The 50,085-nt window shown below is 71.8% G+C and carries 42 protein-coding genes; 24 read left to right on the forward strand and 18 right to left on the reverse strand.

Annotated elements, in window-relative coordinates; all coding sequences use genetic code 11:
- Nucleotides 1-73: 73 nt before the first annotated feature.
- Genes HCJ92_RS03250 through HCJ92_RS03260 form a run of 3 tightly spaced genes read right to left on the reverse strand, consistent with a single transcriptional unit; the run spans nt 74 to nt 2,744 of the window.
- Nucleotides 74-1,012: an ABC transporter permease gene (locus HCJ92_RS03250; protein WP_167931852.1), complete on the reverse strand. Its 939-nt coding sequence runs from the start codon at nt 1,010-1,012 to the stop codon at nt 74-76.
- Nucleotides 1,009-2,109, reverse strand: a complete 1,101-nt coding sequence (locus HCJ92_RS03255) for an ATP-binding cassette domain-containing protein (RefSeq protein ID WP_167931853.1) — start codon at nt 2,107-2,109, stop codon at nt 1,009-1,011. Before HCJ92_RS03255 ends, HCJ92_RS03250 begins: the two co-directional genes overlap by 4 nt.
- A 50-nt stretch (nt 2,110-2,159) precedes the next feature.
- Nucleotides 2,160-2,744 (reverse strand): NADPH-dependent FMN reductase, encoded by a 585-nt coding sequence (locus HCJ92_RS03260; RefSeq protein WP_167931854.1) that lies wholly within the window; start codon nt 2,742-2,744, stop codon nt 2,160-2,162.
- Nucleotides 2,745-3,301: 557 nt separating this feature from the next.
- On the opposite strand from HCJ92_RS03260, the gene erm reads away from it, so the two are divergent.
- Nucleotides 3,302-4,216 (forward strand): 23S ribosomal RNA methyltransferase Erm, encoded by a 915-nt coding sequence (gene erm / locus HCJ92_RS03265; RefSeq protein ID WP_420824666.1) that lies wholly within the window; start codon nt 3,302-3,304, stop codon nt 4,214-4,216.
- Nucleotides 4,217-4,306: 90 nt separating this feature from the next.
- Here the strand turns inward: erm and HCJ92_RS03270 are convergent, their stop codons facing one another.
- Both HCJ92_RS03270 and HCJ92_RS03275 read right to left on the reverse strand, forming a co-directional pair.
- On the reverse strand, nt 4,307-5,167 hold the full coding sequence (locus HCJ92_RS03270; protein WP_167931856.1) for a class I SAM-dependent methyltransferase: 861 nt from the start codon (nt 5,165-5,167) through the stop codon (nt 4,307-4,309).
- A gap of 123 nt (nt 5,168-5,290) precedes the next feature.
- The gene (locus tag HCJ92_RS03275; RefSeq protein ID WP_167931857.1) at nt 5,291-5,539 is read right to left on the reverse strand and encodes a hypothetical protein; all 249 of its coding nucleotides are present in this window, start codon (nt 5,537-5,539) and stop codon (nt 5,291-5,293) included.
- Nucleotides 5,540-5,775: 236 nt separating this feature from the next.
- Between HCJ92_RS03275 and HCJ92_RS03280 the strand changes: the two genes are divergently transcribed.
- Complete coding sequence (locus tag HCJ92_RS03280) at nt 5,776-8,211, forward strand: heavy metal translocating P-type ATPase (RefSeq protein ID WP_167931858.1); 2,436 nt, start codon at nt 5,776-5,778, stop codon at nt 8,209-8,211.
- A gap of 165 nt (nt 8,212-8,376) precedes the next feature.
- On the opposite strand, the gene HCJ92_RS03285 is transcribed toward HCJ92_RS03280, so the two are convergent.
- Nucleotides 8,377-10,083, reverse strand: a complete 1,707-nt coding sequence (locus HCJ92_RS03285; RefSeq protein ID WP_167931859.1) for an ABC-F family ATP-binding cassette domain-containing protein — start codon at nt 10,081-10,083, stop codon at nt 8,377-8,379.
- 671 nt (nt 10,084-10,754) lie between these two features.
- Nucleotides 10,755-12,563, reverse strand: coding sequence for an aspartate--tRNA ligase (gene aspS, locus HCJ92_RS03290; RefSeq protein WP_167931860.1), 1,809 nt, complete (start codon nt 12,561-12,563; stop codon nt 10,755-10,757).
- A 174-nt stretch (nt 12,564-12,737) separates the two neighbouring features.
- Here aspS and HCJ92_RS03295 point away from each other — a divergent pair, with 174 nt between their 5' ends.
- Both HCJ92_RS03295 and HCJ92_RS03300 read left to right on the forward strand, forming a co-directional pair.
- On the forward strand, nt 12,738-14,801 hold the full coding sequence (locus tag HCJ92_RS03295) for a SpoIIE family protein phosphatase (RefSeq protein WP_167931861.1): 2,064 nt from the start codon (nt 12,738-12,740) through the stop codon (nt 14,799-14,801).
- Nucleotides 14,802-14,980: 179 nt separating this feature from the next.
- On the forward strand, nt 14,981-15,478 hold the full coding sequence (locus tag HCJ92_RS03300) for a DUF6194 family protein (protein ID WP_167931862.1): 498 nt from the start codon (nt 14,981-14,983) through the stop codon (nt 15,476-15,478).
- A 529-nt stretch (nt 15,479-16,007) separates the two neighbouring features.
- On the opposite strand, the gene HCJ92_RS03305 is transcribed toward HCJ92_RS03300, so the two are convergent.
- The gene (locus HCJ92_RS03305) at nt 16,008-16,625 is read right to left on the reverse strand and encodes a DUF433 domain-containing protein (protein ID WP_167931863.1); all 618 of its coding nucleotides are present in this window, start codon (nt 16,623-16,625) and stop codon (nt 16,008-16,010) included.
- 288 nt (nt 16,626-16,913) lie between these two features.
- Between HCJ92_RS03305 and HCJ92_RS03310 the strand changes: the two genes are divergently transcribed.
- Nucleotides 16,914-17,780 carry a GNAT family N-acetyltransferase gene (locus HCJ92_RS03310; protein ID WP_167931864.1) on the forward strand — a complete coding sequence of 289 codons (867 nt, stop codon included), beginning with the start codon at nt 16,914-16,916 and terminating at the stop codon, nt 17,778-17,780.
- Nucleotides 17,781-18,326: 546 nt separating this feature from the next.
- A complete protein-coding gene (locus HCJ92_RS03315; protein ID WP_245240542.1) occupies nt 18,327-19,511 on the forward strand; it encodes a PARP domain-containing protein in 1,185 nt (394 codons plus the stop codon).
- Here the strand turns inward: HCJ92_RS03315 and HCJ92_RS03320 are convergent.
- Genes HCJ92_RS03320 through HCJ92_RS03330 form a run of 3 tightly spaced genes read right to left on the reverse strand, consistent with a single transcriptional unit; the run spans nt 19,508 to nt 22,543 of the window.
- Nucleotides 19,508-20,596, reverse strand: a complete 1,089-nt coding sequence (locus HCJ92_RS03320) for an IS630 family transposase (protein ID WP_167931865.1) — start codon at nt 20,594-20,596, stop codon at nt 19,508-19,510. The two genes, HCJ92_RS03315 and HCJ92_RS03320, sit on opposite strands and share 4 nt — an antisense overlap.
- A gap of 42 nt (nt 20,597-20,638) precedes the next feature.
- A complete protein-coding gene (locus tag HCJ92_RS03325; protein WP_167931866.1) occupies nt 20,639-21,199 on the reverse strand; it encodes a GNAT family N-acetyltransferase in 561 nt (186 codons plus the stop codon).
- A 9-nt stretch (nt 21,200-21,208) separates the two neighbouring features.
- Nucleotides 21,209-22,543, reverse strand: a complete 1,335-nt coding sequence (locus HCJ92_RS03330; protein WP_167931867.1) for a hypothetical protein — start codon at nt 22,541-22,543, stop codon at nt 21,209-21,211.
- A 411-nt stretch (nt 22,544-22,954) separates the two neighbouring features.
- Here HCJ92_RS03330 and HCJ92_RS03335 point away from each other — a divergent pair, with 411 nt between their 5' ends.
- The 9 genes from HCJ92_RS03335 to HCJ92_RS03375 all read left to right on the forward strand — a co-directional run bounded on the left by HCJ92_RS03335 (nt 22,955) and on the right by HCJ92_RS03375 (nt 32,445).
- On the forward strand, nt 22,955-23,344 hold the full coding sequence (locus tag HCJ92_RS03335) for an ATP-binding protein (RefSeq protein WP_167931868.1): 390 nt from the start codon (nt 22,955-22,957) through the stop codon (nt 23,342-23,344).
- A 231-nt stretch (nt 23,345-23,575) separates the two neighbouring features.
- Nucleotides 23,576-23,980 carry a hypothetical protein gene (locus HCJ92_RS03340; RefSeq protein ID WP_167931869.1) on the forward strand — a complete coding sequence of 135 codons (405 nt, stop codon included), beginning with the start codon at nt 23,576-23,578 and terminating at the stop codon, nt 23,978-23,980.
- Between the two features lie 164 nt (nt 23,981-24,144).
- On the forward strand, nt 24,145-25,392 hold the full coding sequence (gene fxlM / locus HCJ92_RS03345; RefSeq protein ID WP_338053993.1) for a methyltransferase, FxLD system: 1,248 nt from the start codon (nt 24,145-24,147) through the stop codon (nt 25,390-25,392).
- A 64-nt stretch (nt 25,393-25,456) separates the two neighbouring features.
- Nucleotides 25,457-25,657: an FxLD family lanthipeptide gene (locus HCJ92_RS03350; RefSeq protein WP_167931870.1), complete on the forward strand. Its 201-nt coding sequence runs from the start codon at nt 25,457-25,459 to the stop codon at nt 25,655-25,657.
- Between the two features lie 100 nt (nt 25,658-25,757).
- Nucleotides 25,758-28,760, forward strand: a complete 3,003-nt coding sequence (locus tag HCJ92_RS03355) for a lantibiotic dehydratase (protein ID WP_167931871.1) — start codon at nt 25,758-25,760, stop codon at nt 28,758-28,760.
- Nucleotides 28,757-29,908 carry a lanthionine synthetase C family protein gene (locus HCJ92_RS03360; RefSeq protein ID WP_338053994.1) on the forward strand — a complete coding sequence of 384 codons (1,152 nt, stop codon included), beginning with the start codon at nt 28,757-28,759 and terminating at the stop codon, nt 29,906-29,908. Before HCJ92_RS03355 ends, HCJ92_RS03360 begins: the two co-directional genes overlap by 4 nt.
- Nucleotides 29,905-30,870 (forward strand): thiopeptide-type bacteriocin biosynthesis protein, encoded by a 966-nt coding sequence (locus HCJ92_RS03365; protein ID WP_338053995.1) that lies wholly within the window; start codon nt 29,905-29,907, stop codon nt 30,868-30,870. Before HCJ92_RS03360 ends, HCJ92_RS03365 begins: the two co-directional genes overlap by 4 nt.
- 541 nt (nt 30,871-31,411) lie before the next feature.
- Nucleotides 31,412-31,633, forward strand: a complete 222-nt coding sequence (locus HCJ92_RS03370) for a hypothetical protein (RefSeq protein WP_167931872.1) — start codon at nt 31,412-31,414, stop codon at nt 31,631-31,633.
- Nucleotides 31,634-31,761: 128 nt separating this feature from the next.
- On the forward strand, nt 31,762-32,445 hold the full coding sequence (locus HCJ92_RS03375) for a hypothetical protein (protein ID WP_167931873.1): 684 nt from the start codon (nt 31,762-31,764) through the stop codon (nt 32,443-32,445).
- A gap of 134 nt (nt 32,446-32,579) precedes the next feature.
- Here the strand turns inward: HCJ92_RS03375 and HCJ92_RS03380 are convergent, their stop codons facing one another.
- Entirely contained in the window at nt 32,580-33,317 is a 738-nt protein-coding gene (locus HCJ92_RS03380) for an SDR family oxidoreductase (protein WP_209310677.1), read from the reverse strand.
- A 107-nt stretch (nt 33,318-33,424) separates the two neighbouring features.
- On the opposite strand from HCJ92_RS03380, the gene HCJ92_RS03385 reads away from it, so the two are divergent.
- Complete coding sequence (locus HCJ92_RS03385) at nt 33,425-34,282, forward strand: LysR family transcriptional regulator (protein WP_167931874.1); 858 nt, start codon at nt 33,425-33,427, stop codon at nt 34,280-34,282.
- 105 nt (nt 34,283-34,387) lie between these two features.
- Here HCJ92_RS03385 and HCJ92_RS03390 read toward each other — a convergent pair whose 3' ends face one another.
- Together HCJ92_RS03390 and HCJ92_RS03395 are read right to left on the reverse strand one after the other, a co-directional pair.
- Nucleotides 34,388-35,434, reverse strand: a complete 1,047-nt coding sequence (locus HCJ92_RS03390; RefSeq protein ID WP_338053996.1) for a Clp protease N-terminal domain-containing protein — start codon at nt 35,432-35,434, stop codon at nt 34,388-34,390.
- A 143-nt stretch (nt 35,435-35,577) separates the two neighbouring features.
- On the reverse strand, nt 35,578-36,210 hold the full coding sequence (locus tag HCJ92_RS03395) for a TetR/AcrR family transcriptional regulator (protein ID WP_167931876.1): 633 nt from the start codon (nt 36,208-36,210) through the stop codon (nt 35,578-35,580).
- Between the two features lie 266 nt (nt 36,211-36,476).
- On the opposite strand from HCJ92_RS03395, the gene HCJ92_RS03400 reads away from it, so the two are divergent.
- From HCJ92_RS03400 to HCJ92_RS03415, 4 genes are all read left to right on the forward strand, one after another.
- Nucleotides 36,477-36,911 (forward strand): Ohr family peroxiredoxin, encoded by a 435-nt coding sequence (locus tag HCJ92_RS03400; protein ID WP_167931877.1) that lies wholly within the window; start codon nt 36,477-36,479, stop codon nt 36,909-36,911.
- Between the two features lie 323 nt (nt 36,912-37,234).
- A complete protein-coding gene (locus HCJ92_RS03405; protein ID WP_167931878.1) occupies nt 37,235-37,459 on the forward strand; it encodes a hypothetical protein in 225 nt (74 codons plus the stop codon).
- Between the two features lie 451 nt (nt 37,460-37,910).
- The gene (locus HCJ92_RS03410; protein WP_167931879.1) at nt 37,911-38,399 is read left to right on the forward strand and encodes a DUF5707 domain-containing protein; all 489 of its coding nucleotides are present in this window, start codon (nt 37,911-37,913) and stop codon (nt 38,397-38,399) included.
- A 512-nt stretch (nt 38,400-38,911) separates the two neighbouring features.
- Nucleotides 38,912-39,637: a glycoside hydrolase family 11 protein gene (locus HCJ92_RS03415; protein WP_167931880.1), complete on the forward strand. Its 726-nt coding sequence runs from the start codon at nt 38,912-38,914 to the stop codon at nt 39,635-39,637.
- A 193-nt stretch (nt 39,638-39,830) separates the two neighbouring features.
- Here the strand turns inward: HCJ92_RS03415 and HCJ92_RS03420 are convergent, their stop codons facing one another.
- Nucleotides 39,831-40,592 (reverse strand): helix-turn-helix domain-containing protein, encoded by a 762-nt coding sequence (locus HCJ92_RS03420; protein WP_167931881.1) that lies wholly within the window; start codon nt 40,590-40,592, stop codon nt 39,831-39,833.
- Nucleotides 40,593-41,212: 620 nt separating this feature from the next.
- On the opposite strand from HCJ92_RS03420, the gene HCJ92_RS03425 reads away from it, so the two are divergent.
- Nucleotides 41,213-41,842 (forward strand): hypothetical protein, encoded by a 630-nt coding sequence (locus HCJ92_RS03425; protein ID WP_167931882.1) that lies wholly within the window; start codon nt 41,213-41,215, stop codon nt 41,840-41,842.
- Between the two features lie 792 nt (nt 41,843-42,634).
- Here the strand turns inward: HCJ92_RS03425 and HCJ92_RS03430 are convergent.
- Nucleotides 42,635-43,630 carry a pirin family protein gene (locus HCJ92_RS03430; protein ID WP_167931883.1) on the reverse strand — a complete coding sequence of 332 codons (996 nt, stop codon included), beginning with the start codon at nt 43,628-43,630 and terminating at the stop codon, nt 42,635-42,637.
- 261 nt (nt 43,631-43,891) lie between these two features.
- Here HCJ92_RS03430 and HCJ92_RS03435 point away from each other — a divergent pair, with 261 nt between their 5' ends.
- Nucleotides 43,892-44,629 carry a DUF4232 domain-containing protein gene (locus tag HCJ92_RS03435; protein WP_167931884.1) on the forward strand — a complete coding sequence of 246 codons (738 nt, stop codon included), beginning with the start codon at nt 43,892-43,894 and terminating at the stop codon, nt 44,627-44,629.
- Between the two features lie 168 nt (nt 44,630-44,797).
- Here the strand turns inward: HCJ92_RS03435 and HCJ92_RS03440 are convergent, their stop codons facing one another.
- Both HCJ92_RS03440 and HCJ92_RS03445 read right to left on the reverse strand, forming a co-directional pair.
- The gene (locus HCJ92_RS03440; RefSeq protein WP_167931885.1) at nt 44,798-45,499 is read right to left on the reverse strand and encodes a hypothetical protein; all 702 of its coding nucleotides are present in this window, start codon (nt 45,497-45,499) and stop codon (nt 44,798-44,800) included.
- A gap of 456 nt (nt 45,500-45,955) precedes the next feature.
- Entirely contained in the window at nt 45,956-46,576 is a 621-nt protein-coding gene (locus HCJ92_RS03445; protein ID WP_167931886.1) for an SseB family protein, read from the reverse strand.
- Nucleotides 46,577-46,711: 135 nt separating this feature from the next.
- Between HCJ92_RS03445 and HCJ92_RS03450 the strand changes: the two genes are divergently transcribed.
- Both HCJ92_RS03450 and HCJ92_RS03455 read left to right on the forward strand, forming a co-directional pair.
- Nucleotides 46,712-48,538 (forward strand): acyl-CoA dehydrogenase, encoded by a 1,827-nt coding sequence (locus HCJ92_RS03450; RefSeq protein WP_167931887.1) that lies wholly within the window; start codon nt 46,712-46,714, stop codon nt 48,536-48,538.
- Between the two features lie 195 nt (nt 48,539-48,733).
- On the forward strand, nt 48,734-50,038 hold the full coding sequence (locus HCJ92_RS03455; RefSeq protein WP_167931888.1) for a M18 family aminopeptidase: 1,305 nt from the start codon (nt 48,734-48,736) through the stop codon (nt 50,036-50,038).
- The last annotated feature ends 47 nt before the right edge of the window (nt 50,039-50,085 follow it).

A 50,085-nucleotide genomic window follows, 5' to 3' on the forward strand; every position in this document is an offset into this window, starting at 1 on the left:
GCCCCGCCCACCGGCCGAACGGCGGTGGGCGGGGCGACGGTCGGGTGACCGGCGGGGTGACCGGCGGCCCCCGTCACTTGCGGTTGTACAGCCGCATCGTCAGCGTGCCGAAGACGGCCATGATCAGCCCGCCCGCGACGAGCGTCCAGGTGATCTCACCGGTGTTGACGTGGCCGGCCATCAGGTCGCGGACAGCCGCCACCAGATGCGCGATGGGGTTGACCTCGACGAACCCCTGGAGCCAGCCGGGCATCGTCTCCGGCTCGACCAGGATGTTGCTGAGGAAGGTCATCGGGAAGAGCACCATCATGGAGACGCCCATGACGGACTTCTCCGAGCGCAGCAGCAGCCCGAACATGGTCCAGATCCACGAGAACGCGAAGCAGAAGACGACCAGCAGGCCGACTCCCGCCAGGACGCCCACGACTCCGCCGTCGGGCCGGAACCCGAGGATGAGACCGACCGTGAGGATCACCGCGGAAGCGACGGTGTAGCGGAAGGCGTCCCCGAGCAGGTAGCCCACCATCGGTGACGGCCGCCAGACCGCCAGCGTGCGGAAGCGGTCGAAGACGCCCTTCTCGATGTCGTTGTTGACCGAGACACCGGTGTACATCGTCGTCATGACGACGCTCATGACCATGATCCCCGGCAGCAGGTACTGCAGGTACTCGGTGGTCGAGCCCGCCAGCGCACCTCCGAAGAGGAAGGTGAACATCAGGGTCATGATGATCGGGAAGACCGTGACGTCGGCGAGCTGCTCCGGCACGTGCTTGATCTTCAGCATGGCGCGCCAACCGAAGGTGGCGGAGGCGGAGACCGGCCCGGGACGCGGTGGCCGCTCCCGGTTGACGAGCAGTTCCGTCAGCGTGTCGGCGACGGGGCGGTCCGCGACCCCCGTGCCCGCCGAGCCCGTGCCCGCCGGGCCCGCGCCACCGGCCGGGTCGGTGCCACCGGCCGATGCCGCCCCGCCGCCCCCGGTCTCGTTGCTGACGCCGGTGCTGGTGCTGGTCATGCCGAGGTCCTTTCGGTGGTGCGGTCGCCGTGGGCGGTCCCGCCGTCGGTCGTGGAGGCGGCCCCCGGGCCGGCGGCAGCGGTCCCGTCCTGGGCCGGTGCCGCGTCCGCCGCGGCGCGGTCGCGGGGCTCCGCCGGGTGTCCGGTGATGGCCAGGAAGACCTCGTCGAGGCTGGGGCGGCCCAGCGAGAAGTCGTCCACGACGATTCCGGCCCGCGCCAGCTCGCCGAGCGCCGAGGCGGCCCGTTCCGCGGCGACCCGGTCGTCGCCGGTGGTGGAGAGCCGCGCCGTCAGTGCCACGGGGTCCGCTTCGAGCTGGACCTCGGTGGCGAGCGCGGTCGCCAGGACCTGCCGTGCCGCCTCCCGGCGGCCGGGGTCGCGCAGCCGCACGTGGACGGCGCCGGCGCCGACGGACGACTTCAGCTCGCCGGGCGTGCCCTCCGCGATGACCCGGCCCTGGTCGATGACGGCGATCCGGCCCGCGAGCTGGTCCGCCTCCTCCAGGTACTGGGTGGTGAGCAGCACGGTGGTCCCCGTGGCGACGATCGTCCGGATGATCTCCCACACCTGGCTGCGGCTGCGCGGGTCGAGCCCCGTGGTGGGTTCGTCGAGGAAGAGCAGGTCGGGGATGTTCAGCAGGCTGGCGGCGATGTCCACGCGGCGTCGCATGCCACCCGAGTACTTCTTGACCTGGCGGCCGGCCGCGGCCTCCAGACCGAACGCGGCCAGCAACTCGTCGCCGCGTTCCCGGGCGGCCCGCCTGTCGTAGCCGAGCAGCCGGCCGAGGAGCGTCAGGTTCTCGCTGCCCGTGAGGTCCTCGTCGAGGGAGGCGTACTGCCCCGTCATGCTGACCCGGCGGCGGACCTTCTCCGGCTCGCGCCGCACGTCGTGGCCGAAGACGCGGGCGGTGCCGCCGTCCGGTCGCAACAGCGTCGCGAGCATCTTCACCGTGGTGGTCTTGCCGGCACCGTTCGGGCCGAGCACACCGTAGACGGCCCCGGCCGGCACCGACAGGTCGACGCCGTCCACGGCGCGGTTGTCGCCGAAGGTCTTCACCAGCCCGCTGGTCTCGATCACTGGTGAGTGGTGGTCGGTCATCTCTTTCCTTCGTCCGTGGTGGTTGGGGTGGGTCGCCGGGGACGTGCGGGTCAGCCGGGATACGGGCGCGCCGCTCGGCCCTCGCGGAGGGTGAGCCCCCACCAGCCGAGGTGGTCCAGTACCTGGTGGGCGACGCATCGCCGCTCCTCGGCGCCGGTCGCGCCACCGAGGTCGTCGGGGGTCCCGTCGAGGAGGTCGAGGTGGAGGCCGTCGCGCAGGGTGACGGCGCGAAGCTCGGTGAAGACCGAGCGCAGCTGTTCGACCGCGTAGCGGCCGGCCCATCGGTAGCCGTAGGAGACGAAGGCGACGGGCTTCGCCTGCCACTCGTCGAAACCGTAGTCGATGGCCTGCTTCAGCGGCGCCGGGAAGCTGCGGTTGTACTCGGGCGTGACGACGACGAAGCTCTCGGCCCTTCGCAGCCGTCGGGCGAACTCGGTGACCGTGGCGTCCGGAGTGTCGGCCCGGCGTCTTGGGAACTCCCACTCGGCCAGATCGAGAAGATCGATCTCGTGGTCGTCGCGGTCCGTGGCGAGCGCGGTGAACCAGCTCCCGATCGCCTCACCGGCGCGGGTCTCGCGGGTACTGCCGACGATGACGGCGGTACGCAGCGGTGCCGCGGTGGGGTCCTCGCTCATCCCTGGTGCCTCCTCGGTCTCACCTGTGGGGCGCGAGATCGCTCCTCGCTGTCGCGAGATCGTTTCTGGCGGACCGCGTCCGACGGGCTCGCGAGACCCGCCGGACGCGGTCCGACACCGGTCGGCCGCCGCGCGGAAAAGGTGTTGCCCGCTCCGGGCGGCGTCCGTAGGGTCCGGGCCATGTGCTGCACCATGGCCGCCGTGACGCGCCCCCGCCGCTCCTAGCGGCGGGCCCTCACCTCCCGAGCCGCGCCCCCGCCCCCGTCGGCCGCACTCCGCTGCCGCCACCGGGGTTCCGGGCGCCGTCCTCGCACCCGTGACGAACGCACCGCCGCTCCCCGCGCGACCAGCGCCGGGCGGCCGTTCGTGCTGCCCGGCTTCCCACTGCCCCGGAGTCCGGCACCGTGCCCTTCCAGCATTCCCACAGCGACCCCCGAGACCACAGCGATCCCCGAGACCACAGCGATCCCCGAGACCACAGCGATCCCCGCGACCCCCGCGACGGCCGTCGAGCCCGCACCGACGGACCCGACCGCACCGACGGACCCGAGCGCGCCGTGCCCCGCGAGCGCCGGGGCGGTCGGCATGCCCTCGCCGACGGGCGCCACGAGTTCGGCCAGAACTTCCTGGTCGACCGCGGCGTGGTGGAGAAGGTCGTGCGACTCGTCGCAGCCACCTCCGGCCCCGTCGTGGAGATCGGTCCGGGCGACGGCGCGTTGACGCTGCCGATGCGGCGGCTGGGCCGCTCCCTCACCGCCGTGGAGCTGGACGGGGTGCGGGCGCGGGAGCTCCGCCGCCGGGCCGGTCCGGGCGTGACAGTGGTGGAGGGGGACTTCCTTCGCCACCGACTGCCGTCCTCCCCCTTCGTCCTGGTCGGCAACGTGCCGTTCGACCGGACGACCGCGCTGCTGCGGCGGGTGCTGCACGCGGACCACTGGACAGACGCGGTACTGCTCGTGCAGTGGGAGGTGGCTCGGCGGCGCGCCGGGGTCGGCGGGGCCACCATGATGACAGCGCAGTGGTGGCCCTGGTACGACTTCGCGCTGGTGGCGCGGGTCCCGGCGGGGGCTTTCCACCCTCGGCCGGGTGTCGACGGCGGCCTCCTGCTGGTGGAGCGGCGGCGGGAGCCGCTGGTGCCGGCGTCGGAGCGCGTCCGCTACCAGGGGCTGGTGCACGCCGTGTTCACCGGGCGCGGGAGGGGGGTGCGACAGATCGTGCGTGGTGCGTGCCCGTCGCTGTCTTCCGCCGGTGCGGCGGCCTGGGCGCGGCGGCACCGGCTCGGCGACCGCGACCTGCCCCGGACGCTTTCCGCCCCGGCCTGGGCCGACCTGCACCGGATCACCTCGCCCGGTTCGGGAGCCGCGCCGCCCCGCGCGGTCGGCGGGCGGGCGGCGGGTACCTCCGCGCAGGTCCGGCGTGCGGCACGCGGTGGCGGCGCTCGTGGTGGTGACCGAGGGGACCGGCGGCGCTGACGGCACGGCCCGCAGCGCTGCCGCCCGAGCGGGCGACGGGGCAGCCTCCGTCGCCATGCCGCGACCTGCGGAGGCCGCTCCCCGCGCCGGTCAGCCGTCCGTGTGTCCCGCGTCGGGGCCGTCGGCGGGCGCCGGGCCGACGTCCTCGCGGCGCGCCCGGGACCCGCGGGCGGTGGCAGGCCGGAGCACGCGGATCTTCGACTGCCCGTGGGGGAGCTCCTCCCAGTCGGACATGAAGGCGGCCTCCAGCCCGTGGGAGGCCGCGAGCGCCGTGAGGGTCTCGGTGCGGTAGTAGAAGTCCTCCCGCAGCACCTGGTGCTCGCGGCCCTCGGTCCGGTCGAAGGTGAAGTCGAACCAGCCGCCGGGGCGCAGCACGCGACCGACGTGCGCGAGGCATTCGTCGATCACCTCGGGCGGCGAGTGCGAGAAGACGCTGTGGGCGTGCACGACGTGGAAGTGCTCGTCGGGGAGGAAGTCGAGGGTGAGGTCGTCGGTCATGGTGAGGTGGGGCAGTTTCGACTGGAGGCCGCGCTCGACCAGCGTCCGCTTGGCGTGGACCAGGATGTCGGGGGAGATGTCGATGCCGTAGTAGTGCCCGCTGTCGAGGTGGTCGATGAAACGCCACCCGGCGCGGAGGTTGCCGCAGCCGATCTCCAGCATGTGGTGGTCCGGCCGCAGGCCGTGGCGCAGCAGGTAGTCGAACTGCATTGCGCCCAGCGCCAGCCAGCGTTCGTTGTTCCTGCTGCCGACGGCCGCGCGGGGGTCGCGCGCGGCGTCGGAGGCCATGACGGCGCGGTAGTAGGCGACGTGGTCGCGGTGGCGCGCGCGGAGCCAGAGGTCACGTGCGGTGCGGCGGACGTGCGGCGCGATGCGCCCGGGGTGGCGCGCCGCGTAGCGCAGCCGGTGCCCGAGCTCGGCGCGGTTGCGCGTGCGGTCGGCGTGAGGCGACATCGGCGTCTCCCTCCGGGATAGGCCGAAAGTACCGCCGCGGGCACCCCTCCTCAACCGGTGTGTGCCGTTCGGGGCTGCCGCCCGGTGGCCCTTGCCCGTCGCACGGTGGCCGCCGGCCGGTGGTCAGCCGTGGCCGTGGCCGGGGGTGTCGCGGTCCTCGTCCCGGTCGGTGTCGCCGCTCCCGCCGCCGCCCGGGGTCGTCTCGTTCACGGGAGGCGGTGCCGCGGGTTCGGTGAGCGTGCCGACGGTGAAGGCGGTGCCGAAGACGAGTGCCAGCGCGGCGGCGAAGGCGCCCATCCGCAGCGCGGCGCTGTCGCCGCCGTCGCCGGAGAACCTCTCGCGGAGTCCTCGCTGGGTTCGGCCGGTCGTCACAGGGACCTCCTCGGTCGTGCGGTCGGTGGCGGGTCGTCGCCCGGCGCCTCCCGGTCGGCCGGTCGGCCGGTTCCTGATCGCCGAGCCACCGTCGCCGCCGAGCATACCCCCGTAGGGTATCTGTTGAACCCGTGCGACGGAAGCCGCGCCGCTTGCGTCACGTACCCAGTGGGGGTATACCGGGAGAGAGATACCCCCGCCGGGTATCGCGGAGTCGCGCAGGAGGAGACGGGACCATGACGACGGGCACCGGGACGGCCACCGAGGTGGAGCTGTCCATCGGCGGTATGACGTGCGCCGCCTGCGCCGTCCGTATCGAGAAGAAGCTCAATCGGATGGACGGGGTGACCGCGACCGTCAACTACGCCACCGAGAAGGCCCGTGCGACCGTCGCCGACGGCACCGCCGTCGAGGAGCTCGTCGCCACGGTCGAGGGGGCCGGTTACACCGCTGTCCCGCCCCCGCCGCCCCGCGCGGCGGCGGGGGACGACGCGGCGGAGCACGGCGCCTACGGGGGGCACAGCGCCGAGCCCCCCGGCCGCGACTCGCTCGCGCTGCTCCGCCATCGGATGCTCGTCACGTGGGCGCTGGCGCTTCCCGTGATCGTCCTGGCCATGGTGCCCGCCTGGCAGTTCGAGTACTGGCAGTGGCTGTCGCTGACCCTCGCCGCACCGGCGGTGGTGTGGGGCGGCTGGCAGTTCCACCGGGCCGCGTGGACCAACGCCCGGCACGGTGCCGCCACGATGGACACCCTGATCTCCGTAGGCACCACCGCCGCGACCCTGTGGTCGGTCTGGGCGCTGTTCCTGGGGACCGCGGGTCGACCGGGGATGACCCACGGCTTCGAGCTCACCATCGCGCGAACGGACGCCGGCGGCAACATCTACCTGGAGGTCGCCGCCGGTGTCATCGCGTTCATCCTGACCGGCCGGTACGTGGAGGCCCGTACCAAGCGAAAGGCGGGTGCGGCACTGCGCGCGCTGCTGGAACTCGGCGCGCGTGACGCGGTGGTGCTGCGCGACGGTCGCGAGGTGCGGGTGCCGGTCGAACAGCTGAAGGTCGGCGACCACTTCGTCGTCCGCCCGGGCGAGACCGTCGCCACCGACGGACGGGTGCTGCGCGGGGAGTCCGCGGTCGACGCCTCGATGCTGACGGGGGAGTCCGTCCCCGTCGAGGTCGCGCCCGACGACAGCGTCACCGGCGCCACCGTCAACACCTCCGGACGGCTGGTGGTCGAGGCCACCCGCGTCGGCTCCGACACCCAACTGGCGCGCATGGCGAAGCTGGTGGAGGACGCGCAGTCGGGCAAGGCCGCCGTGCAGCGGCTCGCGGACCGGGTCTCGGCCGTGTTCGTGCCGTCCGTGATCGGCGTCGCCGTCGCGGCCTTCGGTTTCTGGCTGGGCAACGGGTCGGGCCTCGGGGCCGCGTTCACCGCGGCCGTCGCCGTACTGATCATCGCCTGCCCCTGCGCCCTCGGGCTCGCCACGCCGACCGCGCTGATGGTCGGCACCGGCCGCGGCGCCCAACTGGGCATCCTGATCAAGGGTCCGGAGGTCCTGGAGAACACCCGGCGGGTCGACACCGTCGTGCTGGACAAGACCGGCACCGTCACCACCGGCCGCATGACGCTGGTCGCCGTCCGCACCGCCGCCGGTGGCGAGGACGAGGAACGGGAAGCACTGCGGCTGGCCGGTGCGCTGGAGCACGCCTCGGAGCATCCGATCGCCCGCGCCGTCGCCGCCGGTGCCGAGGAACGCGTGGGGCCGTTGCCCGAGGTGGCGTCGTTCACCAACCTCGCCGGCCTCGGCGTGCGGGGCGTGGTCGAGGGCCGCACCGTGTCGGTGGGCCGGGCGCGGCTCTTCGCCGAGTCCGGTATCGATGTGCCCGCCGAACTGGCGGAGTTGGTGGAGGGCGCCCAGCGTCGGGGCGCGACGGCGGTGCTGGTCGGCTGGGAGGGCCGGGCGCGCGCCGTGCTGGAGATCGCGGACGCGGTCAAGGAGACGAGCGCGGAGGCGATCCGGCGGCTGCGTGCCCTCGGGCTGACACCGGTGCTGCTGACGGGCGACAACTGGGCCGTCGCCGAGGCGGTCGCCGCGGAGGTCGGCATCGACGAGGTCGTCGCGGAGGTCATGCCGGAGGACAAGGTCGCGGTGATCCGGGAGCTCCAGGCGGAGGGACGGACCGTCGCCATGGTCGGTGACGGCGTCAACGACGCGGCGGCGCTCGCCACGGCGGACCTGGGCCTGGCGATGGGCACGGGCACGGACGCCGCCATGGAGGCGGGCGACCTCACGCTGGTGCGGGGCGACCTGCGGGCGGCGGCCGACGCCATCCGCCTGTCGCGGCGGACCCTCTTCACCATCAAGACCAACCTGGTCTGGGCGTTCGGCTACAACACCGCGGCGATCCCGGTGGCGGCAGCCGGTCTCCTGAACCCCATGCTGGCGGGCGCGGCCATGGCGTTCTCCTCGGTGTCGGTCGTGCTCAACAGCCTCCGACTGCGGACGTTCCGCGCGGCGGGGGAGGGGACCACCCAGGACCGGCGAGCCGCCGGGCCCTCCCCGACGACTCGACCCGCCGATCCGGGAGGCTCGGTCACCGGCCCCGACTCCGCCACCGACGACGAGGCGTGGGACCTCACCCGCGAGGACAGCGGCACGCCCCGACGCTGAGACCGCACCCTCCGAGCCGCCCCCCGAGCCGCCCCCCTCCGAGCCGACGTACCGCCGCCGCTGCCGCGGAGGACGCACGGCGACGCCCGAGGTCGGACCGGGAGGGGTCGCCGCGCCGGGGCCTCACCCGCGCGGGGGTCACCCGCGCCGGGGCGGCGGCTCGGCTCAGCGCTCGCCGTCCCCGCCCGCGGGGGCGGCGCCGTCCGTCCGCCCGCCGTCGGCGAGCAGCGCGCGGATCTCGTCGGGACCGCTCTCCACCAGCGTCTCGTCGAGCAGCACCCAGCGGGTCACCCCCACCGACTCCAGGAACGCCAGGTCGTGGCCGGCGATCAGCAGCGCGCCCCGGTAGGAGGCGAGGGCTTCGGTCAGCCGCCGGACGCTCGCCAGGTCGAGGTTGTTGGTCGGCTCGTCCAGCATCAGCAGCTGCGGCGCGGGGGAGGCCAGCAGCATGGCGGCGAGCGCCGCGCGGAATCGCTCCCCGCCGGAGAGGGTCCCGGCGGGCTGTTCCGCGCGGGCCCCGCGGAACAGGAACCGGGCGAGTTGCCGCCGGATCTCGTTGTCCGGCACGCCCGGAGCGACGTTCGCGACGTTGGCCGCGATGCTCAGCCCGTCGTCCAGGACGTCGAGCCGCTGCGGCAGGAAACGCAGCGGGACGTGCGCACGGGCCTGTCCCGCTTCCGGGGCGAGGGTCCCGGCGACGGCCCGGAGCAGCGACGTCTTGCCGGCGCCGTTCCGTCCGACCAGCGCGACCCGTTCGGGGCCGTGCACGGCCAGGTCGCCGTGGCGCAGCCGGCCGTGGGGCAGCCGCAGCCCCTCGACGGTCAGCACGGTCCGGCCGGCGGGGACCTCGGTCGCCGGGAGGTCGACCCGGATCGCGGCGTCGGCGCGTACCGCGTCGGCGGCCTCGTCCCGGCGCTCGCGCGCCTCGTCGAGTCGGTCCTCGTGGAGCCCGCGCAGCTTGCCCGCCGACTCCTGCGCGGCGCGCTTGCGGTTGCCCGCCACGATGCGCGGCGCCCGGCGCTCCGCCTGCATGCGGCGGCTGTGCCGTTCCCGGCGGGCGATCTTGATACGGGACTCCTCCAACTCCTTCTTCTGCCGCCGCACGTCGGCGTCGGCCACCCGCAGCAGTCGCTCCGCGGTCTCCTGCTGGGCGGCGACGGCCTCCTGGTACGCGGACCAGCCGCCGCCGTACCAGGCGACCTCGCCCGACCGCAGCTCCGCGATGCGGTCCACGCGTTCCAGGAGCTCCCGGTCGTGGCTCACGACGACGAGGATGCCGCTGCGCCAGGTGTCGACGGCGTCGTGGAGCCGGCGTCGGGCGAACAGGTCGAGGTTGTTGGTCGGTTCGTCGAGCAGCAGCACGTCCGGCCTGCCCAGCAGCAGTGCGGCGAGACGCAGCAGCACGGTCTCGCCGCCCGACATCTCCCCGACCATCCGGTCGAGCCCGAGATGGTCCAGGCCGAGCGAGCCGAGCGTCGCCAGGGCGCGCTCCTCGACGTCCCAGTCCTCGCCGACCGTCTCGAAGTGCGCGGGGTCCACGTCCCCGGACTCGATGGCGCGGACGGCCGCGCGCTGCTCGGCGATACCGAGCGCCTGCTCGACGCGGAGCCCGGTGTCGAGGGTGATGTTCTGCGGCAGCAACGCCAGGCTGCCGGTCACGCCGACCGATCCGCTCTCGGGCCGCAGCTGCCCGGCGAGCAGCTTCAGCAGGGTCGACTTGCCGCTGCCGTTGGCGCCGACGAGGCCGGTGCGCCCGCGCGGCACCGTCATCGACAGGTCGTCCAGGACGGGAGTGCCGTCGGCGAACCGGAAGGTCAGGGCGGAGCAGGTCAGGGCGGAGCCCGCGGGGGTGGTGCGGGGTGTGTGGGTCATGGGTCACTCGCAGTCGTGAGCGCTGGTCGGGGGGCTCGTCTGCGAGCACCGTGCGGTGACGACCGGGCCGACTCGGGGGCGAGCGGCTGATCAGGTGCGGGGGAGTCGTCCTGTCTCGCGGGCGGCCCTGGGGCTGCCGGGAGCGGGGCGCCGGGGGCTGCCGGGACGTCTCGGCCGGGTACCGGCGAGAGTCCGTCGGAGGCCTGTCGGCGGAAGGGACGGCGGATGCACCGAGGTCGCGTCCACGCGGGACGTCACGGGCGGGCGGCCACCGGGGAAGGGGCCTGCGAGCGCGTGACGCCGTACGGCCGTGCCGTACCGCGCGATGTTCGCGTACCTCAGATGCGCAACGTCCACCTCTATCGGAGACAACAGGACGTTTTCGACTGTACCGCGCCCCGCCGGGCCTGCCCACCGGTTTCCGACGCGTCGCACGCGCGGGCACGATGCGTTGTCCCCAGGCTGTGGACAACGTTGCGACTCACCGGACCGCCCGAGGAGTCGGCAGCGCGAGTGCCGGGAGCCGCCGCCTGCCGGGCGCGCGACGGGAACCTGCCGGCACCGCGTCAGCCGTTCGCACAACGGGAGCGGCGGCGGAAGGACACGGAGAAGACCCCGGCCGCCACCCCGGTGCGGGGTGGCGGCCGGGGCCGTCGTCTCGGGTGACGCGCCTACTGCGCGGCGTCGCCGTCCTTGGCCTCGGCAGCCGCCTTCAGCGCCTGCTGGGCGGAGGGCCGCAGCGACAGGTGCAGCTCCTTGAGCCGCGACTCGTCGACCGTGGACGGCGCGCCCATCAGCAGGTCCTGCGCGTTGCCGTTGAGCGGGAAGGCGATGGTCTCGCGGATGTTGGGCTCGTCCGCCAGCAGCATCACGATGCGGTCCACACCGGGAGCGATGCCGCCGTGCGGCGGCGCGCCGAAGGTGAAGGCCCGCAGCATGCCGCCGAACTCACGCTCGACGTCCTCGTTGGAGTAGCCCGCGATCTCGAACGCGCGGTACATGATCTCGGGCTCGTGGTTCCGGATCGCGCCGGAGGACAGCTCGGTGCCGTTGCAGACGATGTCGTACTGCCACGCCAGGATGTCCAGCGGGTCCTTGCTGTTGAGGGCCTCCAGCCCGCCCTGCGGCATGGAGAACGGGTTGTGCGAGAACTCGATCTGCCCGGTGTCCTCGTTCTTCTCGAACATCGGGAAGTCCACGATCCAGCAGAACCGGTAGACGTTCTCCTCGAAGTGACCCGTCCGGCGCGCGGCCTCGACGCGGACCGCGCCCATGATCTTGGAGACCTCGTCGTACTCGCCGGCGCCGAAGAAGATCGCCGTGCCGGCCTTGGCGCCGAGGCGCTCCACGAGCGCGGTGGTGTTCTCCTCGGTGAGGAACTTGGCGATGGGGCCGGTCAGGGCGTTGCCCTCGCCGACGCGGACCCAGGCCAGGCCCTTCGCGCCCTGCTCGACGGCGAACTCGCCCATCTGGTCGAAGAACTTGCGCGGCTGGTCGCCGGTGTCCGGCACCGCGAGGGCGCGGACGTGCTTGCCGGCGAACGCCTTGAACTCCGAGCCGGCGAACACGTCGGTGACGTCGACGAGTTCGAGCTGGGCGCGCAGGTCCGGCTTGTCCGAGCCGTACTTCTCCATGGCCTCCCGGAACGGGATGCGCGGGAACGGCGAGGTGACGTGCTTGCCGTTGCCGAACTCCTCGAACAGCTCCGTCATCACCTTCTCGATGACGACGAAGACGTCCTCCTGCTCGACGAAGCTCATCTCGACGTCGAGCTGGTAGAACTCGCCGGGGGAGCGGTCGGCGCGGGCGTCCTCGTCGCGGAAGCACGGCGCGATCTGGAAGTAGCGGTCGAAGCCCGCGATCATCAGCAGCTGCTTGAACTGCTGCGGCGCCTGCGGCAGTGCGTAGAACTTGCCGGCGTGCAGCCGCGAGGGCACCAGGAAGTCGCGGGCGCCCTCGGGGGAGGTCGCCGACAGGATCGGCGTCGCCATCTCGTTGAAGCCCTGCGCGGTCATCTTCTGCCGGATCGCGGAGATCACGGCCGAGCGCAGCAGGATGTTGCGGTGCATCCGCTCACGGCGCAGGTCGAGGAAGCGGTACTCCAGGCGCCGCTCCTCGTTGACGCCGTCCTCGGCGTTGATGGTGAACGGGATCTGCTCGGCGCCGCCGAGGACCTCCAGGCCCGAGACCTCCACCTCGACCTCGCCGGTCGGCAGCTCCGGGTTGACGTTGTCGGCGCCGCGGGCCACGACCGAGCCGTCGACGCGGATCACCGTCTCCTTCGACAGGGACGACAGCCGCTCGTTCGCGTCGGTACCGGGGCGGACCACCAGCTGCGTGATGCCGTAGTGGTCCCGGACATCGATGAAGAGGATGCCGCCCAGGTTCCGGCGATTGTGCAGCCAGCCCGACAGCCGGACATCACTGCCGATGTCCGCGGAGCGCAGTTCGCCGCAGGTGTGGGACCGGTACCGGTGCATCGCTCAATCCAAGTCGTCCGAGAGCCAGGGTCAACGGTTCACCGCCGGCATGCCGACGGGCCGCCGACGGCGGAGCGACAGCGGCCACGACAGCGACAGCCGGGGGCACCTCAGACTACCGCCCCGGCCTAGCCCTCTCGCCGTTCGGGCGTACTTACGCATAAAGTGAGACAAATGCGCACCGAGGATGTGCTGGCCGCGGCAGGGACCGGACTCTGGCGCTGGGACCACGCGACTGGTCTGGTCACGCTCGACGCCACCGCCGCCGGACTCTTCGGCCTGCCCGAGCGGTACACCACCATCGGCGAGGCCACCGTCCGCGCCCGGGTCCATGTCGAGGACTACATCGAGCTGTACCGCGTGGCCACCCTCAGCGCCGCCGAGGAACGCATCGGCGAGAGCCGGCTCCGCGTCATCGCGCCCGACGGGACGGATGCGTGCACTCTCCGCGCGCGGGTCCGCGCCCACGGCGACGGCGACGACTTCGCGATGAGCGGCACCCTGATGGAGGTGCCGCCCAGCACCGCCGTCGCCGCCCCCCTCGGCCGGGACTGGCGGCTCTCCCGGGAGGCGTTCCTCCTGGACGCGGGCCGTGCCCTCGCCGAGGCCCGCACCACCGGCGAGGTGCTGCGCGTCGCCGCGGGACTGGCCCTTCCCGGCTTCTCACCCGACGGACTGATCGTCTTCGGCGTCGAGGCGGGGGAGCTCACCGTCGTCGGCCACCACGGCTACTCGATCTCCGCCACCCCGCAGCGCCGCCAGGCGGCCCGCGGCTTCGCCCCCACCCTGGACTCGCCGTACCCCGCCGCGGAGGCCATCCGCACCGGCCGCGCCGTGTACGTCCCGGGCCCGGCCGAGTACCAGCGCCGGTTCCCCGAGGCGTGGCCCTACGTGAAGGAGTTCGGCCGCTGCGCCTGGGCCTACCTGCCGCTGATCGTCGGCGGCCGGACGATCGGCGCCTGGATGGCGTCCTTCCCCGAGCCGGTCTCCTTCAGCCCCGACGAGCGGTCCGTGCTCACCACCGTCGCCCGCATGCTGGCGCAGGCGCTCGCCCGGACCCACGTCTTCGAGACCGAGCGCGAACTCTCCGCCGACCTGCAGCACACGATGGCGCCTGCCGCCAACCCCGACATCCCCGGCGCGCAGCTCATCGCCCGCTACGTCCCCACCGGCGGCGGCCTCCAGATCGGCGGCGACTGGTACGACGTGATCCCGCTGCCCTCCGACCGGGTCGCCCTGGTCATCGGCGATGTCCAGGGACACGACGTCCGCGCCGCCGCGATCATGGCGCAGCTCCGCATCGCGCTCCGCGCCTACGCAGCCGAGGGCCACCGCCCCGACACCGTCCTCTCCCGCGCCTCACGGTTCCTCTCCGGAATGCCGCTCTCCGGCGACGCCCGGTTCGCCACCTGCCTCTACCTGGAGGCCGACCCCCGCACCGGCACCCTGGACGTCGCCCGCGCCGGCCACCCCGACCCCGCGGTACGGCTCGGCGACGGCACCCCCGTGCAGCGACCGACGGTCGGTGGGCCGCCGCTGGGCATCGTCCCCGACTGGTCCTACCCGACCACCCGCATCACCCTCCAGCGCGACGAGACGCTGCTGATGTTCACCGACGGACTCCTGGAGACCGGCGGCCACACCCTGGACACCGGCTGGGCGCGCCTTGCCGGCATCCTGCGGGGCGAGCCCGCCGACGACCTGGAGAAGTTGGCCGACCGTCTCATCGAGGGTGTGCACGGGCCGCCCAGCCACAGCCACACCGGCCCCCTCACCGACCGGCGCGAGGACGACATCGCGCTCCTGCTGTTCAGCCTCCAGCGCCCCGAGGCCCCGGAACGGCGGCTGGTCGTCACCGTCGACCAGGCCGCACCCGGCAGCATCGCCGAGGCTCGCCACCAGTTCGCCGAACTGCTCCACGACTGGGCGGACGCGGACCAGACCGACGGCGCCGTGCTGATGCTCTCCGAGATGCTCACCAACGTGCTGGTGCACACCGACACCGACGCCCGGCTCACCGTCGAGATCACCGGTCCGAGCGGCGGGCGGCGGCTCCGCGTCGAGGTCGCCGACGGCAGCGACGACCTGCCGCGCCGCCGCGAACCCGGCGAGATGGCCTCCTCCGGCCGCGGGCTGCTGCTGATGGAGAACCTCGCCGACGCCTGGGGCGTCGACCCGCGCGGCGACGGCAAGGCGACCTGGTTCGAACTCCAGGAGCGGCTCTCGCAGCCCGGCTGAGCCACCCGGGACCGCGCGGGGGCGAGCCGACCGACGGACGCCCGGCGTGCGGGGTGCGGGGTGCGCGCGCCGGTCGCGGGCTTCGGGCGCAGGTCCTGATCGCGGGCCGGGCCGCTCCAGCGGTAGGGCGCACCGCGTCCGGCGCCCGGTTGTCCGAGGCGTCTCGTAGGTTCCGCGACATGGCACGTTTCGAGGAGATCAGCGCGACGTTCTGGGACGCGCCCGACACCTGCGTCGATCCCGATGCGGATGCCCTGCCGGAGGCGGACGCCGGAGACGACGCTCACCACCCGCCGCTGACGGACGACGCCGTCGCCGAGGCGGAACACACCCTCGGCGTGGCACTGCCCCCGGAACTGCTCACCCTGCTCCGGCTGCGCAACGGCGGCACGGTCCCCACGCGCCGGGACGCCTTCCCGACCGACGTGCCCAACGCCTGGGCCGACCACGTGCCGTTCGACGAACTCCTCGGCATCGGCAACTCGGAGGACGGCCCCGCCGCTGACCGCGACCACGCCGCCACCGACGTCCTCCAGCCGCACCCGGTGTACCGGTCCCACGGGTGGGTGGCGATCGTCAATCCCACCGAACGGAGCCTCCCGGAGCTGCTGCGCCTGCTGCGCTCGGCCCACGAGGACGCCCGCCGCCGCGCGGAACGCCGCGACACCACCGGCTGACCCTCCGCCGGCCGCCCGTCAGCCTGACGTCCGGCGAGGCGAGCAATGCGACCCCATGGAAGGCCGTACGCCGGGGGAACTCGCGTGCCGTCAGCGAGGCCAGTAGGCCGGTGCGGTGGCGGGGTCGACCTGCTCGAACCGGTGCTTGGCCGCTGGGTCGAGCCCCCCTTGATGTGGAACAGCCGCTGCCCTGGTGCGAGATGTAGCTCCTCGACGATCAGGGGCATTGCCGCCACCACCGCGCCCATGGAAAGGCCGAGGTCGGCCCGGCTGCGCTGCGTCTGACTGAACCTGACGTGGTGCATGCCGGACTTCTTGATGGCGTCGGTCTCATCCGGATCGTCGAGCTGGCGGGAGTCCTTGGTGAGGAACACCGGGTAGACCCGGTGAGCCGCGTCGGGCAGCAGCGACAAGTCCTTCTTCCCCGCTCACCGGATCTGCCCCACGTGGTCGACCTGGTGGTCCGGGAGGAGGCGCCGCAGCATCTCCACCAACTGCACCGGCACGTTCTCGTCGATCAGAATCCGCATCAGGCAGAACGCGCACCGCTGGTACAGCTGTCCACGGACAGCGCGAAGGAGGCCGCCTCGCGCGCGGCATCGGCCGACACCCCCGGGTAGTACGCCGCGATGTCCTCCGGTCGCACGCCGTCCTCGACCAGCTCCGCGACGACGTCGAACGGCACCCGGGTACCGGTGATGACGGGCGCTCCGCCCTGGGTTCGGGGATCGACGGAGACGTGCGGTTTCGGCTGCAGCAGGTGAGGGACCACGACGCCGGGGCGGGGGGCGAACTCCAGCAGGATGTCGGCCAGGGTCGCGATCACACGCTGGCCCGGCCGGGCGACCAGGTCTGTCCCGTGGTCGTCGTCCCCGACGAGCACGATCGAACCGTGATCGGCGACGAGCGAGTAGCCGGAGAGGTGCTCCACCTCGCCGATCTTCTTCAGGTTGGCCAGCGCTTTGCGGATCTTCTGCAGCGATACGTCCTGCCGCAGGTGCGCGAACGTGCGGAGGGCCAGCACGTCGCGAAAGGAGTAGAGGGCAGGGCGGGAGGACAGCTCGGGGCGCAGAACGGGGCCCTGGCCGCGGTCCTGCCGCCAGGTCCGCAGCTGACCCGTGGTGGCTCCGGACAGGGCAGCAGCCATACGTGTCGGGTAGGCCATGAGTCTCACCCCCGGGACGGATCGCAGTTCGTACCGGCACCATGGCAGCTCGCCGCGGGCACAGCCACACCCCGTCAACAGTGGTCGGTCGCACGTTGGCGCTCTTGACCCGAAGAGGTGACACCGGATGACGGGCGACGGTGACCCCGGTCCAAGAGGCCGTCGAGTTTCGGCCCTGGTCTCACCCCCGGGACGGGCGGGGGCCGCCGCGCACGTCGCGCGGTGAAAACCGGGTGCGTACATCGGCCGGATCGGTGTCTCATCGGGCCCATGACGATCGAGCTCCGAACCCCGGGCCCCGACATGATGGACGCCGTGCTGGACGCGCTCCGGGTGTGGCAGGGCGACGGCGCGGCCGTCCAACTCCACCCCGGGGACGTCGGCTGGTTCCACCGGTTCGGCCCGGCGGCCACGACGGCGGCGCTCCGCGTCTGGACCAGGCACGGGGAACCGGTCGCGGTCGGCCTGCTCGACGGCCCCGGGCTGCTGCGGCTGAACGTCGCACCGGAGGCGTACGGGGACGGCGAGTTGGCCGATCGGCTCGTCAGAGATCTGGCCGATCCCGCGCACGGCATCCTCGGCGCGGGTCGGGCGTTCGTCGAGGCGCCCATGGCGACCTCCGTGCACCGGCTGCTCGCCGAGCGCGGCTGGGCGGCCGACGAGCGCTGGACCCCGCTGCGCCGCGACCTCACCGACCCCGTCCCCGACCCCGGCCTGCGCGTCGAGGTGGCCGGCCCCGACCGGGTCGCGGACCGAGTGGCCGTGCAGCGCGCGGCGTTCACCGGCTCCACGTTCACGCGGGAGCGCTGGGACTGCATGGCTGCGGGAGCGCCCTACGCCGACGCGCGGTGCCTGGTGGCGTACGACGACCGGGGGTCGCCCGTCGCGACCGCGACGGTGTGGTCCGCCGGGCCGGGCCGTCCCGGCCTGCTCGAACCGCTGGGCGTCCACGCGGAGCACCGCGGACGCGGCCACGGCCGGGTGATGGCCGTCGCCGCCGCGTCGGCCCTCCGAGGGCTGGGGGCGTCGTGCGCGCTGGTCACCACCCCGAGCGCCAACGGTCCCGCCGTCGCGACCTACCGCGCTGCGGGCTTCCGCGCGCTCCCCGAAACTCACGACAGCCGCCGCCCGTCCTGACCCGGCCTGTCCGGGCTGGGTCAGGACCGGCGGCCCCGCCCACGGGGCCCGGCGCCCCGGCTCCGGACGCCGCCGCCCGGAACGGCGAGGCGGACCGGCGCGACGCACGCCGCCCCGGTCGGCCTCGCCGGCGGACGAGGATGCTCGATGCGCCAACCGGCGTGAGAAAACGGCCGATGGCGGGCGATCCCGCCGGAGACGGGAGCGAACCGCCCGCGTCCGGCTGAGGACCGGCAGGCGGTTGCAGCACCGACTGCGGGAGGTGCCGTAGCGACGTCGTCGGTGCCCCGGGCGGTGTGCGGTGGACGGTGGGGTTCTCGGACGCGCACAGGCGCGGGACTCGGCCCAGAACCGCGTGCCCGTGTGGAGCAGGTCTGTGACGCCGCCTGCTCGGGGGAGCCCGGACCCTGCACCGTGGAGTCGTCCATCCTGCCCCTCCGTCTGCCCTGGATGTCCTGTCGTGTGACAGTCATATGGATGGAGGCTGTGCGGGAAGACTGACCCCGGGGTGAGGAGCGGTCCGTGCGGGCACGGAGTCGTGCAGGCGTGCAGAGCACCGGCGCGCGAGCTGCGGTCACGCGCCCCGCTCCAGCGGGGGCCACCCGGCCGACGGCAGACATCCTGACCCTTCAACGCCTTGCCGGAAACGCCGCTGTCTCCCGCGCCCTCGCACGCGGCAGCACGGTGCAACGTGCGCCTGCCGCAGCGGCGACCGCGACACCGCCCGGTCTGCCGGCCGGCCTCGACGCCCAGCTGGGTCGAGAAATCCCGGACTACTGGAACCAGCTGGACTGGAGCGACTCCGGAAAAGGCTACTTCGTGGCCGATCTGCCGCCCGGGCATCCCGTGTTCACCGCCATCCAGGAGTACGCCCGGCTCTCCCAGGAGCTGGCGCCCGTCACCGCCCCGAAGGGCGAAGCGACCCGAATGGCTCAGTCGCGGGATCGACTCGCCGACCCGAACCTCACTCCGGAGCAGCGGTCCGCTCACACCCGGCGGCTTCAGGAAGGCGAGTCCGGCGGCCCGCCGCCTCCCCGCAGTGGTCTCATGGCGATCGAAAGTATCGAGGTCTGCGCCAATCCCCAGCTTTGGGAGAAGTACGTGGCCAACCGTCAGCTCTACCACCAGTCGCTGCAGGCGGGCAGGGACGGGAGCGAGCGGATTCCGTGGTCCACCGGGAGCCGCCCCGACCTCGGGGGCGCGGCGGCGACATCTTCACGGTCGTCGTTCCCGCGGCCGGATCGTCCGGGTCCACAGGCCCCGCAGACCGCCGGTGAGGCCTTCTTCTGGCACGGCACCAGCGGACACGTCATGGACCTGATGAACGAGAGCGGTCCGGCGCCCTCGTTGGGCCGCAACAAGGGCACCGCCGACAAGCCGCAGTACGGCGTGTTGGGCCAGGGCACGTACGTGGCCGACAACAGCTCCAAGGCGCAGACGTACTTCGCGTGTCCGCAGTGCGAGGACCCCGAGTGCCGGAATCCCGGGCACCCTCCCCGGGAGATGATGCTGATGCGCGGGCTCATCGGTTCGCCCGACTTCGCGCACCTCTGGCAGGACAGACGCGCGCAGGACCACACCACCCTCAAGGAAGGCTCGACCTCGGTCGTGAGCCCGGGCCTCAAGAAGAAGCCGCGGCGGACAGGCAAGACCGGGACGAACGAGTTCCTCATCAAGGACAAGGCGCTGCTCTACCCCGAGGTTCGTGTTCGCTATCGGCCGCAGCCCTAGTGTCCTGAGTTGTTAGTTCGTGTGCAGTATGCGGCGAGAGTCTCGAGGATCTGGTCGGCGGTCTTGGTCCACACGAACGGCTTGGGGTCCTTGTTCCACTCGTTGATCCAGCCGCGGATGTCCCGTTCCAGCTCGACGACGCTGCGGTGGGTTGAGCGGCGGAGTTTGCGGCAGGTCAGCTCGGCGAACCAGCGCTCGACGAGGTTGAGCCAGGACGCGGAGGTGGGGGTGAAGTGCAGGTGGAAGCGGGGATGGCGGACCAGCCACTTCTTCACCGCCTCGGTCTTGTGTGTCGCATAGTTGTCCAGGACCAGGTGCAGGTCCAGATCCTTGGGTACGGCGGAGTCGATGGTTCTCAGGAAGCGGAGGAACTCCTGGTGCCGGTGGCGGCGGTAGTGCTGGGCTATGACCGAGCCGGAAACCATGTCCAGGGCGGCGAACAGGCTTGTGGTGCCGTGCCGGACGTAGTCGTGCGTCATCCGCGCCGGCACGGTCGGCGCCAGCGGCAGTACGGGCTGAGTACGGTCCAAGGCCTGGATCTGCGACTTCTCGTCCACCGCCAGGACCAAGGCGTTCTCCGGCGGGGACAGGTAGATGCCGACCACGTCACGGACCTTGGTGACAAACTCGGGGTCGGTGGAGAGCTTCCATGTCTGCACGATGTGCGGCTTGAGGCCGAACGCCCGCCAGATCCGGGAGACGGCCGACTGCGACATGCCCGTCGCCGCAGCCATCGACCGCGACGACCAGTGCGAATCCCCCGACGGCGGCTTCTCGTCCAAGGTCCTGGCGACCAGGGACTCGACCTGCTCGTCCGTGATCTGGCGCGGGGCACCGGAGCGCGGAGCGTCGACCAGCCCCTCAAGGCGGTCGGCGGCGTACCTGGACCGCCACTTGCGCACCGTCTCCCGCGAGATGCCGAGCTCCTGCGCGACCTGCGCGTTCGGGCGACCCCCGGCACATGCCAGCACGATCCGCGCGCGCAGCACCAGAGCCTGGCCCGCGGATCGCTTCCGCAACCAGTCGCGCAGTACGCGGCGTTCACGCTCGGACAACTCCAACGGCAACGGCTTCGGACCCGGCATCCCCCAACCCTACAACCGCCAAAGAACTAACAACTCAGGGCACTAGGTGCCGGCATTGGGAGTTCCCTGATGCCATTCCCGGTCGAGAATTGCGTGAACGACAGAGTCGCGCCACGAACCGTTTTTCAGTACGTGCTCGCGAATGACGCCTTCCTGCGTCATGTTCACGGCCTCCATGGTGCGTTTCGAGGCTGCGTTCAGTGGCGATCGAGCTCCCCAGACCCGGTGTAGGTTCAGTTCGTCGAAGCCAAGGCCCAGGAGAAGAGTCAGCGACTCGACCCCCAGCCCTTGCCCCCACAAGCTGCGGTGGATCGCGAACCCCACCGTAGCCGCACGCATCTGGTGAGGGTCGCGCGCCAGCCGACCGAAGCCAACGAGTTCGTCGCTGCTCGCCAGGGTGAATGCGACGCAGTGCTCGGTGCGTGGGCTTTCGACCGCGGACGCCATCGACCGGTCGATGATCGAGGCCACCTGTTCTGGTGTGCGCGGCTCGAAGGAGAGGTGCTGCGTCGTCGCCGCGTCTCCGTAGATGGCGTGGAGGGCTTCGATGTCGTCGCGGCGGACCTCTCGGAGACGCAGCCGGTTCGGGGGCTTGTTGACCATCCCCGGAACCTAACGGCCCGGCAGCGCCATGCGCGCGGCAGGGTAAGCCTCGATCTCCTCGGCGAGGGAGGTCGCGAGAGGCACAGCCGCATGGGGGCCGCTCTGCAAGGCGGAGGCGACGCGCCCCGTTGAGAGGACGATGCCGCGGGTGCGCAGCCCAGGTGAGAGGTCGAGCACGGGACGCACCGCATCGGCGACACCGTCCAGCTCGCCTTCGCTCAGCCGGCTCGCCGCGAGGGCGCACTGCGCTCCGGCAAGGTCGCTGAACGACCACTCCGGTGAGGTGCGGTCGCTGAGTGCCTTGACGGCGCCTTCCGTGAGGCTGGTGACCTCAGGTCCACCGTGGCCGAGCAGCACACGGGTCTCCGCCGTGTAGTACGCCTGCCGTGCTTCGGGGAAAGCCAGCAGACCGCCGAGGCGGTCGAGTTCGTCCGGGCGTACGGCGCCACGAAGCCGCTGCCCCTGCTGGATGGCGCTCATGGCGGCTTCTTCACGGCCCAGGGCTGCTGCTGCCCGGCCTTCGAGGCTCCTGAGCCAGACGGCGGACGTGCCCGTTGCCTGAGGGTTCGCAGCTGTGCCGCGCTGGGCGTAGTGCATTGCCTCACTCGGGCGCCCAGCCCAGAATGCGATCAGGGAGCGCAGGCCGTACGAGAGGGCCACAAGGCCGGGGTACTCTGCCTGTTCGGCACACACGCCGGCGGCACGCGCCTGAGTCAGCGCGAGGTAGGGGTCGCCCATGTCGTGAGATGCCTTCGAAGCGTGGAACGACACGATGGTGGCGAGCACATGCAGGTCCCTGAGCTGCGACGGCTTGGCTCGTCCGCTCTCAATGAGACGGAACACCTGGTCCTGCGTCTCGAAGAGGTCGTCCCAGATCTGCGGGAGGGCCACTCGCGGGTACTGCTCGATGAGAGCCTGAACGCGATCGGTGACAAAGCCGATCCTCTCGTCGCCTACGATCCCGCGCTCGGTTCCCATCGCGAATTCCTCCGCGCGTCGTGCTGCCATCTGCGCTCTCCTTCGCATTTCACTGGCGCTGGTCGCATACCCGTCGGGTGCCGCGACATCCGCGCTCTGAGGTCCCTCGCAGTTATTCTCTGTCGCCCAGAGTGAATCCACACTCGCGCCGGTCAGTTGGTGCAGAACTCTGCGTGCGTCACGCTGCGGCTTCACTTCACCGCGGCGCCATCGGTTGAACGTGTTTTCCGAGATGACCAGACGCGCGACAGCTGGATCTCTGTCCTGTTCGGCGACTCTCTGCGCGGCGCGCCGAAATTCGTTCATGAAGACCTGGTACTCGCTGAGGCGATGCCCCTGAATGTAGCTTTCGAACACTGTCGCCATGCGTCCTCCGCCTAGCAAGAGATGCCGCTGGTCTCACCATGCCCCACAGCGACTGCTGTTCACACCCGATAACACGCCTGTGGTGACTATGGCTCAAGTCTGGCAAGACATGCAGCGTTCTGGTGAGGGTTGGGCGAACTCTGGGGCTAGCCGGAGAAGTCAGCGTCGGCCAGGCTCGACACAGACATAGCGGAGAGTGGTCAACTGGGCACGCCAGGGTCTGGTCGTGGTGAGACGACCAACTATCTCCGCGCCGCAGAGCAGCTCGGAGACGACGCCATGTATCCGTGTGACCCCACGACCGACCACTTGCGTGGCAGGAACCTCAACCGGCGCCGGCCGGAGAGCAGACCGCGCCGAGGTCCGGTGATCCGCCTTACGGCCGTGCCGAGCCATCCAGGAGGTCGGCTGGTGCTGACCAGCTGTACCGGCTCGGTTGGGACGGCCCGATCGTGGGTTCGGGACCTGCTCCGGAGCGGCTGGCTCGGTGAGCAACTTGACGACGTGGTGCTGATTACGAGTGAGCTGGTGTCCAACGCCGTACAGCACGGGAGCACGGGATCGGCCGGCGAAACGGTGACCGTGACCGTCGAGGTACAGCGGGGCGGGCTTGCCCCCGACAGCGTCACGGTTTCGGTGCACGACCGCGTCGACGCTGCCCCCGAGCAACGGGCAGCGGGGCTCGATGACGAGTGCGGCCGAGGACTGGCCCTCGTAGAGGAACTGGCCCACGACGTGGGCGTGAGTCGGCATCCGGGCGTGCCTGGCAAGGACGTGTGGGCTCGCGTCCTCGCCACATAGACGTCCCGGCGCTGCGGAGGAGTCAACCCGCAGCCCCGGGACCACCACCCCCGGGCGGCACGCACAGGCCCGGCTCGCACCGTTCGGGCCACCCTCCTGTCGCCGGAGGGCGGCTGCGCGCCGATCCGTCACCGGCGCGCAGTGACGGCGCCGCTGGTGTGTCTGCCTCCTCCCCCCGGAGGAAGCAGCTGGCGGCGCCACGCACACCCCTGTTTCGCTCTTGGGAGAGCCGTGATCACTGACCTACTGGACGCGTGGGCCGTCGCCGTCCCTGTGGCCGCCACCGTGCTGGCTGCGGGCGTGGTGTGGGGCGCTCGCCGCTACCGCGCCGAGTCGTCGGCGCGTGAGGCAGCACTGGACGAAGAGATGGAGCACTGGGTAGCGGTGCGACTGCCGGCGCCGTCGGAGGCAGCCCGCGTACCCGAGGTGGAGCAACTGGTGCCCCCGGCCCAGCACCGGCTCGGTGCCACGGGGGACCGGCTCGATCAGGCGCTGGCGCCCGCAGCTCTCGTCATCGCCCGCAGCGAGACCGACGCGGTTGCCTGGAACGGTTCTGGACCCTCGGATCAGCTGCTTGACATGCGCACCCTTCTGCCAGCCGTGAGAGACCACCTGGAAGCCCCAGCTCTGCGTTGAGAATTGCCCGCCGCACCGGATGTAACGGACCGGCCATTCAGGCGGTTGGCAACCCGGCGCGGGGCTTCCGCCTCGTCCCCGACGCGCGAGCCCCCACGGCTCCGTACCGACCCCCAGATCCGACCAACCAGGCTCAGGAGAACCCCGCTGTGGAGGAGAACCGCGTGAACAACGTGCCCGAGATGACCACACTCGCCGGCCAAGAGGTGCCGGAGGAAGAGCAGTTGCGTGACGCACTGGCAGAGCGCCTGATCGAGATCGGAGCGGCCCGAAGCCCCGGCGTGGTGGCTGCGTTCCGAACGGTTCGTCGACACCTGGCCACGCCCGAGGCGGACATGGCCTCTACGTACAGCGCCGAGATCGCGACGATCACCAAGACCGATGAGCACGGGGTGGACCTCAGCTCTGTGTCCGCGCCGCGCGTCCAGGCGATGCAGATGGAACAGGGCGACATCGCACCGGGGATGTCCGTGTTGGAGATCGGCTCGGGCGGGCCGAACGCGGCCAACCTCGCAGAGATGGTCGGCGAGGACGGGCGCGTAGTGACCATGGACATCGACCCGGACGTGACCGACCGAGCCACTGCCTTCTTGGAGGAGACGGGCTATCGCAACGTCACCGTGCTCACCGGTGATGCGGAGCACGGCGACCCTGCCCATGCGCCGTTCGACCGGATCATCGTCACCGTGCAGGCCGCCGACATCCCGCCGGCCTGGGTCGCCCAGCTCAAGGACGGCGGACGCCTCGTCGTGCCGCTCCGGCTGCGCGGCCTGACCCGCACCGTGGCCTTCGTCCGTGACGGTGATCGGCTCGTCAGCGACGGGTTCGAGCTGTGCGGCTTCGTGCCCATGCAGGGCATCGGAGAGAACCGGGTCAGGCTCGCGGTCCTCCACGAGGAAGTTGGCGAGGAGGTCGGCCTGCGCCTGGACGGCCACCCTGAGCCGGACACCGCCGCGCTCGCCACAGCCCTGTCGCTGCCGAGGACCGTGCGGTGGTCCGGCGTGACGCTCGGCGGCAGCGAGTCCAACGAACACCTCGACCTGTGGCTGACCACCGCGTTGGACAACCTGCCGCTGTTGACCGCGAAGCCCGGTGCACGTGCGCGCGGACTGGTCGCGTCGGCCTCGCCGCTCGGCATCCCCACGCTCGTGGATGGAGACAGTCTCGCCTACCGCACCGTACGCCCCACGGACCAACAGGACCGCTACGAGCTGGGCGCGATCGGCCACGGCCCGCAGGGGCACGCACTCGCCGAGCTCCTTGCCGAGGAGATCCGCACCTGGGACCGGGATCACCGCGGTCACCGAGCGCGCATCGAGGTCTACCCGGCAGGTACTCCGGACGCCCGACTTCCCGCCGGTGGCCGACGCGTCGAGCGACGGCACTCGCGGATCACGATCACCTGGCCGTAGCCGCCCCGCGGCTACCGGCCGGGGAGCACAGCACCTCCCTACGGCCTCCCTGGAGGAGAGCGAAATGGCACAGCAGACCAGCTCCACGTCCGGCACCGTGCTCAAGGCGGGAACGGACTTCTACACCAACGGCGGGGACTTCGACCTGGATATCGAAACCTTCTCCTCGGCGCCCGTCCTCGGCGCGCTGCTGAACGACACCAGCGACGGCTGCACCTCCACCTGCCAGTCGGCCTGCTCGAACAGCACCTGCGTCGGCGGGTGATCCCCAGCAGAACCGTCCCGAGTTGACGGGGCACTGGGGGCGCGCGTTCAGCGAGACGCCCGCCCCCAGGAACCCGCGGCCTCAAGGAGTAGGAGTACGGATGTACCGTCACATTGACGCAAGCCTGATCAGAGCATCGGTGCTCCCGCTCGCCACCCCTGTGCCCGCATGGCCGGGAGAGGACGCCGGCATCGAGCAGATCCGCGCATGGGTGGAGCAGGCATGGGAAGACGGCTCCCGGGCCGAGGCCATCGCTCATGCCTCGCCCTCACTTGCGTCGGCCATCGAGGAAGTGATCCAGGGCACTGTCGAGCCGTTGCGGGTCCGCCGAGTCAGCCGGTCCCTGGCCCGCTACCTTTTGAGGATGCGCCATCGCGCGACGCCGTTCGGGCTGTTCGCGGGGCCGGCTGTCGCGCACACCGGCCAGCAAGCGCACGTCCGGTGGGAGCCGAGGAACCGGGCCTTCGGGTTCGCCGACGCCTCCTGGCTGCACGAAGTCACCGCCGCCCTGGAGCGCACCCCGGCCGTCCTGCGGTACCTGAAGGTTGTCGTCGACCCCACGCACGTCGTACGCGGCTCGCGCATCGTCGTCATGAACCAGCCGGGCAAGGAGGGCCCCACCGATACCAGCCTCCGGCGCACCCGAGTCGCTGAACACGCTCTGAAGCTGGCCCACGCCCCGATCCCGACCCACGTCCTCGTAGACGAGCTGGGCACCAGCTTCCCCGGCGCACCGGAGGGAGCCATCGAAGAGCTGGTACGCGGCCTCGTCACGCACAGAGTTCTGCTGACCGAACTCCGGGCTCCGATGACCCATCCCGATGGCCTGGGCCACGTAGTCGCCAGGCTTGATGAGACCGGCGCCGACACAGCGACCGCCGCTCAACTCCGCTCTGTTCATCGCCTCCTGGACCTCCACAACCACGCTCATCCCGCGGATCAGCCGGGCCTCCGAGCCAAGGCGACGGACGCAATGGCCTCACTTACCGGCGCCGCGCGCACGCTGGTGATCAACGTCCGCCCCGGCTGTGACATCACCTTGCCCCACGCGGTCGCGCACGAGGCCGAGCACGCCCTCCGCCTGATGGCGAGGATCACGCCGTACCCGCGCGGCTCTGCCGCCTGGCAGGACTACCGCAACCGGTTCCTGGAGCGGTACTCGATGGGCACCGTCATCCCCGTCCGCGAACTCACCGACGCTGACACCGGCCTGGGCTTTCCAGTTGGCTACCGCAGCACGGTGCTGCCTCGGCCCACCCTCGCCACCACGCCTCGCGACGAACACCTTCTCCGCCTCGCGCAGGACGCTGCCCTCAACAACCAGCGCGAGATCGTCCTCACCGAGGAGGACGTCGAGGCTCTTTCCCTCGGAGAACCCACGGCCGTCCCCGCTCACGTCGAGCTGTGCTTCAGCGTGCTCGCGCGGTCCACACGCGCGTTGACCGAGGGCCGCTTCACCCTCTCCACCGTTGGCCTGTCCCTGGCGGCGGGAACACTCACGGGGCGTTTCCTGCCGATACTGGATCCCCCCGACCAGACACGGATGGCTGTCGAGTACGCCACGCTTCCCACTCTGACCGAAGGGGCGGCTCGTCCCCAGATCTCAGCGCCACCACTGCGGCGCCACATCGATAACGTCGGGCGGGCGCCCGTCGTCGCACCCGAGGTGCTGGCCGTCGGTGAGCACAACCCCGACGCCACAGTTGCCCTCGACGACCTGGGCGTCGTCGCCGACGCCGGGCGCCTCTACCTCGTCTCCATCTCCTCCGGGCAGTGCCTCGAACCCTCTGCGATGAGCGCTGTCGAGCTGAGCACAGCGACCCACCCGCTGTCCCGGTTCCTGGCCGAGGTGCACCGCTCGCACGCCGCCGTCCTGGTCCCTTTCGCCTGGGGAGCCGCAAGCCGGCTGCCCTTCCTGCCGGAAGTGCGCTACGGCCGCACCACCCTGTCCCCGGCATGCTGGCGGCTTCGCTCCAACGACTTCTTCGACCGGCGACGGTGGACCAAGGACTTCACCGCCTGGCGCAGCACGTACGGGGTCCCCCAGGCTGTGTACGTCGGCTCCAGCGACCAGCAGCTCCGTCTGGACCTCGACCGGCCGGGCCACCTCGACCTGCTCCGAGCCGAACTGGACCGCCACGGCGTTCTCGCCCTGCACGAAGCACCGGAGGAGAGCGCCTACGGCTGGATCGGGCGGGCGCATGAGGTGACCATGTCGTTCGCCGCCGATCAGCACCCCGTACCCGCACCGGCCTGCAGGACGGTGGTCCAACGCTCCACCGCGCGACTGCCGGGCGCCACGGCCCGGGCGTACCTGAAGGTCTACGGCAGCCAGGCCCGCGCCACCGAAGTACTCACCGACCATCTTCCACGTCTGCTGGAGGGCCTGCCGGCACCGTCGCAGCTGTGGTTCACCCGATACGCGGACCCCGACCCGCACCTGCGCGTCCGGCTGCTGCTGCCAGCTCCAGGTGAGTTCGGAGCTGCGGCGGGCGCGGTCGCCAGATGGGCGGCCGAGCTGCGCGAAGAGGGCCTGATCCACCGCATTCAGTGGGACACCGACCAGCCGGAGACCGGCCGCTACGGCGAAGGCACCGTCCTGGCCGCCGCTGAGCGGTTCTTCGCCACCGACTCCACCGCTGCCCTGGCACAGATGCGCGTCGCCCTGCCCTCAGACCTTCGCCCCGCAATCACCGCCGCCTCCTACCTGGACATAGCCACCGGCCTACTCGGCTCCGCTACCGAAGGACGCAACTGGCTGATCCACAACCTCCTGCGAGCCGACGGCGCGGCGGCCCCGCGCCCCACACAGGACCTCGCCCGCCGACTCACCGACCGGCACGAAGCAGGCCACGCTCTGAACGAGTTCCCCGAGGGCAACGCCGTCCAGGACTCCTGGAAGAACCGGCAGGAAGCCCTCGCCGACTACCGCCGCGCTCTCGACACAGCACGGCTCGATCCGGCCGACGTCCTGCCGTCGTTGCTGCACATGCACCACAACCGCGTCGCCGGCATCGACCCCGACGCCGAAGCCCGCTGCCGCCGCACGGCCCGCGCCGCAGCCCTGTCCAGGTCCGTCCGCCACCAAGGAGACACTCGGTGACCACCACCTCACCCTCGTCCCCCGACGCCGCAATGGTCTCCCGGCAATCTCTGGCTCACGGCCCCCTGGGCACCTCCCTGTTGGACATCGAACGCGCTCGCCGCGGCACCGGAGACTGGAGCGAGGTGCACCGAACCCTCGCCCACATCGGACCGCTCATCGACGGACGAGACGCCAACCTCTTCCTCGGGGTCCCGGCGATGGCCCTCGCCCTGCATCTGGCCGCCGACGGCACCGACCGCTACGCAGGCGCACTACGCACGCTCGACGCCGCCATTGACCATCACACCCGGCAACGCTTGTCCATCGCACACGCCCGGATCGATGCCGGCCGTCGTCCGGCCTTCGTCGAGTACGACCTGTTCCGCGGCCTGACGGGCATCGGCGCGTTGCTCCTCCGCCGTGAACCCCGCGGCCCGCAACTGAAGAGAGTCCTGGAGTACCTCGTCCGCCTGACCGAACCCACCCTCGGTGTGACGGGCGAAACCGTGCCCGGGTGGTGGGTCGACCACGCCCCGGCCAGCGACACGACGGCCACCCCCGGAGGACACGCCAACGCCGGACTGGCGCATGGCATCAGCGGCCCGCTCGCTCTTCTCTCGCTCGCGCTGCGAGCGGGAGTCACTGTGGACGGGCACGAAGCAGCCGTCCACCGCATCTGCCGGTGGCTTGACCAGATTTGGCAGGACGAGCACGGCGGACCCCGCTGGCCGCGCTGGGTCAGCCACCGAGGCCCAGCCGACACGCAACCGGCCGTTCCCTCGTGGTGCTACGGCACCCCAGGGCTGGCCCGTGCCCAACAGCTCGCCGGCATCGTGCTCGCAGACCAGGCACGCAAGCAGATGGCCGAGCGCGCCCTGCTGCACTGCCTGAGCGACCCGAGCCAGCTCGACACGGTGGCAGACCGCGGCTTGTGCCACGGCTTCGGCGGCCTGCTCCGTACCGCGCAGCGCGTCGCCCAAGACGCCGAATCTCCCGCCACCTTCGGCGATCACATCGACATGCTCACCGGCAGGGTCCTGAGTGTGGACGCGCCAGAAGACCCGGGATTCCTCATCGGAAGGGCCGGTGCCGCCCTCGCCTTCCAAGACGCCGCGTCGGGTACCGAGCCCCAGGGGCGCTGGGACACCTGCCTCCTGCTGGTGTGAGAGAGGAAGCAGTGCACGAGCCCGACGCTATCGAAGATGCCGTCCTGGCCGTCCTCGCCGGTGCCACGGTCGAGGAGGCCGCCCGCACCGCGGGCACCCAGGCCGCCGCTCTCTCGGAGGCGATCGAGAGGTACCGGGCCGCCGGTCGAGCCGCCCTCGACGCCGAACCGTCCGCCTGGCACCAGGCCAACATCCGCTTCCGCGACTACGCTTCCGGAGACCAAGTTTTCCGCTCCTACCTCGCACCCGCGCTCCACGGCGGCCCCGTCGGCACCTGGTGGTTCGTGCGGAAGCACCCGCACTGGCGCCTGCGCTACCACCCCGCCGTGGACGCTTCGCCCGAGGACGCTGTCCGCCACGTCAGCGAAGCGCTCGAAAGCTCGGTCTCGTTGAGCGTCGTCACGGAGTGGACCTCGACCCGGTACGAGCCCGAGGCCATCGCGTTCGGGGGTCCGGTTGGCGTGATGCTCGCGCACAAGCTGTTCCACGCCGACAGTGTCGGTGTGCTCGGCTACCTCGGCATCGCGGCAGACCGAAGGGAGAGAACCCTCGACGCCAAGACGACGTCCCTGTTCGCCATGACGTTGCTCATGCGGGCCGCTGGCCTGGAGTTCGGTGAACAGGGGGATGTGTGGGGACGCGTCGAAGAGCGCCGTCCGCTGCCCGGGAACGTGTCCCCGGAGCAGGCCAGCAGCATGGTCGAACCCATGCGCCACCTCCTCCTCTCGGATGCCCGTCCCCTTCTCGACGCCGGGGCCCTCGCCTCTGTACGGTCCTGGATCGAGAGGCTGGAGCACAGCGGGCGGGCGCTGGCGACCGCGGCCGGCAGCGGCAAAATCGGCTTGGGGAAGCGAGGCGTTCTCGCACGCCACGTTCTCTTCCACTGGAACCGAATGGGCTTCGATCTCCGCCAGCAATCCATCTGGTCCCGCGCGGCGCGGGAGGCCGTCCTTGACCGATGAGCCGGCCGGAGTACCCCACACCCGGGCTGCTTCCTCACAGTTCGAAGGAGTGGCCCCCGGTCGCCTCGCCGCAGCACGGTCACCGCCCCAGTACCCCCGCACGCGGGGCGACGACGGCCAGCCTGTCCCCGCAGCGCAACCCGGCGCGCAGAACGTCACCTGCTCCAGATCCCACACCAGGCGACCCCCGCCGGCGTAGTGCAGCTCCGCCACAGCGGCGCGCAGCTGTGTGGCAACAGCAACGTCCATCTCACTCACGAGGTGCAACAGCGTTCACGCGTCACCACCTCGTTCGGAGGTCGATCGGGACACATTGCTGCCTCCCGTGCGGCCGTCATCCCGTACGGCACGACCGAAGGCTGGTCAGCCGCGCCCGAACCGCCGCCCAGGTGGCCGCCCTAACCGCCGTCCGAGCGCCGCTGGACGGCGCTTCTCTCCCACCGCTCACCGGAGGTCCCGTGCCCGACGACAGCGGCTTCGGCAGCGCCCGGCTCGCCCGGCGCCGGACGGCCGGCCAGCGCCCGGCGCGGAGGGCCACGCGATGACCGGGTTCCCGTCGCTCCGTGCCTCGTCGCTCCGGCTCACTGCCGACCAGGTGCGCATCGGCGACCTGGTCGCGTTCGCGGGCGGGGCGCCGCCCGTCAGCTTCACCGAGCACCGTGGCGGACTCGTGCTGCTCGAACTGGACGGCACCGTGCGGGTCACGCTGCCGCCCCGCACCCCCGTGGTGATCACCCGACCCCGCCGGCGGCACCGCCGCTGACACCCGGCGTCGAGTGCGCTCCTCGCCCGTCGGACCTGCGGTGACGCCCGGACCGGGCCCGATTGTCAGTGGCCGGTGCGATGCTTCGAAGGAGCATCTGACGGAGCGGGCGCGGCGCGGAGGAACCCATGAGCGAACCCACGACGACCACCCTGCACCACACCGGGTTCGACACGGCCTGGTGGGGGAGCGACCTGGGCTCCTACCGGCCCTGCGACGCGACCTACCAGCGCTATCCGCTGGAGTCGCTGCCCCCGCTGGACCCGGCCCGGTTCGTCGGCACCTTCGACTGGCTGGCGGCGAAGGGCCGGCCCGTCCCCGGCGAGGTCGCGGCCCTGGAGTTCCTCGCCCAGCGCCTGTCCGAGACCGGGCTGAGCCTCCCCGCGGACTTCACCACCTTCTACACGCACAGCGGGCTCCTCGCCGCCCTGGACGAGGTGTCGGTGGCGGCCTGCTGGACCGACATCTCCGACCCACTGCCGTGCCCGTTCGATCCGAGCGCGCGGTTCGTGCAGTTCCTGCGCGACCAGCAGGACTGCCTGATCTGGTACCTCTACCTGCGCCCCGGCAAGCCGACCGCCATCGTCGTCTCGCCGCTGATGCACAACGATGAGGAGGAGGAGCCGGAGTTCACTCCGGCCGAGCTGGACACCCTCCGCACCCACTTCCACGCCTGCGCCGAGTCGTTCGAGGAGTTCGCGTACCGGTTCTGGACGGAGAACAACCTCTGGGGCCACGCCCGTGACCGGTTCGCCGACGACACCGCGCTCCCGCCCGCCCAGCGGGCCTACCTGGCGCACTACCTGCGCTGATCCGCCGATCCGTGCCGACCCGCGCCTTGCACGGAGTCCCGACGCCTGCCGAGCCCCGACCGTTCCACCCCCGCCCCGCCCCCGCCCCCGCCCCCGTGCGCGTCGGGGCGGGGACGGGGACGGAACGGGGCGGCTCACCAGGGGACGGCGCCGTCGTCCTCGAAGAACCCGCCGGTCGGCCCGCCGTCCGGCAGGGTGGCCAGCCGGATCGCGATCGCCGCGCCCTGCTGCGGCGTGCGCGGCGCCTGGAACCCGGTGAAGTCGGTCGCCACCAGCCCCGGGCAGACGGCGTTGATCAGGATGCCGGTGTCCGTGAAGTGCCGGGCGTACTGCACGGTGACCGCGTTCAGGTAGGACTTGGACGGCGCGTACGCCGCCATGACCGGGCCGACCTGCACGGACGGGTCGGCCTGCCGCGCCACGGACCCGACCGAACTGGAGACGTTCACGATCCGCGGGGCCGCCGACCGCCGCAGCAGCGGCAGCATCGCGTTGGTCACGCGGATGACGCCGAGGACGTTGGTGTCGACCACGGCGCGGACGACGTCGAGGTCCAGTGCGGTCGGGTCCTGCCCCCACCCCGGGCCGGTCGGGCCGGATATCCCGGCGTTGTTGACGAGCACGTCCAGCCGCCCCGCCTGCTGTTCGACCAGCGCGGCGGCCTCGGCCACGACCCGGTCGTCCGTCACGTCCAGCGGGACCCCGAACGCCTCCGCCCCGCCGGCCCGCAGCCGCTCGACCGCCGCCTCGCGCCGGTCGGCGTCACGGGCGCCGACCACCACCCGGTAGCCGCGTGCCGCGAGCCCCGCCGCCGTCTCGTACCCGATCCCCTTGTTCGCGCCGGTGACCAGCGCGGTCTTCATGTCGCTCATGCCGTCGATGCTCATGCCGTCGATGCTCACGCCGGACCACCCGTCGCCGCCAACACCGATGCGGTGCCCTGTGATACCCCACAGGTATCGCGCCGTACGCTGGCCGGATGGACACCCTGGAGACCCGCGAGCTGCGCTACTTCCTCGCGGTGGCGGAGGAGTTGAACTTCGGCCGCGCCGCCGAACGGCTCGGCATGGCGCAGCCGCCGCTCTCCCGCGCGATCCAGCAGCTCGAACGCCGCCTCGGGGTTCCACTGCTGGCCCGCGACCGCCGCGGTGTCGCCCTCACCGAGGCCGGCGAGGTGCTGCGCCACGAGGGACGCGTCGCGGTGGACGCGGCCACCGCCGCCGCCCGGCGCACCCGCCGCGCCGCCGCTGGGAACGACGGCAGCCGCACCCGGCTGGTACTCGCGGTGAAGGCCGGCGACTCCCACGACCTGCTCCGGCGGCTGCTGGGCGCCTACGCCGCGGAACCCGACGCGGCCGAGGTCGAGATCCTGCCGAGCGGTACCTGCGAACAGGGCAAGATGCTGCGCGACGGCCGCGCCGACGTGGCACTGATGCACACGCCGTTCAACTCCCTCGCAGGCTTCGACAGCGAAGAACTGGTCACCGAGGGGCAGATCGCCGTGCTGCCCGCGCGGCACCCCCTCGCCGCCCGGTCGCACCTCACGCTCGCGGAGGTGAGAGACCTCCCCGACCTGCCGCTCGCCCGCTGGGCCCGCGACGGCGTCCACCCGCCGGGCCCCGGCCCCGCGATCACCGACCAGACCCAACTGGCGCAGCTCATCGCGCTCGGGCGAACCGTCGCCGTCTACCCTGACTCCGCCCGGGCCTGGCTGTGGACCGAGCACGCCGCGGTCCCGCTGACCGACGCGCCGCCCGTGGTGACCCACATCGCCTGGCCCGCCCACAGCCGCTCCCTCGCGCTGGCCGCCCTCGTCCGCACCGCGACCCGGCTCTGACCGGGCTGCCGTGCCACCGCCGGCTGCGGCCGTGCCGTCCGTGCGCGTCGCCGGGCGCGCCGGGCGCGGGGCGGCGAAGGCGGGAGGTGGGCGGTGCGGCGGGGCTCAGCCGGCGGCGGGGCCGGACGTCACCGTCTCGACCAAGGCGCGGGCGCGGGTCGGCTCTGCCAACAGCGACTCGACCAGCGGCCCGGTGCTCCGCGCCGGCGCCGGGTCCCGCTCCGCGTCAGCGCGGGTCCGGTGCAGCCCGACCGCCTCTGCCACGTAGTCGTCCGCGGAACGGGGGTCCTTCGGCAGCGCGACCTCGCCCTGCCTCAGCGCCCGGTGGAGCCTTGCGTAGCTCACGCCGCGCTCGGCCAACTCCGCTCCGCCCGCGTACGGTTCGGTCTTCCCGGTGCCCGATGCGTTCACCATGTGCGGGTAGGCCGCGGTCACTTCGCGGGCGGCCAGTGCCGCCAGCAGCAGGTGCTCGGTGCGCACTGTGCGGTCTCCGAGCCGGCGCGCCTGCTCGCCCGCCTCGTGCCGCACCCAGTCCACCGGCAGATCCGCCCACTGGATGCTCGCCAACCTGGCGATCAGTCGCCTCCGGAGCCCGATCCGCTGGTAGCGCGCGCGGCCCAGCAGGATGTCGCGCGTCGGGTGGAGCAGGGGGTCGAGGCCGTCCCCCGTGGACGTGGTGACGCCGGCGAGCCGGTCCCGTACCGCCTGCGGGGACGAGCCGCACAGCGTCAGCAGCTCCGCCGCACCGGTGTCGTCCCGGGCCAGCAGCGCCCGCAGCAGGTGGTCGGTGGTCAGCCTGTCGGCGCCGTCCTCGCGGGCGAACTGCACGGCGGACCTCAGCGCCGCCGCGGCGGCAGGGGTGTACCGGTCCCGCTTCCCGCCGTCGTCGCCCAGGATGTCGGTCGCGGCGACGCTCGCCCCGGTGCCCTCGTCGCCCTGCCAGTCGTCGTCCGTCTCACGCTTGCGGCGCAGTACCGCGATCGCGGCGGACCGCGTGACGCCGACAGCGTTCAGGGCCTCCGCGGCCCGGCCCTTCGCGCCGCACACGCCGGCCAGCAGGTGCTGCGTCCCGATGGGGGTGTCCTCGTCCGCTCCGTTCGCGCCCCGCGCCGCACCGAGCACTCCGGCGGTGTTCCAGTCCGGTTCCAACACGGCCACCTCTCGCCTCGACGTTCAGACGCCGAGTCTCCCCCGCCGCCGCCCGGAGCCACATCACGCGAAGGGCGGAGCCACCCGCGACCTTCGGGGGATGCCACACCGGGCGCGGTGGGTTCGGCGCGCGGTGTGGGCGCCGGTCAGCCGTGGTGCCGGTGCGCGGCGACCACGGCGAGCGCGGCCTGTTCGAGGTCGCGGCCGACCGCGTCCGCGTCGCCGAGGTACCCGGCGACCGTGGCGCCGTCGCGCAGCATCATCAGCTGGTCGGCCGCCGCGTCCGGCGGGTCGATGCCGGCGGCGGCCAGCAGTGCGCGCAACTCGCCCACGAACCAGGCGCGGTGCTCGGCGACGACCTGCCGAACGGGGTGGTCCGGCTCGGCGAACTCGGCCGCCGCGTTGATGAACGGGCAGCCGCGGAACCCGGGTCGGCAGGTTTCCGCGCCGATGCCGTGGGCGAGGAGACGCAGTGCGCGGGGCAGGTCGTCCCCGGCGCCCTCCCGGAGGCGGGCCACCGCTTCGTGCTCGTACGCGGCACGGCGCCGCAGATAGGCGACGAGCAGGTCGTCCTTGGTCCGGAAGTGCCGGTAGAAGGTGACCTTGGTGATGCCGACGCGCTCGATCACCCGGTCGGCGCTGACGGCGCGCATGCCGTGCGCGTAGAACAGTTCGGCGGCGGTGTCGAGGATCCGTTCGCGGGTGGCCGGGCCGCCTCGCGTCGCGGGGGTGCCCGGCGCCACGCCGGTGGCGGCCACCGTGGTGTCCCGGGTGCTCATCCGTCGTCCTCCTGGTTGCGGCCGAGGCCCGGCAGGGGCTCGCGGGCCGGTCGTGACGCGCCGGAGCGCGGAACCGGCGCGGGCGGCCGGTCACTGCTCGGGGCGCGCGGCCACCGGACGGTCCGGGGCTTGCGCTTCGTGCCCACCACTGTAGGCTCAACCCGGTAGAGTTACTAGTTCGTCTACCTGTGTCGCGGCTGTGCCGCCTCCGCGCTACCCGCCGCGACGCGACCGTTCACCGTCCGCCCCAGCCCGAGGAGCATCACGTGTCCGACGCCAAGACCCTCTACACCGCCATCGCCACCTCAACCGGCGAGGGCCGCCGCAACGGCCGCGTCACCACCACCGACGGCTCGGTCTCCGCCGACCTCGCCGTCCCCACCGAGATGGGCGGCACCGGCGAGGGCACCAACCCCGAGGCCCTCTTCGCCTCCGGCTACGCCGCCTGCTTCCACTCGGCCCTGAAGCACGTCGCGGCCCGCGAGAAGGTGGAGATCAAGGACTCCGCCGTCGTGGCCGAGGTCAGCCTCCACCCGAACGGTGAGGGCGGCTTCAAGCTGTCCGTCGCGCTGCACGCCGAGTGCGGCGGCGTGGACCAGGAGACCGCCGACCGGCTGGTCGCCGCCGCGCACACGGTCTGCCCCTACTCCAACGCCACGCGCGGCAACATCGACGTCACCGTGGACGCCACCGCCGGCTGACCCGGCCACCTGCCACCTGCCACCGGCCACCTGCCACCTGCCACCGCCTCGCCGTCTCCGCGTCGCGGCGGACCTCCGCGCCCCTGCCCTGCCGCCCGCCCAGGGCGGGGCGCGGCGCCCGGGTTCCACCCACGCCAGGACGGAGCAGAACCCGCGCCGCGCTCGTGGTGCGACGGCGCGCCCCGCCACGGCACGGGCGCCGCCCCTCGCCTCCTGCCGCCGCTGCCCCTGGCCGAATCCGCCCGCCGCGCCCGCAGCGCCAGGGCTGAGTCGCACTCAGGTGGGCATGCGAACGACACCGCCCGTCGTCAGGAGGTCGCATCATGAAGAAGCGCACACGGCAGAGCGTCGCCGCCGCGATCGGTGTCGTCGTCGTCCTGGTCGCCGGTCTGCTGCTCACCGGAGGCATACCGGACCTGGCCGCCGTCATCGTCGCCACCGTCCTCGGCCTCGCCGCGGCCTGGGGTGCCAACGTCGCTCTGTGGAACAAGCTCGGTGAGCCGAACCCCGCCACCGCGCCCGGTTCCCGTCCCGAGCAGCACCCCTGACGTCAGTGTCCCGGCCCTCCCGCGTCCGCGCCGGCAGCAGCCGTAACCCGCGAGCGCGGGATTCGCCCGGCCGTCCCCACCACCGCCACCCGTCGTGCCCGTCGTGCTGCGGCGCCGAGTCGCGCCCGCGAACCGCTGCCGAGCGGGTGGCGGACACCCGCTCGCCGTGGCGGGCCGCCCCCGCACGCTGCCCGGCACCCCCGCTGCCTCGCCCCGCACGGCGTGGGACCCGGTGAGGCAGCCAGGCGCCGCTGGGTGGAGGCCGACCGCCCGTCTCTATCTCTGGTTGAGTGAGCCGATCGTTCAGCAGGACGAAGCACCGCCCGGGTGCCGCGCCATAGATTCGTCCTCAAGCAAAGGGAACCGCAATCGGATCGCCGCAACGGTGGTCCCCGAATTCCGCCGCGCTGCTCGCGGGGAACTCCGGTCCCTCTTCCCTTGAGGAGTTCTCATGAACAAGCGTGTTCTCGTCTCGGCCGTCGTCGGTGTCGTCACGGTCGGCGCGCTCGCCGCCGGTGGGATGGCGGTCGCCGCCGGCGGCACGTCCGACGAGCTTGCGATGACCAACGCCCAAGCGGAGTGGGTGACCGACAAGGACGGCAAGGCGGTGTCGCTCACCGTCACCACTGACTTCGAGGGTGACTTCTCCGGGGATTCGGCACTGAAGTCGGTGCAGGTCGTCGCACTTCCCGAGGACTTCGAGGACGAGTTCCTCCAGGAGATCATCAGCTACGAGGACGAGGCGGAGTGCACGACCGTCTCGGAGAAGAAGGTGTCCTGCGTCTACACCGCCACCGACGACGGCGACTACGACGACGAGGAGTACGCGGGCTACGCCGAAGCACTGGCCGGCGAGTGGACGGTGTCCGTCCTCGCCACGACCGAGGGGGGCGAGACGCTGTTCGTGAAGGAGGCCACGACCTTCACTGTCGCTTTCTGACCGACGAGCCGACGAGCCGACGCCCGCACGGGCCGCCGTGGCGGCGCGGTTCTCCTGGTGGGCCGGCACCTTCTCGGGTCCGATCCCGCACCGCCCGCCACTGCCGCCTCCTGCACCTCCACTGCTCCGATAATTCTCGGAATCGGAAAGCAGGAAGAGGCGATGATTCCGGCCGACATTCCGACCCGAGCGGCCCGCCATGGATGTGACCAGCAACAAGACGCCGGGGAAATGACGATCTCCCCAACTCCGTTCCGGAAGTATTGCGGGAAGCGTTGACGCGGCAGCCGGTCCGCCGCACCATTCTGGGCACGACGAGCCGACGGCCGCACCGCCGACCGTCGTGCCCGGGCCGCCCTGCGGTCCGGCTCCGGCCGTGGACGAGCCGACAGCGGCCGGAGCGCACCACGTGTTCCACGCCGCCGCCACTCCGACGGCGGTCCCCACCCCCGCGAGGCCGGCACGGGTCGCACGCGCAGGCCGGCCATGCGGCGGTCCCCAGGAGGAACCACATGGCGAAGAACGCGAGCCGCACCGCATCCCCCACCGGGGCGGACCGGTCCGACGCACCGCAACGTCCGCTCAGCCGCCGCCTGTTCCTCGGCGGCGTCGGCGCCCTCACTCTCACCTCGTCCACGCTGCTCACCACCGGCACCGCCCACGCCCAGACCATCACCCAGAACCAGGAGGGCACCCACGGCGGCTTCTACTACACGTTCTGGACGGACGCCCCCAACACCGTCTCCATGACGCTCGGCAACGGCGGCAACTACAGCACCTCCTGGCGGAACACCGGCAACTTCGTCTGCGGCAAGGGCTGGCGGAACGGCAGCCGCCGCAACGTCGGCTACTCCGGCAGCTTCAACCCGTCCGGCAACGGCTACCTCTGCCTCTACGGCTGGACCTCCAACCCGCTGGTCGAGTACTACGTCGTCGACAGCTGGGGCACCTACCGGCCCACCGGCGAGCACCGCGGCACCGTGCACAGCGACGGCGGCGCCTACGACATCTACCGGACGATGCGCTACAACTCCCCGTCGGTGGAGGGCAACCGGACGTTCCCGCAGTACTGGAGCGTCCGCCAGTCCCGCCGCGTCGGCGGCACCATCACCACCGGCAACCACTTCGACGCCTGGAACCGTGCGGGCATGGGCCTCGGCAACTTCAGCTACTACATGGTCCTCGCGACCGAGGGCTACCAGAGCAGCGGCAACAGCAACCTCAACGTCTGGGGCTGACCCCACCCCCGTCCCCGGTCCCGCTTCCCCGGCCCGCTGCCGGAACGGAGCAGGGCCGGGGCGGGTGGTTGGTCTGCCGCATGCCGGATCGTCCCTTCACGGGGACGACAGCATGCGGCCGAGTGGTCAGCTCGGTGTCGAAAGCCCCTCGCTGTCCGAGCTGTGGAGCGGAGGGGCTTTCGTGCCGCCATGTCTATTCCGGGGGGTTGCCGTATCTCGCCAGCGTGGCCTTGTTCGTTGATGCGTCCTGGAAAACGACCTCCCAGGGTCCGGTGTTGACGTCCATCTCCTTCCCAAACCCGACCCATTTTCCGGCCATCCGCCGCCCTGTCGGCTCGATGAGTATCTGAATCGCCCCGTGGTACCGGGCCCCGCGGTAGTAGCCACCTTGGGCTGTCTGCTCCACCCAGGTTCCTGTGATGACGTTCCCGTCCACGGTCAGGTCCATGCTCAGCTGTGACTCGGCCGACCCGGGGATGCTGCGGACCGTCAGGCGGCTCCCGTGTTGGAGAATGACGACGTAGTGAAGCTGGGTGAATTCGCTCTCTCGTCCGCTCGAATAGTACTCGTAGCGGCTCAGCCAGACACCGCTGTAGTTACCTTGCGGGGCGGGTCGCGCAATACGGCTACCCGTTGGGGCGCTCGTGCTGTTCTGGGGCGCTTCGAGATCATGCCCGCCTCTGTCGTCACCTGACACGCGAGCCTCCGGAACAGGGATTTCGAACCCCAATGACTCTATGGGGAGTCCTGTGACTGTCTCCAGTGCGCGCGCGTAGATCGGACGTGGCGCAGCCGTCGCGCCACTTTCCCAGCGCTGGACGAGTCGCTTGTTCGCGTCGTTGCGTGCCCCGGCGCGGTCGCCGGCATCGCGCAGAGCACGCGCGAAGTCGTCTTGTGACATGAGCAGTCCCATGCGAACTGCCCGCAGTGTGCTGTTCGGTGTCAACGCACTCATGTGTTCACGGTAGCTCTCCGGTGCCTCGGGTGACACCTAAATGACGCCCTTGATGTCGCCGGAACGTCGCCTGCAACGTCGTCGCGCAAGGCGACACTCCGGCGTCATTCTCTTGTGACGCTCAGTCTCCACGAGTGACGCACGAGTGACAAGCGGACCCCGCGACCGTTCCACCGGTCCGGGGGCATGGGTCACCTGACGAAGGCAGGCAGCTATGGCAGAGCGCACTCCCGGTGCCCCGGACCTCGAAGGTGGCTCGTCAACAGACAGCAGATCGGGCGCGTTGTCTTCGTGGGGTACCTGGCCTCGCAACACCCCGCTCGGTCCGAAGGGACGAGATGCACCGATGAGTGACTGGTAGGCCCGCAAGCAGCTTCGTGAAGCACTTGAGCGCTCTCAGGAGTCCGCCGATTCCCTGTCGGTGCACGAAGTGCGGACCGCCATCCGAGCGCACGAGCGAGAGCTGCGGTGACCGGCGTCGGCAACGAGGACGAGACGGAGACCTCTCCGACGCCCGCCCCGGCTGACGACCAGCCGACTTGCCCGCTCGCGGAACTCTTGGCGCGGTCGGCGGAGTTGGGCCGGGTCGTCGATGCTCATCTCAAGGAGCTGAGGAACCGATGAGCGGCGGCAACCGGTGTGCCCGGACCCAGGTCGTACGCAGCTCCGGCCCACTGGTCTTCCGTGCGCAGTGCACAGTCTGCGAGGAGATCGGCCCGCAGGTGGAAACCGGCGACGCCCACCGTGACGTGGACGATCTTCCACCCGGAACACGACCTGTTCCGCGGACTCAGCTCCACCCCGCACCGGGCGGGGCCCCGCACATGAGCGGCGACGGGTACACGGACGGCTACCACTGCGAAGTGGTTTCTCGATCCCCGGATGCCGGGGGCGAGTGGTACCTCGCCGCGACGTGGGCCGATACCCCTGACGAAGCGCTGGACTGGCTTCACGACCAAGCGGGCCGGCTCGCGGGAGTACTCGACGCCACCGAGGACGACCACGCCGAGAAACAGCAGCGGTACGCGACACCGGTCGCCAGGGTCTTCCGGGAGTGGACGGCCGACACGGAGTTCCGCGCGATGCAGCGCGCTGCCCTGGCGGACGGGCAGCCGATCAGCGCCAGCGCGCGCGGCCCGGACCGCATCTGCGGCGCTGCGGCTGTGGAAGTCCTGTACTCGTTGGCCGCGCGTCCGATCTTCCGCCCCCTCCTCGCGCCCTTTGGGAATAGCAGTGCGGATCGTCAATGAACAGCCCGCCGAAGCGGCGTCCTTCCCCGCCGCAGACATACGGGCCGGCGACTTCATGACGCTGGCGGGCTCGTGCCTGCGGGTCACTGCGGCTGTTCATCGTGGCGGTGGCACCCGGCTTGAGCTCGGCCCGGACGTCCGGGTGCAGATGCGATCAACCATCGGCGTGACGGTGCCCCGGCCCGTCCGTCCGGCTCGCCGCGCGCGACCCTCGCGGCCGGTACCAGGGCGCGCCGCATGGGCGCGCTGAACTCCACAGGGAGGACCAGCGGCTAGGCCAGAGCGGCGACTGACTGGCGGTTACGTGCACCGCTGTTGCTACCCCTCGTAGGGGCGATGAGGACTGGTCCCACAGGAATCCTCCATTGACCGCAGCATGGTCCCCGTGCCGTCCGGTTCCGGATTCTGCGAGGAGTCCTGCCATGATTGAACTGCACGTCCACGCGCCAATCGTCTTTCCCTGCTCCTACTCTGGCCCGGCGGAAGGCTCATGCTGAATCTGATCCGTCGCTGCTTCGTCCGTCGTCCCGTTACAGCGGTGGCGGTTCACCGGGCGCTCTGAGTTGGGCATGCAGTGCACCTGGCACGCCCCCGTGTCGACGTCATCGCCCCGTTCGCCGCGACCTGCCGGCGCTGTGGGGTGGAAACTCTTCCGGCCTCCAGGAGAGCGGTTCGCCGCGACACCGCTTCATCGCCCCTCAGAGGGGTTACAACTCGGCGGACGAAGTCCCCGTAAACGCCCGTTGGGCCTGACCGCCACTGCGGTCAGGCCCAACGGGTTCTGCGTGGTGGTCAGTCGGCGGTCGGGGCGTCGTCGCCGGGGGCCGTGTGCGGGACGGGGCCGGGGACGCGGCCGAGGCGACCGGCCTGGAAGTCCTCGAACGCCTGCCGCAGTTCGGCCTGGCTGTTCATGACGAACGGGCCGTAGTGCGCCATCGGCTCCCGGATCGGGCGCCCGCCGAGCAGGATGACCTCCAGGTTCGGGGTGTTGCCGTCCTGCCTGTCGTCGGCGCGCACGGTGAGGGAGTCGCCGTCGCCGAAGACCGCGGTCTGACCGAGCTCCACCGGCCGGTGGTCGGTGCCGACGCTGCCGCGTCCGGAGAGGACGTAGGCGAGGCCGTTGTAGTCGCTCTGCCAGGGCAGGGTGATCTCGGCGCCGGGGGAGACGGTGGCGTGGACGAGAGTTATCGGCGTGTGGGTGACGCCCGGGCCGCTGTGGCCGTCGAGGTCGCCGGCGATGAGGCGCAGCAGCCCGCCGCCGTCCGGCGTGGTGAGGAGCTTGACGTTGCCGCCGCCGATGTCCTGGTAGCGGGGGCTGGTCATCTTGTCCTTGGCCGGCAGGTTGACCCACAGCTGGATGCCGTGGAACAGGCCGCCCGTCATGACGAGCTGCTCCGGCGGCGCCTCGATGTGCAGCAGCCCGGAGCCGGCGGTCATCCACTGGGTGTCGCCGTCGTTGATGACGCCGCCGCCGCCCTCGCTGTCCTGGTGGACGAAGGTGCCGTCCATCAGGTAGGTGACGGTCTCGAAGCCGCGGTGGGGGTGCCAGGGGGTGCCCTTGGGCTCGCCCGGCGCGTACTCCACCTCGCCCATCTGGTCCATCATGATGAACGGGTCGAGGTGCCGGTACTTGATGCCCGCGAACGCGCGGCGGACCGGGAAGCCCTCGCCCTCGAACCCGGTGGGCGCGGTGACGACGCCGAGGACGGGACGCGGGCGCGCCTCCGGTGCGGCGGGCGGGGCGACGGCGGGCAGGGTGAGCGGGTTCTCCACGGTGATCGCGGGCATGGTGGCCTCCTTGGCGTACCGCCTCAGGTTAGTTGAACTCTCAACATTCCGCACGGTGGGAGCTATTCCCGAGCGTGCCGCCGACCGCGTGTACGAGCCCGCTGTGCAGCAGGTCCAGTGGTCGGTCGGGCCGCCCCCCCCGGGCCCCCCGGGCCGCCCCGGGCGGCGCCGCGCGCCACGCGCGGGATCGACCACGGGGCGATCTGGCGCGGAATCTTCGGTCCGGTGTTGGGGGTGGCCGGGTCGGGCAGGCGGCACCGCATGGACAACGGGACCGAAGCCCCGAAGCGGGGCAAAGAAGAGCAGAGCCACCACGCCGCCGTCGAGGCGGTCGCCGTGGCGGGACGACCCGGGCGCGGTGCCGCCCGCCGACGACCCCGCGGGGCCCTGGCGGTGGCCGCCGTGGCGGTACTCGCCCTCACCGCCTCCGCGTGCGGCTCCGGCGACGACGACAACGACGGCGGCACCGACCAGGAGACCACCGAGCCCGACACCGGTGACATCGAGCCCGATCCGGACGTCGAGGAGCCGGGGCTCACCGGAGGTACCGACGACCTCGGCGCCGGGGCCGAGGGCGGCGCCTTCGAGCCCTGCGGCGGCGAGACGCTAGAGGCCTTCCTCACCGGGCCGGAGGACAACGATGCCGGCAGCACGGTCCACACCCTGGAAATCATGAACCTCGGCGCGGAGACCTGCGAGCTGGCCGGGTTCCCGACCGTCACACCGTTCGACGCCGAGGGCAACGCCATCGGCGAGCCCGCCTCCGAGGAGGCCCAGCCCATCGGTCCGCTCGCCCTCGACCCGGACCAGAGCGTCGACTACGAGCTGCGCACCGTCGGGGAGGACTCCGCGACCGGCGAGTGCGGTGATCCGGCCGCCGAGCTGGAGATCGTGGCCCCGGGCGAGAGCGAGGGGTTCACCATCGTCACCGACGTGGGCGACTCCACCCCGCCGGTGGTCTGCGACGACCTCTTCGAGATCGGCGTCGCCGACCGCTGATGGCCCACTACCACCGCCCGCCCGGCCCGTGGGGGTCCCCGGGCGGGCGGTGTGCGGTGCGACGGGTGGGCGGCCGAGGTCGGTCGCCGCGTGCGCCGAACCCGGCGGGTGGGCCGGTGCGCGGCCCATCGCGTCGGCCGCGCACCGGCGTGCGGACCGGGTGGTGGATCAGATCCGCCACACCAGGGTCTCCTCCGCGGCCAGCCAGTGCACCTCGGCGGCCTCCGCGTCCTCGGGGATCAGGAACGTGCGGCAGTCGTAGAAGGACTCCCCGACCGGAAGTTCGCCCGCGTTGATCGGGGTGGCGTCGTCGCAGCCGTTGGGCATTCCCATCGGCTGGTAAGCCTGCACGTTCTCGCCCCAGCCCTCGTCGTCGGCGAGCTTCAGCTTCAGCGTCGTCCGCTCCGACGGCATGATCATGTTGATGTGGTCGCCGTCGGCGTGCTGGAAGTCCAGATGGACGTGGATCGGGCGCATGCCCTCCGTCGCGTCCGGTGTCGAGAACGTCTCCGGGTCGAGGTCCTCGGGCTCGCCGACGAACACCTCGGTGGCGGTGACGGCCAGCATCGCCTCGGTCGCGCCATTGGTCCACAGCACCGGCTCGCTGGTCTCGCCCACGGTCAACGACACGATCCCCGGCTCGTTGCCGTCCGAGCCGTCCGAGCCGTCCGCGTCGTCGCCCGCGTCGTCGTCGACGCGGTCCGGGGTGTCCTCCGAACCGTCCGACTCGGAGTTGCCGCCGGCGTCCGAGGAGCCGCCGTCCGAGTCCGCGTCCGAGCCGCAGGCGGTCAGCGCCAGGGCCAGGACGAGCGCGGAGGCGGCCGGTGCGACGGCGCCGACTCGGGTGGCTCTGCGGGGCGTGCTGCGCATGTGGGTGTCTCCCCCTGTGGGTCGCGTGCGGTCGCCCCGGCCGTGATCACCGGGGCCTGCGGGGGCGGATGCCCCCTCGGGGGAGAACGACGCGCTTCGGTCGTACGCTGGTGCGAACGGTTACCGGTCGGTTGCAGGGCTGAGACACGAGACCGGGCCGCGCCACTGGTTCGACCAGTGGAAACAGTCGGTGCGTCGGGTGGTCCGCACGGTGGCCGCGGGCTGGATCGGCATCCCGAAAGCGAAGATCAGCGGGTTCTGCCGGAGTGTGTCGGCGGAAACCGAGCCGGAGCCGGAGCCGGAGCCGGAACCCGAACCCGAACCGAACCGGAACCCGAACCCGAACCGAACCGGAGCTGGAACCCGGGTCCCGAGCAGGAGCCCCGCCGGCCTCGATCAGCCCGGGGCCCCGCCGCTTGTTCGGCCGGGACGGCACGGCGCCCCGGCCGCCTGTGGTCAGCCGTAGACCCGGCGCATCGCGTACTCGGTCATCTCGTCCACGGCCTTGGCGTCGAGCACCAGCCGGTGCTCGCCCTCCATGTCGAGCGCGAAGCCGTAGCCGTGCGGCAGCAGGTCCAGCACCTCGCCGCCCGTCACGGTGAAGTACCGGGACTCCTTGCCCGCGTACTTGCGCAGCTCCCGCAGCGAGGTGAACAGCGGGATCACCGGCTCCTGGGTGGTCTGCACCGCCAGGAAGCCGGGGGTGTCACCGCGCGGGCAGTAGACCTTCGCGCTCCAGAAGATGTCCTGGAAGTCCTCGGTGGCCAGTGCGCCCGAGGTGTACGCCCGTAGCCCGTCCACCAGGTTCAGCGGCGTCGCCGGCGCCGGCTGGTGCTGCGCCGCCGCCTGGTGCTGGGCCTGCTGCTGCGCGTGCTGCGCCTGCTGCTGGGCGTGGTGCGGGTCGTGGTGCGGCTGTGCGCCGTACCCGCCCTGCTGCTGGTACTGGTCCGCCTGCGGGTACTGCGGCTGCTCGCCGTACCCGCCGCCCTGCTGCGGTTGGCCGTAGGGGGGCTGCCCATGGGGCGCGTGGGGGTCCTGCGGGTGGCCGCCGTACGCGCTCTGGTCGTAGCCATACATGGAGGAGAGCGTACTGACTCACTTCTGGCGGACGCGTGCTTGCTTCTTATTACCGATGGGTAGCATGATGGAGTTACCAACCGGTACACGTCGCGCTGCCCGCCCGGCAGACCCGATCCCCAACGGAGTCGTCCCATGGGCCACTACAAGTCGAATCTCCGAGACATCGAGTTCAACCTGTTCGAGGTGCTGGGCCGCGACAAGGTCTACGGCAGCGGCCCGTTCAGCGAGCTGGACGCCGACACCGCACGCAACGTGCTGAGCGAGATCGCGCGCCTCTCCGAGAACGAGCTGGCCTCGTCCTACGAGGAGGGCGACCGCAACCCGCCCGTCTTCGACCCGGCGGACAACACCGCTCCGGTCCCGGCCGCCTTCCGCCGCAGCTACCAGGCGTACATGGACGCCGAGTGGTGGCGGCTCGGCATCTCCGAGGAGCTCGGCGGCACCGAGGCCCCCCGCTCGCTGCTGTGGGCGTTCGCGGAGACCATCCTCGGCGCCAACCCCGCCATCTGGATGTACGCCTCCGGCCCGGCCTTCGCCTCCGTCCTCCAGGACGAGGGCACCGAGGCGCAGCACCGCATCGCGCAGCTGATGATCGACAAGCAGTGGGGCTCCACGATGGTCCTCACCGAGCCGGACGCCGGCTCGGACGTCGGCGCCGGGCGCACCAAGGCGGTCAAGCAGGACGACGGCTCCTGGCACCTCGAAGGCGTCAAGCGGTTCATCACCTCCGGTGAGCACGACCTCTCGGAGAACATCGTCCACTTCGTGCTGGCCCGCCCCGAGGGCCACGGCGCCGGCACCAAGGGGCTGTCGCTCTTCGTCGTGCCGAAGTTCGACTTCGACTGGGACAGCGGCGAGCTGGGCGAGCGCAACGGCGTCTACGCCACCAACGTCGAGCACAAGATGGGGCTGAAGGTCTCCAACACCTGCGAGCTGACCTTCGGCGCCAACGGCCCGGCCAAGGGCTGGCTGCTCGGTGAGAAGCACGACGGCATCCGCCAGATGTTCAAGATCATCGAGTTCGCGCGGATGATGGTCGGCACCAAGGCGATCGCGACCCTCTCCACCGGCTACCTCAACGCGCTGGAGTACGCCAAGGAGCGCGTCCAGGGCCCGGACCTCACCGAGTTCGCCAACAAGTCGGCGCCGCGCGTCACCATCACCCACCACCCCGACGTCCGCCACTCGCTGATGACGCAGAAGGCGTACGCCGAGGGCATGCGGGCGCTGGTGCTCTACACCGCCTCCGTCCAGGACGACGTGCTGACCCTCAAGGCGGCCGGCGAGGACGCCACCGCGGCGGAGGCCAAGAACGACCTGCTGCTCCCGATCGTCAAGGGCTACGGTTCCGAGCGCTCCTACGAGCAGCTCGCCCAGTCGCTCCAGACCCTCGGCGGCTCCGGTTACCTCCAGGAGTACCCGCACGAGCAGTACATCCGCGACGCCAAGATCGACACCCTCTACGAGGGCACCACCGCGATCCAGGGCCAGGACTTCTTCTTCCGGAAGATCGTCCGCAACCAGGGTGCCGCGCTGACCGGGCTCTCCGAGGAGATGAAGAAATTCCTCGCGGAGGCACCCGGCGGCGAGACCCTCGCCGAGGCGCGTGAGGAGCTGGCCGCCGCGGCCGGCGAGCTGGAGGCCCTCGTCGGGACCCTGCTCACCGACCTCGCCGCGACCGAGAGCGACGTCAAGCAGCTCTACAAGGTGGGGCTCAACACCACCCGCTTCCTCCTCGCCACCGGTGACGTCGTCGTCGGCTACCTGCTGCTGCGGGGCGCCGCCGTCGCCGCCGAGAAGCTCGGCACCGCCTCCCCGAAGGACGCGCCGTTCTACCAGGGCAAGATCGCCGCGGCCCGCCACTTCGCCCGCGAGATCCTGCCGAACGTCGCCGTGGCCCGCTCGATCGCGGGCAAGACCGACCTCTCGCTGATGGAGCTGGACGAGGCCGCCTTCTGAGCGCCTTCTGAGCGTCTCCCGACCGTCGGCAGACCGCCGGTAGCCGGTGTGACGCGTCACCGTCGGCGCCGCCGCTCGCACGGGGGCCGGCGCCACCGATCCTCCCCCCCCCCGCTCCGGTGCCGAGGGGCGCCACGCGGCGCCGGAACGGGCCGGGCGGGGCCGTGCGGCGGGCCCCTCCGTATGCTGGCTCGCATGAGCGCGCTACCGACCTTCGGCCCTGACCACACCGACGGCCTGCTGACGTTCCTGTCCGCCTCCCCCTCGCCGTACCACGCCGTGGCCACCGCCGCGGCGCGTCTCGTCGAGGCCGGTTTCCGCGAACTGCGGGAGACCGACGCGTGGGACGGCGGCAGCGGCGGACGCTTCGTGCTGCGCGGTGGCGCGATCATCGCCTGGTACGTGCCCGAGGACGCGACCCCTGCGACCCCGTTCCGCATCGCCGGCGCCCACACCGACTCGCCGAACCTGCGCGTGAAGCCGCTGCCCGACGCCGGTCGCCACGGCTGGAAGCAGATCGCCGTCGAGATCTACGGCGGCACCCTCCTCAACACCTGGCTCGACCGCGACCTCGGCCTCGCCGGGCGCCTGACGCTGCGCGGCGGCGACTCCGTCCTCGTCAACGTGGACCGGCCGCTGCTGCGCGTCCCGCAGCTCGCCATCCACCTCGACCGGCAGGTCAACGACGGCCTCAAGCTCGACCGCCAGCAGCACATGCAGCCGGTCTGGGGCACGGGCACCCCGACCGAGGGCGAGCTCATCGAGTTCCTCGCCGCCGAGGCGGGCGTCGAGGCCGCGGACGTCACCGGCTGGGACCTGATGGTCCACAGCGTCGAGCCGCCCGCGTACCTGGGGAAGGACCGCGAACTGCTGGCAGGCCCGCGGATGGACAACCTGCTCTCGGTGCACGCCGCCACGGAGGCCCTCGCGGCGCTCGCCGGCCGCGCCGACGCCGGCGAGCTCACCCTCCCGCACATCCCGGTCCTCGCCGCCTTCGACCATGAGGAGAACGGCAGCCAGTCCGACACCGGTGCCGAGGGCCCCCTCCTCGGCAACGTCCTGGAACGGTCCGTGCTGGCCCGGGGCGGCTCCGCCGAGGACCGAGCCCGCGCCTACGCCGGCTCGGTCTGCCTCTCCTCCGACACCGGCCATGCCGTGCACCCCAACTACGCCGAGCGGCACGACCCGAGCCACCTCCCGCGGGTCAACGGCGGCCCGATCCTGAAGGTCAACGTCAACCAGCGCTACGCCACCGACGGCAGCGGACGCGCCGTCTTCGCCGAGGCGTGCGAGCGCGCGTCGGTGCCCTGGCAGACCTTCGTCTCCAACAACGCGATGCCCTGCGGCACCACCATCGGCCCGATCACCGCCGCACGGCACGGCATCAGCACCGTCGACATCGGCGTCGCCATCCTGTCGATGCACTCGGCGCGCGAGCTCTGCGGGGCGGCGGACCCGTACCTGTTGGCCAACGCGCTGACCGCGTTTCTCGCGGACTGACGAGGCGCCGGGCCCGGGCCGTGACCGCTCACCGAGCGGTCACGGCC

The organism is Streptomyces spiramenti (assembly GCF_012034385.1).
Taxonomy (GTDB): domain Bacteria; phylum Actinomycetota; class Actinomycetes; order Streptomycetales; family Streptomycetaceae; genus Streptomyces; species Streptomyces spiramenti.

Excerpts from the sequence above, each read along its gene's own strand:
- HCJ92_RS03330 (WP_167931867.1), bottom strand. The coding sequence starts at position 22,543 with ATGGCGACAGTGTTCGAAAGCTACATTCAGGGGCATCGCCTCAGCGAG.
- HCJ92_RS03305 (WP_167931863.1), bottom strand. The coding sequence starts at position 16,625 with ATGGCTGCTGCCCTGTCCGGAGCCACCACGGGTCAGCTGCGGACCTGG.
- HCJ92_RS03445 (WP_167931886.1), bottom strand. The coding sequence starts at position 46,576 with ATGTATGGCTACGACCAGAGCGCGTACGGCGGCCACCCGCAGGACCCC.
- HCJ92_RS03285 (WP_167931859.1), bottom strand. The coding sequence starts at position 10,083 with ATGACCCACACACCCCGCACCACCCCCGCGGGCTCCGCCCTGACCTGC.
- HCJ92_RS03425 (WP_167931882.1), top strand. The coding sequence starts at position 41,213 with ATGAGCGGCGGCAACCGGTGTGCCCGGACCCAGGTCGTACGCAGCTCC.
- HCJ92_RS03255 (WP_167931853.1), bottom strand. The coding sequence starts at position 2,109 with ATGACCGACCACCACTCACCAGTGATCGAGACCAGCGGGCTGGTGAAG.
- HCJ92_RS03435 (WP_167931884.1), top strand. The coding sequence starts at position 43,892 with ATGGACAACGGGACCGAAGCCCCGAAGCGGGGCAAAGAAGAGCAGAGC.
- HCJ92_RS03320 (WP_167931865.1), bottom strand. The coding sequence starts at position 20,596 with ATGCCGGGTCCGAAGCCGTTGCCGTTGGAGTTGTCCGAGCGTGAACGC.
- HCJ92_RS03410 (WP_167931879.1), top strand. The coding sequence starts at position 37,911 with ATGAACAAGCGTGTTCTCGTCTCGGCCGTCGTCGGTGTCGTCACGGTC.
- aspS (WP_167931860.1), bottom strand. The coding sequence starts at position 12,563 with ATGCACCGGTACCGGTCCCACACCTGCGGCGAACTGCGCTCCGCGGAC.
- HCJ92_RS03355 (WP_167931871.1), top strand. The coding sequence starts at position 25,758 with ATGTACCGTCACATTGACGCAAGCCTGATCAGAGCATCGGTGCTCCCG.
- HCJ92_RS03325 (WP_167931866.1), bottom strand. The coding sequence starts at position 21,199 with ATGGTCAACAAGCCCCCGAACCGGCTGCGTCTCCGAGAGGTCCGCCGC.
- HCJ92_RS03415 (WP_167931880.1), top strand. The coding sequence starts at position 38,912 with ATGGCGAAGAACGCGAGCCGCACCGCATCCCCCACCGGGGCGGACCGG.
- HCJ92_RS03370 (WP_167931872.1), top strand. The coding sequence starts at position 31,412 with ATGACCGGGTTCCCGTCGCTCCGTGCCTCGTCGCTCCGGCTCACTGCC.
- HCJ92_RS03380 (WP_209310677.1), bottom strand. The coding sequence starts at position 33,317 with ATGAGCGACATGAAGACCGCGCTGGTCACCGGCGCGAACAAGGGGATC.
- HCJ92_RS03280 (WP_167931858.1), top strand. The coding sequence starts at position 5,776 with ATGACGACGGGCACCGGGACGGCCACCGAGGTGGAGCTGTCCATCGGC.
- HCJ92_RS03350 (WP_167931870.1), top strand. The coding sequence starts at position 25,457 with ATGGCACAGCAGACCAGCTCCACGTCCGGCACCGTGCTCAAGGCGGGA.
- HCJ92_RS03405 (WP_167931878.1), top strand. The coding sequence starts at position 37,235 with ATGAAGAAGCGCACACGGCAGAGCGTCGCCGCCGCGATCGGTGTCGTC.
- HCJ92_RS03250 (WP_167931852.1), bottom strand. The coding sequence starts at position 1,012 with ATGACCAGCACCAGCACCGGCGTCAGCAACGAGACCGGGGGCGGCGGG.
- HCJ92_RS03375 (WP_167931873.1), top strand. The coding sequence starts at position 31,762 with ATGAGCGAACCCACGACGACCACCCTGCACCACACCGGGTTCGACACG.
- HCJ92_RS03430 (WP_167931883.1), bottom strand. The coding sequence starts at position 43,630 with ATGCCCGCGATCACCGTGGAGAACCCGCTCACCCTGCCCGCCGTCGCC.
- HCJ92_RS03310 (WP_167931864.1), top strand. The coding sequence starts at position 16,914 with ATGACGATCGAGCTCCGAACCCCGGGCCCCGACATGATGGACGCCGTG.
- HCJ92_RS03295 (WP_167931861.1), top strand. The coding sequence starts at position 12,738 with ATGCGCACCGAGGATGTGCTGGCCGCGGCAGGGACCGGACTCTGGCGC.
- HCJ92_RS03385 (WP_167931874.1), top strand. The coding sequence starts at position 33,425 with ATGGACACCCTGGAGACCCGCGAGCTGCGCTACTTCCTCGCGGTGGCG.
- HCJ92_RS03420 (WP_167931881.1), bottom strand. The coding sequence starts at position 40,592 with ATGAGTGCGTTGACACCGAACAGCACACTGCGGGCAGTTCGCATGGGA.
- HCJ92_RS03270 (WP_167931856.1), bottom strand. The coding sequence starts at position 5,167 with ATGTCGCCTCACGCCGACCGCACGCGCAACCGCGCCGAGCTCGGGCAC.
- HCJ92_RS03260 (WP_167931854.1), bottom strand. The coding sequence starts at position 2,744 with ATGAGCGAGGACCCCACCGCGGCACCGCTGCGTACCGCCGTCATCGTC.
- HCJ92_RS03395 (WP_167931876.1), bottom strand. The coding sequence starts at position 36,210 with ATGAGCACCCGGGACACCACGGTGGCCGCCACCGGCGTGGCGCCGGGC.
- HCJ92_RS03450 (WP_167931887.1), top strand. The coding sequence starts at position 46,712 with ATGGGCCACTACAAGTCGAATCTCCGAGACATCGAGTTCAACCTGTTC.
- HCJ92_RS03440 (WP_167931885.1), bottom strand. The coding sequence starts at position 45,499 with ATGCGCAGCACGCCCCGCAGAGCCACCCGAGTCGGCGCCGTCGCACCG.
- HCJ92_RS03455 (WP_167931888.1), top strand. The coding sequence starts at position 48,734 with ATGAGCGCGCTACCGACCTTCGGCCCTGACCACACCGACGGCCTGCTG.
- HCJ92_RS03300 (WP_167931862.1), top strand. The coding sequence starts at position 14,981 with ATGGCACGTTTCGAGGAGATCAGCGCGACGTTCTGGGACGCGCCCGAC.